Below are 57,406 nucleotides of genomic sequence, written 5' to 3' on the forward strand. Positions count from 1 at the left end.
CCAGGTAGACGTGCGGGTTCAGCCAGGTGATGGCCAGGCAGGCCAGCAGGGTCTTGCCCAGGCCGCTTTTCTCCGCCTGGGCGCCCACCGTCAGCGCGCCGGTGGAGCGCCAGGCCGACCACAGGCTTTTGGCGCCGTACCAGGCCAGGAAGGCGGCGCCCGCATAGCGCATGACCGGATCCAGCCAGGGCAGCCAGGCGGCGGCGGTGCCGAAGCCGGTCACCCCCGCCCCGATCAGGATGGCGTCCGACAGGGCGCAGGCCAGGCACACGGCGAACACATGTTCGTTGCGCAGACCCTGCCGCAGCAGGAAGGCGTTCTGCGCGCCGATGGCGACGATGAGGCTGAGCCCCATGCTCAGGCCCGCGATGTAGACTGACGCATTCATGGCGATACCGGTATCCCAAGGGTTGGCTGGGCCTTGTGGTATCCGCGGTGGTCGGATTAGGCTAATTAAATCCTCTAATCTAAAATTAGCGAAACTTAGCCATGATCGATTACCCGGCGGCGCGCGCCGTGGCGCTGGTGGTGCAGACCGGCAGCTTCGAAAAGGCCGCCGCCGCGCTGAACGTCACCCCATCCGCCGTGTCCCAGCGCGTGAAACAGCTGGAGGAGCGGCTGGGCGCCGTGCTGGTCGAGCGGGGCACACCCTGCACCGCCACGGAAAAGGGCGAATGGCTATGCCGCCACATGGACCACGTCGGCCTGCTGGAACGGGAGCTGACGGCCCACCTGCCGGGCCTGGTCGATCCGGCGGCACCGGTGCCGCGCGTGACCCTGGCCATCGCCGCCAACGCCGACAGCCTGGGCACCTGGTTCCTGGCGGCGGCCTCCGCCTTCACCCGAGGCTGCGACCATCTGCTGAATATCATTATCGACGACCAGGACCACACCGCCGGCTGGCTGCGGCGCGGTCGCGTGCTGGCGGCGGTGACCTCACTGGAAAAGCCCATACAAGGCTGCCGCGTCACCGCCCTGGGCGCATTGCGCTATCACGCCACGGCTAGCCCGGACTTCATGGCGCGCCATTTCCCGGGCGGGGTGACGGCCGATGCGCTGGCCCAGGCGCCGGCGCTGACCTTCAACCAGAAGGACCGTCTGCAGCATGACTGGATTCGGCGGACGCTGGGCCGTGATGTCGTCCTTCCCACCCACTGGCTGCCGTCGACTCAGGGTTTCGTCGATGGCGCCCTGGCTGGAATGGGCTGGGGCATGAACCCCGCCCAGCTGGTACGCGGCCATCTGGACGCGGGCCACCTGGTGGAACTGACGCCCGGCGCCGTGCTGGACGTGCCCCTGTTCTGGCAGGTGAGCCGCCTGGCCGCCGACCAGCTTGCCGATCTCAGCCGCCGGGTTGTGGCCACGGCCAAGCGCGAGTTGATACAGCGGGCATGAGGCGGCGATATGGGCGTGTGTTGCGCGGTCCCGCCATCAGGCGCTGGGCAGCACCGTCCAGCCATTGGTGTTGGGATCCAGGCGTTTGACCGGCCCCTCGAAGCGCCGCATCAGCCCATCCAGCAGGCCGGGCAGGCTTTGATAGCGGTTGAGGATGGCCTGCACCTGCGCCTGGCCCGGCCCAGCGGTCCGGCCCGCCAGGGTGATCGCCTCATCCAGCGGGATGGCCCGGTGGACGACCGTGGCCGGGGCGGCCTGACGGGTGGCGTTCGGGGCCCGGATGTAAGCCAGCAGCGCCGTTTCGTCCACCAGGTGGCGCAACACGTCATCCAGGGCGTGTAGCACCTCCCCCCGCCAGCGGGTGGTGACGCCGCCGATACGCCGTTCCTCTCCACCGTTGGCGTGGCCGGCGCACACCACCTCCGCCAGGTGCCAGCGCAACCGGCTGGCGTAGCCGCCGAACATGTGGGCGTGCTGGTCCTGTTCCGGCAGGCCGGTGCGGGTGACAACGGGGGCCCCGGTGTTGGCATGGCCGAGGTCGATCGACGACATGCCGTTCCACACCTCGGCCAGCATGCCGCTGTAGTTGGCCATGCGGGTCGGCCAGACAGCGCCGCCGCCGAAGATATCGGACAACGCGTTGCGGACGACGCCGACGACATCACCGAAAACGTGATCACCCTGCATGGGGGCCAGGGGCGGGGCGGCGGTCGGCGCCGGCTCCGCCGGAATCTGGGCGCCCTGGGGATTGGCGAAGGTGCAGTTGGAAATGAGCGGCATGGGGGAAGCCCTGTCGGAGACGGGCCTGGGGAGCCCGCCGGAGGCCACACCCTAGCCGGATCAGCTGTCCCAACTCATGCGCGCCGAAGCTGTATGCCGCCCGGGGGAAGCGCTGATGCCCCCCCTGATCTTGTTGCGTATTCCGGTTTCGCTCATAGGATGCCATTGGGCCGCGCCACCGCGGCGCCCGAGAATGGTTCCCCTCTTTCGGGGCCGGTGGCAGAATGGGCGCCGGCCGTTCGCCGCCGCAACGGTGAAGGCCCGGCACGACAAGAATGGGCAGTTGAGATGATCACGTTCACGCTGAACGGACAGGTGCTGCGTTTCGAGGGCGATCCCGAAATGCCCCTGCTGTGGTATTTGCGCGATGTCCAGGGCCTGACCGGCACCAAGTTCGGCTGTGGTGAGGCGCTGTGCGGCGCCTGCACCGTGCATGCCGACGGCGCCCCCATCCGCAGCTGCCAGACGACGCTGGGCGACCTGTCCGGCGTGGCCGTCACCACCATCGAGGGCCTGTCGCCCGACGGCATGCACCCGGTGCAGGTGGCATGGCGGGAACTGAACGTGGCCCAGTGCGGCTACTGCCAGGCCGGGCAGATCATGTCGGCGGCGGCCCTGCTGAAGGACACGTCCCATCCCAGCGACGCCGCCATCGACGACGCCATGAGCGGCAACATCTGCCGGTGCGCGACATACCCCCGCATCCGTGCCGCCATCAAGCGCGCGGCCGGCGAAGTGCAGCGCAAGACGGCCAGCGGCGGGAGCGCCAAGTGATGGACGGGATCACCAACCTCAGCCGCCGCGCCGTCCTGATGGGCCTGGGCGCCGGCACCTTTGTTCTGGCCGGTGGGCTGGCCGACGGGCTCGGCCCCGTCGCCCGGGCGGAGGATACGCCCAAGAAGTATGGCGGCGACGCCATGCCCGGCGGGGTGAAGGACGACCCGCGCCTGTTCGTCGCCGTGGCCCCGGACGGCACCCTCACCATCCTCTGCCACCGGGCGGAGATGGGCCAGGGCGTGCGCACCAGCTGGGCCATGGTCATCGCCGACGAGATGGACGCCGACTGGGCCAAGGTGAAGGTGGACCAGGCGCCGGGTGACGAGGCACGCTACGGCAACCAGAACACCGACGGCTCGCGCAGCATGCGCCACCACTTCCAAGCCCTGCGCCGCATCGGTGCCGCCGCGCGGCAGATGCTGGTCCAGGCCGCCGCCGCCCAATGGGGCGTGCCGGCGGCGGAAGTGGCGGCGGACCATCACAGCCTGGTGCACGCCGCCAGCGGCCGGCGCCTGGGCTATGGTGAGGTGGCGGCGGCCGCCGCGGCACTGCCCGTGCCGGCGCGCGAGACGCTGGTGTTCAAGGACCCGGCCAAGTTCCGCTATATCGGCCGGGGCGATGTCGGCCTGGTCGATGGCTTCGACATCACCACCGGCCGCGCCACCTACGGCATCGACGTGCGGCGGGACAATATGCTGTACGCCGTGGTGGCCCGCCCACCGGTGCATGGCGGCAAGCTGAGCCACTACAACGTGGATGAGGCGCTGCAGGTGCCGGGCGTGCTGAAGGTGGTGGTGCTGAACACCGCGCCCCTGCCCTCCGGCTTCCTGCCCAAGGGCGGCCTGGCCGTGGTGGCGGAGAACACCTGGGCCGCCCTGAAGGGGCGGGAGAAGCTGAAGATCACCTGGGAGGATGGGCCCAACGCCAGCTATGACAGCGCCGCCTACCGGGCGGAGCTGGAGGCGGCGGCCCGCGCCCCCGGCCAGGTGGTGCGGACCGTGGGTGACGTGGACGCCGCGCTGAAAACGGCGGCCAAGCATGTCACGGCGGAATACTACATCCCCCATCTGGCCCAGGCGCCCATGGAACCACCGGCCGCCGCCGCCCAGGTGACGGGCGACAAATGCGAGATCTGGGGCAGCACCCAGGCGCCGCAGACCACGCGGGAAACGGTGGCCAAGGTGCTGAGCATCCCGGCGGAGAACGTGACCGTTCACCAGACCTTGGTGGGCGGCGGCTTCGGCCGCAAATCCAAGCCGGACTACATCGCCGAGGCGGCCCTGCTATCCCGCGCCATGGATGGCCGGCCGGTGAAGCTGACCTTCACCCGCACCGACGATTTGCACCACGGCTTTCTGCACACCGTGTCGGTGGAACGGCTGGAGGGCGGGCTGGACGCCAAGGGCAAGCCGGTGGCCTGGCTGCACCGCACCGTGGCCCCCTCCATCGGCGCCACCTTCACCGCCGGCGTGAAGCATGAGGGCGCGTCGGAACTGGGCATGGGGGCCGTCAACACCCCCTGGATCGTGCCCAACCTGCGGGTGGAAAACCCGGAGGCGGAGAGCCACACCCGCATCGGCTGGTTCCGCAGCGTCTCCAACATCCCGCACGCCTTCGCGGTGCAGAGCTTCGTGGCGGAACTGGCGGAGGCGGCAGGGCGCGACCCCAAGGATTTCCTGCTGGAGCTGATCGGCCCGGCCCGCCAGATCAACCCGGCGGACATGTCGGACAGCTGGAACTACAACGAGGACCCCGTGGCCTACGCCTATGACACCGGCCGCCTGCGCGGCGTGGTGGAGCGGGCGGCCAAGGAGGCCGGATGGGGCAAGCCGCTGCCCAAGAGCCAGGGCCGGGGCATCGCCGCCCACCGCAGCTTCGCCAGCTATGCCGCCGCCGTCGTCCAGGTCGCGGTCGATGCCCAGGGCAAGCTGACCATCCCCCGCGTCGACATCGCCTTCGACTGCGGCCCCGTCATCAACCCCGACCGGGTGCGGGCGCAGCTGGAGGGGGCGGTGACCCAGGGCGTCAGCCTGGCCACGCTGGGCGAGATCAGCTTCAAGGCCGGCCAGGTACAGCAGAACAACTTCGACACCTATGAAGTCACCCGCATCGACGCGGCGCCCAAGGACATCCGCGTGCACCTGATGCCGGCGGCCAAGTACGACGCGCCCCTGGGCGGCGTGGGCGAGCCCGGCGTGCCCCCCATCGCCCCCGCCCTGCTGAACGCCATCCACGCCGCCACCGGCAAGCGCATCCGCAGCCTGCCCATTCGCGACCAGTTGCGGGCGTGAGGAAAGCCCCGCCAGGCGCCGTTTCGGCCAAGCCCGAAGCGGCGCCTGGCCACGCATCTCGGTCGCGACCCCGCCTATCCGGAGCGCATGCGTGCCGATTATGACTGCGGCGACCACCTACATCCCTCCGACGCCGGCTATCGCGCCATGGCGGAGACGGCGCTGGCGGTCATAGCCCCCTGATCGGTTACCTCTTGGCCGCTTCAGGGTCAGTCCGGCCGCATCCGCCGGTGCAAAGTGCTGCGGTGCACGCCCAGTTCCCGGGCGGCGGCGCTGATGTTGCCCTGGTGCCGGGCCAGGGCCTGGCGGATGGCGTCATCCTCCCGCGTCTTCAGGTTGGGCGCCGGGGTGTCAACCGGTGCCGCGGGCGCCAGGTCGGGTGGCAGGTCGGCCGGGGTGACCAGGGTCCCCGGCGGCGACAGGGCCACCAGGGTGCGCAGCAGGTTGGCCAGTTCGCGCAGGTTGCCGGGCCAGTCATGGCGGCGCAGCCGGTCGCGGGCGGCGGGGGCCAAGCGGATCCCCCGGTCGGCGGCACCGAAGCTGGCCATCAGCGCGTCGATGATGCCGTCCAGCGGGCGTTGGCGCAAGGGCGGCAGGGTCACCACCAGGTGCTTCAGCCGGTAATAGAGATCGGCGCGGAAGGTGCCCTGGGCCACGCAGGCCGCCAGGTCGCGGTGGGTGGCCGTGACCAGCAGGAAATCCACCTTCACCGGGCGGCCGCCCACAGGCGTCACCTCGCCATCCTGCAGCACGCGCAGTAGGCGGGCCTGCAGCGCCGGCGGCATGTCGCCGATCTCATCCAGGAACAGGATGCCACCGTCGGCCTGACGGATCTGGCCGCGATGGCCACCCCGCCGGGCGCCGGTGAACGCGCCGTCCTCATAGCCGAACAGCTCGGATTCCAGCAGGCCTTCCGGAATGGCGGCGCAGTTGACCGCCACCAGGGGCGCCTGCGCCCGCGCGCAGGCGGCATGGGCCGCGCGCACGAACACCTCCTTGCCCGTTCCCGTCTCCCCCTGGAGCAGCACGGGGATGCCGGCGTCCAGCGCCAGGATGGCGCGGTCCAGCAGCGGCCGGGTGCTGGCGTCCCACAGCATGCCGTCCCTGGTGGCCGATGGTGGGGACAAGTCCTTGGCAGGGGCCGGGCGGCGTATCGCGGGGCGGCTCTTGCCCGGCGTGGTGATGCGGGCATGCAGCGGGCGGCCGCCATCGGCGGTGCGCAGGATACGATCGCCCCGCGCCAGACCGCCGTCCAGCACACTCTCCAGCCGTACCCGGCCGATGGCGGCGGCGTCCAAGCCCAACAGGGCCAGCGCCGCCGGGTTGGCCGCGCGCACCACGCCATCGTCCACCGCCAGCAGGCCCTCCTGCGGGGTGCCCAGCCAGCCGGGGTGGGCGTGCAGGCGCACCACCAGCTCGTGCCCCTCCGCCTCCTGGGCCGTCCAGCGATGTTCCAGGTGGGCCACAGCCAGGCTGGCCAGGCTTCTGGCGCTGGCGCCCTGGGCATCCGACCGGGCCGCGCGCGTGTCGCCCGACAGGTCAATGACCCCGGCCAGCGCGCCGTGGGGGTCCATCACCGGCATGGCGGTGCAGATGAGGAAGGCATTGTCGGTCAGGTAATGCTCCGCCCCCCGCACCTGGACCAAGGCGCGTTCGGCCAGGGCGGTGCCCACGGCGTTGGTGCCCTCGTCATCCTCCCCCCAGCCGGCGCCGGGCTGGAGGGAGACGCGGCGGGCGCGGCGGACAAAGCCGGCATCGCCGCGCGCGTCCAGGATCAGGCCCCGGTCGTTGGTCAGCAGCACCATGCCGCCCAGGTCGCGCATGGCCTGGTGCAGGGTGTCCAGTTCCGGTGTCGCGAGATGCATCAGGGTATGGTGACGGTCGCGCAGCGCCGCCAGGTCGGCCCGCGACAACGGATCCTGGCGTGCGGGCCGGTCGGCGCGCAGGCCCTGGTCGGCGCAGCGGCGCCAGGACCGCGCGATGATGGGCGGGATGGGAGCCCCCTCCAGGCCGCCCGCCTCGCCCAGCCGCTCGCGCGCCATGGCCAGGACGGTCGCCAGACTTTGCGGGGCGTTCGCCATGCTGATCCTCCCGATTTCGCGACAGGTGTCGCGGATATGTCGCGCATTGCGACAGGTCCGGCGCCGGTCTTTGGGGGAAAGCATGGGGCAGATCGGCAGCCCCCGCAACCCGACCTAAGTGGCATGGATTAAGGGCTTGATCCGGCGGGATTCCTGAAACCGTCGATGCGGTTGGCACGGCCCTTGCCACTGGCAGACCAGCGCAAACCGCCCGCCTGAGGCGCAAAACAAGCTGGAGGACACGTTACATGGCCAAGATCGCCCCCGGACAGTACGGCAGCCCGGTCTCGTTCAAGAGCCGCTATGGCAATTTCATCGGCGGCGAGTGGGTGCCGCCGGCGTCCGGCGAGTATTTCCAGAACACCACCCCCATCACCGGCCAGGTCATTTGCGAGATACCGCGGTCGAACGCGGAGGATATCGAGCGCGCGCTGGACGCGGCGCACGCCGCCAAACGCGACTGGGGCCGCACCTCGGCCGCCGACCGCGCCCGCGTCCTGGAAAAGATCGCCCAGCGCATTGATGACAACTTGGAAACCCTGGCGACGGCGGAAACCTGGGACAACGGCAAGCCCATCCGCGAGACGCGCGCCGCCGACATCCCCCTGGCCGCCGATCACTTCCGCTATTTCGCCGCCGCCATCCGCGCGCAAGAGGGCGGGATTTCGGAGATCGATCACAACACCATCGCTTATCACTACCATGAGCCCCTGGGCGTGGTCGGCCAGATCATCCCCTGGAACTTCCCCATCCTGATGGCGACGTGGAAGCTGGCCCCGGCGCTCGCCGCCGGCAACTGTGTGGTGCTGAAACCGGCGGAACAGACGCCGGTCAGCATCCTGGTGCTGATGGAACTGATCCAGGATCTGCTGCCCAAGGGCGTGGTCAATGTCGTCAACGGCTTCGGGGTCGAGGCCGGCAAGCCGCTGGCCAGCAGCTCCCGCATCGCCAAGATCGCCTTCACCGGGGAAACCACCACCGGCCGGCTGATCATGCAGTATGCCTCGCAGAACCTGATCCCCGTGACACTGGAGCTGGGCGGCAAGTCGCCCAACATCTTCTTCGACGACGTGGCGGCCCAGGACGACGCCTTCCTGGACAAGGCCATCGAGGGCTTCGTCATGTTCGCCCTGAACCAGGGCGAGGTCTGCACCTGCCCCTCGCGCGCCCTGATCCAGGAAAGCCTGTACGGCCGCTTCATGGACAAGGCGCTGGCCCGCGTGCAGGCCATCAAACAAGGCAACCCGCTGGACGGCGACACCATGATCGGCGCCCAGGCCAGCAGCGAGCAGCTGGAGAAAATCCTCTCCTACCTCGACATCGGCAGGAAAGAGGGCGCCAAGGTGCTGGCCGGCGGCAACCGGGCGGAACTGTCGGGCGACCTCGCCGGCGGCTTCTATGTCCAGCCCACAGTGTTCCAGGGCAACAACCGCATGCGCATCTTCCAGGAGGAGATTTTCGGCCCGGTGGTGGCCGTCACCACCTTCAAGGACGAGGAAGAGGCGCTGCACGTCGCCAACGACACGCTGTACGGCCTGGGCGCCGGCGTGTGGACGCGCGACATCAACCGCGCCTATCGCTTCGGCCGGGAAATCCAGGCGGGCCGGGTGTGGACCAACTGCTACCACCTGTACCCGGCGCACGCGGCCTTCGGCGGCTATAAACAGTCGGGCATCGGGCGTGAAAACCACGCCATGATGCTGGACCATTACCAGCAGACCAAGAACCAATTGGTCAGCTACAGCCCCAACGCCCTGGGCTTCTTCTGATGGCGGGCCTGGCCATTCCCAACCAGGACAGCCAGGCCTCCACGGATCCCGGACCATCGGAAACGGTGGTCCGGGCCACCGTGCTGAGGGTTGACGCCACGCCTGAGGCGCTGGCGCTGATCCAGAGGCTGGAGGCCCGCCACGGCCCCCTGCTGTTCCACCAGTCCGGCGGCTGCTGTGACGGCAGCGCGCCCATGTGCTACCCGCGTGGGGAGTTCATGATCGGCGACGGCGACGTCCTGCTGGGCGAGATCGGCGGCCAGCCCTTCTACATGGGCAAGGCCCAGTTCGAGTATTGGAAGCACACCCGCCTGACCATAGACGTGGTCCCCGGCCGGGGCGGCATGTTCTCCCTGGAAGGACCGGAGGGCCTGCGCTTCCTCACCCGGTCGCGGCTGTTCACGGATGAGGAGAACGCGGCGCTGGAGGCGACGCCCCTCGGTGTTTGATAATAGCTTCGTCCGCAAAAACTACCCGAAATAGGAGCAATTAACCACAAGACCTGTCCTTTGAGACGGGGCGTTAACCATAACATCCGCCCACCGCCCAACGTATTCAATATATCATGACCCTCATGCGCACTGCGGACGCCCTTTGATCGGCGCTACGGGGGGAAGGTTGTCGAGCGACGTTATCCGGTTCAGTACCGAGGGGATGGGACAGCGGGAGGCAAAAGAATACTGGGCCGACCATGTGGGAGATGCCTGCCACGGCGTCCGGTGTGATTTTCGCAATGTCGAGCATTTCAGCGCCAGCACCGAATATGCGGACTTTGACTTTGGGAAGATAACCCAATTTTGGGTTAGCGACATCCAGGCGCAGCGCTTGCCCTTTCATATATCAAGGGACGGGCTTGAGTTGCTATGTGTTTCCCTTATAAAGCAGGGGAATGGAAGAATATCCGATAACTCGAATGAGTTATTCTGGCGCCCTGGCGATGTGTATTGCGGCCCCGTCTCAAATCCATTTCAGGTCGAAATGAAAGGGCCGGTAGAATTTGTAACATTATATTTTGAAAAATCGTGGATTCGTTCAATCGGCTCGGTTCCAACCGGGTTATTCTTTAAAGAAATATCGGCCATGTCCGGATGGGGGAAAGCCGTCTCGCAGATGATGTTGGAAATATCCCCCAAATCAATAGGGGACTTGGCGCTACCCGCTGCTGACATCGCAGAAAATATTGCAGGTTTATTGGCGTTATGCGCCGGCCCGGACACGGCACCACTCCGCGCCAGCGGTCGGTCCCTTCTCGACCGACTGCGCGCGGATATGCGGGATCGCCTGTCCAGCCCGTCCCTTAGCCCTATCGGTTTCGCGGCGGAGCATGGAATTTCCGTACGAACCTTGCATTCCCTGTTCTCCGCCGCGGGGACAAGTTTCATGGCGGAGTTGTGGACCATGCGGCTTGAGCAGTCTCGTTCCCTGCTGACCAATCGTCGCCTGGATAAAAAGAGTATTTCTGAGATTGCGGCGATGGTGGGCTTTTCAAATGCGGACCACTTCACTGCCCGATTCCGCAAAGCCCATGGGGTGTCTCCTAAAAAATACAGACAAGGCTCTAATGAAAAATAGATTATTTTATATTAACCGCTGACAAGAAAACCCATATTCTGTATTCTTCTCAACAATACATCGATATCTGTTGGCTTCATCAGATAATCGTCCGCGCCAGCATCAAAGGATTTGTTGATCTTATTAATATCGCTTTCAGATGAGAACATCACTATTTTGGGTAAATTTCCTTTGGGCAGAGCCCTTATCTTCCTAATGAGATCCAGGCCATTCATGCCCGGCATGACCCAATCCACAAAGATCATGTCTGGTGAGCTTTCGCCAAATAGAGCTAAGGCCTCCGGTCCGCTGGCAACCTCCCACACCCGACTGCATCCAAGATGCAGAAGCATAACCTTCATAATGCGACGAATGATTCCATCGTCGTCAACAATCAAGCAAGTAGGCATTTTTGAACCTTTTGAGTAAAACTCGAGCTTTTAGAAAATGCGCCCTCGTTGCTTTTGCGTAATTTTATTTAAGAAAATTTAATCAGAATTCTCTTAAAAATATAACGGAATTTCAGTGTCTTGCGCTCCGGGAATGAACATGCTGCGCTATGAAAGGGCTGGTGGCGGAATATCGCGCGCACCTCCTCCATAGCGGAGGGGTCCAGCCATGAGCACGGCATGGCTTGGTTTGGATAATCGGCAAACTGCGCAGATGCCATCATGAGGGCGTGGCGAGAGCCGGCTGCGTTAAATCGGAACCACAGCCGGCTCTCGCTGAGTCTGTCCACGAGCAGCTTCACGCCCAAAGGTGATTCCACCTTTGGGCGATCTGCTCTAGGGGGAAGCCGCCCAACCCCATACCGGCAGCTCGGGATGTTGGAGGTCGATCATTCCGCCGGTGCACGATGCCGCTGAGTTTGGACATAATACGCTAACCCCAGCGCCAGCCACACGGCCAGCAGGGCGTAGGGCCGCCAGTCGGTGCCGAAGCCCAGGGCCGCGATGACCAGCGCGGCCAGCATGCCCAGGGCCGACAGCGCCTTCACCAAGCCCGGGCTGAAGCGCAGCCGGGCCTGGGCCCGCACCTCGGGGTGCTTGTCCGCCACATTGTAGGCGGCCAGGCACGAGCCGAAGTACTTCATCATGGTCGGCACGTTGATGGACAGCAGCAGGAACAACAGGCTGTCGGGCAGGAGCAGGCCGGTGCACGACGCCAGGAAAGCCACCACCGTCGCCACATGCGGCGTGCCAAAGCGCGGGTGGATGCGGCCCAGCGGCGCCGGCAGCATGCCGGTGGCGCCCATGGCGTAGAGGAAGCGGGCATAAACCAGGAAAATGGCGTTCATCGACTTGATCAGCGCCGCCACCGCCGCCGTGACGATCAGCGGCGTGGCCCAGCGGCCCAGCGTTGCCTGCGCCACCGCCAGCAGGGGCGCCTTGGCCGTCCCCAGCGCCTCTGGCCCCACGACGCTGAGGGCGGTGAAGGAGACGGCGACGTAGACCACCACGGTCAGCAACAGGCCCAGCGCGATGCCCCAGGGCACGACCGTCTTCGCGTTCTTGACCTCCTCCCCCACCTCGGTCGCGGTCTCGATGCCCAGGAACAGCTGGATCATCAGCGGCAGGGCCGCCAGGATGGGCGTCCAGCCGCCGGTCACGGCCTGCACGAACAGTTCCGCCTTCATCGCCGGGGCGCCGCTGACCACCAGCACGGCGAACAGGCCCAGCAGCATGATCATCAGCACCGTCTGGGCCCGCGCCGCCACGGCCACGCCAAGATAGTTCAGCGCGAAGATCAGGGTGAACAGGCCCAGGATGACCGGCACCGCCGGCAGGGGCAGCACCATGCCCAGGTAGTTCATCAGCACCCGGCCCAGCACGATCATGACCACGGCGTTGCTGAGCACCCGCAGCCAGACGATGGAAAAGGCGATGACCGGGTGGCTGAACCGCCGCTGCCATTCGTATGAGGCGGCGGTGCGGGGCACGGCCGAGGCCATGTAGGCGTAGACCAGGGCGAACAGCACCATGGGCAAGGCGGCCAGCCCGGCCGCCACCAGGATGCCGGCACCACCCACCTGCGCGGCGGGTCCCAGCACGGAGAAGATGGCGGCGCCGATGGCGGTGCCCGCCCCCAGCATCACCAGGTCGATCAGGGTGACGCCCTGTTTCAGGCCACCGGGCTCAAGGCCGGCCTTGCTGTCGCTCATGGGGAAGGAACCAATCCTGATTGTGCTCGGTCAACGGCATCACCATGCCGTTGTAGGACGCGACTGCGTCCGCCGGAACGAGTACCGAAGGGCGCAGTGAGGAAGCCAAGCCCGCGGACGCGGGCGCTCGGCGATTGAGGGAACACTATTGGCTGAGAAACGCGCGCACGTCGCGCGCCAGGGCGGCCCGCGCCTCATCGCCCAGATAGGGCATGTGGCCCGAAGGGTAGAGATGGGTTTCCGTCCGGTCCTGGGGAACGCCGGCATGGGCGAGAGTGTAGGCGGCGGCGCCCAGGGTGGTCACCAGGTCATAATAGCCGGCGCCGACCATGACCCGCAGGCGGGGGTTGCGGCGCATGGCGGTGGCCAGGTCCTTGGCATGGTTGGTCTCGGCGCCGGAGGCCGTGCCGTAGTCCCAGCGGGCATTGACGGTACGGAAGGAAATGGCCTCGTACGCCTCCGCCACCGTCACGTTCAGGTCGTGGCGGACATAGTCGTTGAAGGCGCCGACGAAGCCCGGCACGTACTGGCCCATGGCCGGGTCGTCGGCCACCGGGTCCTTGGCGCTGCCCGCCAGCGGCAGGGTGTAGCGGCCGTCATAGGCCCCGACCTCCTGACCCTGCGGCGCCAGCAGCTCATGCGCAAAGGTGGTGGTGCTGACGCGCAGGTCGTTGGCCTTGATGACGGCGGGTGACAGGCCGGTGAGCGTGGCGAGTTCCGCCGTCACCGCCTCCCGTTCCGCATCGCCCAGGGCGTTGCCGGCATACAGCGCCCTCAGGTAGCGGTCGGCGGCGAAGGCCTGGGCGGCGGCCACCTGTCCCTGCGCGGTGCAGCCGGCCGGCCCCTTGTGGTGATAGCAGGCGGTGGCGGCCAGGGTGGGCAGCGCCGTCAGATAGCGCGTGTCCTCGCCGGCGGAGCCCGACATGTCCATGGCCTGGCCCAGCAGGATGATGCCGTTCAGCGTCATGCCATCCATGGTGCCGGTCGCCATGGGGCCGCCGGCCAGCAGGCGGGCCACCACAGCGGCCCGGATGGTGCCGTAGCTTTCCGACATCAGGTATTTGGGCGCGTTCCAGCGGTCATGCTCCCGCGTCCAGCGCTCGATGACGTCCACGGTCATCTGCGCGTCCTGCGCCGTGCCATAGTACTGCTCCGGCTTGCCGTCCGGCAGGATGCGGCTATAGCCGGTGCCGGGCGGGTCGATCAGGACGATGTCGGCCACGTCCAACGGGCTGTCGGGGTTGTCGACCGTATGGAAGGGGGGCGTGGTCGGCGGGTGCACCGGGTCGGCGAAGTCGACACGCTTGGGTCCGACGAACCCCATGTGCAGCCACAGGCTGGCCGAACCCGGGCCGCCGTTGAAGACGAACACCACCGGCCGCACGGTGCCCTTGGGCACGTCGGTGCGGATGTAGCTGGTGGTGAAGACGCTGGCCGTCTTCTGCCCGGCCGGATCGGTCAGGATGGTTTCCGCCACCGTCGCCGTGTAGCGCAGCTTATGGCCGTCGAAGGTGCCACTGTGCTCTGAGGTGAATACGCGCGGCGCGCCCGCCTCCGCCGCGTTCGACGCCTTGCCTGTGAAACACGCCAGCATGACGCCGGCCATCAACGCCGTTTTATAGTTGCGCATTTTTTGTTCCCTCAAGCGCCGGGCGCCTGCATCCGCAGGCTTGGCTTATCCTCGGTTTCCAGTCCGCTTCGCTCCCCAGAAATCTCCGGCGGACGCAGTCGCGTCCTACAAGGGCATGAGTTAGATGCTCATGCCCTTGCCAGGCTCAGTCGCCCATGTCGTCGTCGTGGCCGCCGCCGAACAGTCCGGGCGCGCCCAGGCTGTCGCCAGGGCCGGCGTCCGCCTTGGGCGCCGTGACCGGCGGGGCGTCGGCGAAGGGCTTGATGCTCAGCGACTGGTAGATTTCGCTGGGGTAGTAGATGGCCCCGCCCTTCATCACCAGGCGCGCCTTCTTGACGGCGCGGATGTCCTGGGTGGGGTCGCCGGCGATCAGCACCAGGTCGGCCAGCTTGCCGCGCTCCACCGTGCCCAAATCGCCATGGCCCATATATTCCTCGGGCGACAGGGTGGATAGGCGCAGCACCTCCGCCGGGCTGATGCCGGCCATGGTGTACAGCTCCATCTCCCGGTGCACGGTGAAGCCGGTGACGTCGTCGGTGCCCGGCAGCAGGCGGATGCCCTTGTCGTGCAGCAGCTTCAGCGTCTCCAGCACCTTGGCGAAGGCCTTCACATAGGCCTGGTCGTCGGCCGGCGACTTCAGGGGCACGAAGGTGCGCTTGCGATAGCGCTGATAGCCGATGGGCATGTTGTCGAGGTAATCGACGTCACCCGGCGGCGTCACCCCGGCGCGGCTCAGCATCAGGCGTTCCAGGATGACGGCGGTGGGGTCATGGGCGATGTGCCCATCCGCCATCAGCTTCACCGTCGCCTGCACGGGCGCGGAGTTCAAATCCAGGTCGGCGGCGCGCGCCATGGCCGTCAGGCGCAGGGGCGTGCGGGTATCCTCCTCCGGCTTCAGCAGCCAGCCCAGCATCAACTGGTTGATGTGGGTGATCTCGCTATAGCCGTCCCTGATGCAGCGGTCGGGCGTGTCGAAGGCCGGCACGTGGCCGGTGACGGTCATGCCGCGCTTGTGCGCCTCGTCCGCGATGGGGCGCACCCAGTCGGGTGTCATGGAGTTGTAGATCTTGATCTGGAAATAGCCGCGGTCGGCATACCAGTCCACGGCCTTGACCGCGTCGGCCACCGTCTCCGGTATGATGCCGAAGCGGGCGGAATAGGGGCTGCGGCCTTCCAGGAAGCCGTTGGGCGTGATGCGCGGGCCCGCCAGTTCCCCCGCTTCGATGCGGGGCATCAGGTCCTGCAGGAAGGCGTTATCGTTGCCCATGTCCCGCGTCTCGGTGACGCCGGCGGCCAGGTAGAACAGCCCGGAATCGAGCGTGGTATGGGAATGCATGTCGTGCAGGCCGGGCATCAGCGTGCCGCCCTGCCCGTCCACGATCACCTGATCGTCCGGTTCGGCGGTATCTTGATCCGACGGCATGACGGCGGTGACGCGATCGCGCAGCACGATGACGGTGGACAGGCCGCCCAGCGTGCCGGTGCGCGGATCGAACACATGAACGTTCCGGATCCGAACCGGTTGGGTGTAGCGATGGGCCAGCGCCTTCTGCCGGTCGCGTGCCAGCGCGCGCTCCGCTTCTGCGCCCAGGGCCTGGATGGCGTGCGCCTCCTTCTCATGGCCCTGACGGATGCTCAGGTAGTGGCCGCCGAAGGTGGCGAACAGACGGCCCGCCTTGTCCAGCAGCACATAGTCCGGCTGGAGGTTCACGCCCTCGATCCGATAGAGCGTCAGGGCCACGGCGTCCTTGCCAGCGCCCAGCGTGGCGGCCTTGACCTTGACCAGGCGCATGGTGCCGGCGGGCAGCAGCGGCAGGTTGTTGCCCGGCGCCTTCAATAGGGCGCGGGCATAGACGCCCAGGGCCCAGGGGCTGTCATCGTTGACGACATACAGCGGCGCCTTGGCCGCGGGCACCGCCCCCTTGTCCGCCTGGCTGGTCCAGCTGGCCCGGCCGCCTTCCCACTTGAAGCTTTCACTGACGCTGCCACCCATCAGCGAGGTGCCGCCCACCGTCCAACTGGTGGGAATGCCGCCGGCGCCTACGGTCAGCGTTTCCTTGTGCTTCGGGCCCCGGCCGTTGTCATCGACATAATAGTCGACGCTGACCGACGCGCCATCGGTCGTGCCGGTGACGGTGCCGATGTTCTCCCCATTCTGGATGATGACCAGCTTTTCGGTGATGGCGGCGGCCTGCGCCATGCCGGCGGTCAGGGCCAGCGCGGCGGTGCCGGTCAGCCAGAGGATGGTCGCCAGATGGCGGGGGGAAACGCGCGTGTTCATGCCCGGTGCTCCTGCTTCTTCCCTGGGGCCGCCCGGAGGGGGGGCCGCCTGGTTGCCGGCCCAGCCTGTCCGGCGCACCGATGGCACGGCCGGGCCAGGATCCCTGTATTGGGGAAAGCCTATCGCGGGCTGGGGGGATAGATTATGCCGATATGGGGAAAGCCGCCGCAGTGCCGCATAAACTATGCCGCACCGCCACGATCCCGGCATAAGGGTGCCGGCGCCGCCAGCATCCCGCCCCCTTAGTTCTGAGCGCCACCAGCCGTGCCGGCGGCGCCAATGTGCCGGTCGAACCAGGCGATGATGCGGCGGTTCAAATCCTCAATGTTTTCCGCCTTTTGCATGACGTGGCCCTCATCGGCATAGACGATGAAGCTGGTTTCCACCCCCATGGCGCGCAGGGCATGCCAATACTCCCGCGTTTGCATCACCGGGGTTTCGATGTCGCGTTCCCCCACATGCAGCAGGGTGGGTGTCTTCACATTGCGGATGTAGCGGATGGGCGAGAGCCGGTCGTAAATCTCCGGATCCTCGTACGCCGACTTGCCGAAGAAGGGGATCATCCAGCGGTCGATGCCGTTCTGGCCGTAGTAGGAATACCAGTCGGACAGCCCGGCGCCGATGGCCGCGGCCTTGAAGCGTTGGGTCTGGGTGATGGCCCACATGCTCATGAAGCCGCCATAGCTGCGGCCGAAGATCATCAGCCGGTTGTCATCGACCGGCGCTTGCGCCTCCGCCGCGTCGATGCCGGCCATGATGTCGCGCAGGTCGCCGCCGCCGAAGTCGCGGATGTTGGCGCGGGTGAACGCCTCCCCCTGGCCGAAGCTGCCGCGCGGGTTGGGCAGGAACACGGCATACCCGGCCTTGGCGAAGGCGGCCATGATGTCGCCCCAGACGAAGCGCGGCGTGTGCGCGGCCGACGGGCCGCCGTGGATGTTCACCACCATGGGCCGCTTGGCGCCACTGGCCACCGGCGTCCTGGGCGTCACCAGCCAGCCCTGGACGGTCATGCCGTCGTTCTTCCAATTCAGGCTGGTGACGGTGACCAACGGCGCCAGGCCGTCGTTGTCGTGGGTGATGGCCGCCAGGTCACCCAGGCGCCCATATTCGATGCGGGGGCCGAAATCGAAGCCCTCCGCCACCCAGGCTGCGTGGGTGCCGGCGCGGTCCAATGCCAGTCGGCCGTCGCCGGCGGTGCGGGTGGCCGCGGCGGTCTTGACCTCGGTGACAGTCCCCTTGGCGGGATCGACCACGGCGCTGCCCGTCTCCCCACCCACGGTGACCCCGGCCACCAGCCGGTTGCCCCGCCACGCCAGTGAGGTCAGCGTGCCGGCATAGCCGGCCGTCACGTCCTTGGGCTCCCCACCGTTGATGGACATGGTGTAGACATCGCCGCCGAAGGAGCCGAAGTCGCTCATCAGCCCGCCGATGAAGGCCACGGTCTTGCCATCGGGCGAGACGCGGGGAAAGGCGATCTGCGGCCCTGTACCGATATTCTGGGGGCTGGCGATGACGCGGGCGGAACCGTCACGGCCGAAGGCGCGCAGGCTGGCGATCCACCAGTTGTTGTCGCCGTTGCCCTCGGCGGCGGTGGCGACGAAGCCCTTGCCGTCCGGCATCCAGTCATAGTCGTAGACGTAGGTCTTGTCCGGGCTGACCAGGCGCACGGCACCACTGGCGACCGTGACGATGGCGATGCGCTGGACATCGTCGCCCTCGCCCTGCTCCCCCACCTGGCGGGCGCCGGCATGGGTCGCCCCCGCCTCTTTCTTGGCGTTCTCGGTCACCAGCAGGGCGATTTCCGTGCCGTCCGGCGACCAGCGCGGCGTGCTGGCAAGGCCCTGGACGGCGGCCAGCGGGCGCACCGTCCCGCCTTTTGCTCCGCCCTCCGCCAAGTAGAGGATGGCTTGCCCGCCGGAAGTGCCGACGAAGGCCAGGACCTTGTCGTCCGGTGACCAAGCGGGCCCGGCATAGCGGCAGGCGGCGCAGGGGTCCAGCGTCAGGGCGACAGCGCCATCCCTGCCGCGCACCACCACGGTGCCATGGCCGGCGCTACCGGCCCCCTCAGCCTTGTCGGCCTCGACTGCCGCCAGGCGCTTGCCGTCGCCCGACAGACTAAGGCCGGTGTACTGGTGCGAACTGGCGGCCTGTGCACCGCCGGCCTGCATCTCCCCGGCAAGCGCGCCCCAAGCCGCGCCGGATACCGCCAGCACCAGGCTGATCGCCGGCGCCCCGACAAACCCGCGATCAGCGCCCCACCAAGAAGCCATGCATCATCTCCCGCATCCGAACCTGCCCCGCTTCCCCATCAAAGGGGCTGTGGCCCGCATCGAAGGCGGCAACGGTCACGCGGTCAAGAGGAATGCCGGCCCGGTCGATGGCGTAGCGGGCGGAGAGCAGCGGCACGGCCATGTCGTAATAGCCGCCAACCAGCAGCAGGCGGGTCCTGGGCTGCGTCTTCATCACCGGCGCGATGTCGGGCGCGGCGTTGACGTAGAATCCGTCCTCACGGTTGGCCGGCTGGAAGTTCCAGCCGAAGTTCACGTCCAGGGTCAGGGACACATAGTCGCGGTCCACCGGCACGTTCAGCTCATGCTTGAAATAGTCGGTGGCCACGCTGGAGGTGATGACGTTGGTGCGCCCCAGCCCCAGCGCCGGGTCCTTGGCGGCGGCCGGGCGGTCGGCGGGCGCGTCCTTGGGCGCGGGACCGGTGACGCGACCGTCCAGGCGGCCCACCACCAGGCCCTGGTCGGCCAGCAGCGTTTCCAGGAACTTCTGCGTGCCGATACGCAGGTTGGCGTCGGCGATGGTCTTGGCCGGCAGGCCGATCAGGTCGCCCAGGCGGGCGGCCACGGCGTCGCGCTCGGCCACCGGCAGCCGTCCGCCCTTCAGCAACGCGAGGGCGTAGGGCCCCTCGGCGTAATCGGCGGCCGCCTGGAACACCTGCTCCGGCGTCTGGGCATCGATCTTGGCGCGGCCATGCTTCCACGCCGTCACCGCCATGGCCGGCAGTTCGAAGATGTGCGGCAGGTCGTTGCCGGGATTTTCCGCCGCCGCCGTGAAGTCCAACGCGGGGGAGATGAGGATCAGGCCGGCGATGGGCAGGTCGCCCACGAACTTCATCATGGTGGCGAGGCGAAAGCCGCCGTAGCTTTCACCGGCGATGTAGACGGGGGCACCGGTGCGCCCCTGGTCGCGCAGCCAATCACGGATCAGGCCCAGCACCGCCTGGGCATCGCCGTCGGCGTTCCAGTAGGGATGGCCGTCGCCGCCGGGCAGCACGCGGCTGAAGCCGGTCCCCACCGGGTCGATGAACACCAGGTCGGCATCGGCCAACAGGCTGCGCGGGTTGTCGGCCAGCACGCGGTTGCCGTCAGCGCCCTTCACGATGCTGCGCGGCCCGAAGGCGCCGAAATGCAGGGGGGAGGATGAGGCGCCGGGCCCGCCGTTGAAGACGAACAACACCGGCCGGGTGTTCGCCACAGGACTCGCCATATAGGCGGTGGCGGAGATCGAGGCCAAGGGCCTGCCGGCCGCGTCCTTCAGCACCTTTTCGGCAAAAGTGGCGGTGTAGCGCACGACCTTACCGTCCAGCGTGATGCTGTGGGACGTGGTCACCGGCCCAAGGATGGGGCCCGCGATCTCGGGCACCGGCGCACCTTGAGCGAGCGCCGCCACCGGGGCGGCCGTCATCATCAGGCTCAGAACCAGGCCGCGCACCCGTTTGCCCATCGTAGTACCCCCACCCGCTTGTCTTGAATTGTTTGGCCTATTTGGATGCGTAGGCCCAGCACTCGACCTCGACGCCCGCGCCCAGCGGCAGGGCGCTGACGCCCATGGCGCTGCGGGCCGGCAGCCGGTCCGGCTTGAAATAGCTGACATAGACCTGGTTGAAGGCCGCCCACTGCGTCATGTCGGTCAGCATGACGCTGCATTTGAAGACGGCGCCCATGCCGCTGCCCACGCGGCCCAGGGCGGCGCTGATGTTATCCATGGCCGCCTTGGCCTGGACCGCCATGTCGCCCACCACCTTGCCGTCCTGGGTCACGCCCAGCTGGCCGGAAACGTAGAGGATGTCGCCCACGCGCACCACCTGGGAATAGGGCACCTTGGTCGTCTCGGGACGGTAGAATTGCACGCCGGCCGATGGTGCCGCGATGGTGCCATCGGTGGCACCACCGCCCTCATCCGGGCCGCCGGGCGGGGCGGCCGTCAGGGCCAGGGCGGGGCCGGCCAGCAGGCAGCCCAGCAAAGCCAAATTGATGATGCGCATGGAAACATGTCCCCGTTCCGGCGAGTGGGACGGCATGTTACCGCCCACCCTGCCCGGCATTTTTCTGAATAAACCCAACTGCCAAAACTCTCTTTTTAACAGGCAACTCGAACGCACGACCTCAGGCATGACCGAGTGCGGCGAGCAGCCGGTCGATATCGGTGTGATCGTTGAACACCGAAGGGGTGACGCGGAAGCGGTTGGCGCTGACCGTCATCTTGATCTTGGCCGCCGCCAGCTTGGGCCCCAGTTTCTCCCGCGCGTTCTCATAGGCGCAGGTGATCAGGGGCGTGGTGGCCTCGGGCGGGGTCATCAGGCTGTAGCCCATCTTGGGCAGTTCCTGCTTCAGCCGGCCGATCAGGTCCTGGGCATGCGCCTGGATGGCCGGCACGCCCACGCCCAGGATGTAGTCCAGGGAATGGTCCAGCTGCGCGATCACCGTGTGGGCATGGGTCCCGTGGGCGAAGGTGCCCTCCGCCGTGTCGGCGTAGGCGTAGTCGGCGATCATGTCGCCCGGCGGGTCAAAGGGATAAATGTGCGGCTTGAACGCGCTCATCCCGTAATAACCGTACTCGGTGCGGGCCAGCTGCGCGCGGGCGGCCTTGGTGCCGTAGACGAAGCCCAAGCCGAAATCGCCCATCAGCCACTTGTAGCTGGCGCAGGCGGCGAAATCGACGCCGCTGCCCTTCAAATCAACGGGCACGCAGCCGGCGGCATGGATGATGTCGGCGTAGACCAGGGCGCCGTTGGCATGCGCCAGGTCGCACACCGCCTTCAAATCATGCTCGAAGCCGTTGATGGTGGAGACCAGCGACAGGGCCACCAGCTTGGTATCCTTGCGGATGGCCCGCTTCAGGTCCGCCAGCAGGATGCGGCCGTCCTTGGGCTCCACCCACGTGACCTCCACCCCACGGCGCTGCATCTCCTCATACAGCGGCAGGGAACCGAAGAAGTGCAGCGTGTCGGTGACGATGTGGCCGCCCGATTTGGGAAGGCCCAGGCCGCGCAGCACCATCTGCTCCCCCGCCGTGGTGCTCTGCACATAGGCGATGTCGTCGGCGTCGGCATTCACCAGACGGGCGAACTTCTCCCGCACGCCGTCGTCGGGCAGGTCATAGTGCGCCGCCGCCGGGTCCAGCATGCGCTTGGACAGATAGGTATCGACGGCGGCCTTGGCGCCCGTGCTGACGGGGTGCTGGGACCCGCTGTCGAGATAAACCAGGTCGTGGGGGAAAAAGGACGCCTTGTCTGGAAAGCGGGTGGGCAGGGTCGGCTTGGGCGCGGCGGCCGGGGCCGTCTGGGCGCCCACGGCGGCCGGCACGACTTCGGCCATGGTGAGGGTGCCGGCGGCCAGCATCACGTCCCTGCGCGTCATTCTCATCCGTGTCACTCGTGGCTATGGAAGGCGCCCGCTGCGCGCCGGGTGCTCCCCCTGAAGCCAGGCCCCGACTGAAACCTATGCTAGCTAAAAGCGTGGGGGCATTTTTGGCGAAGTTGCGGGCGTTTGGCGGGCCGCGTGGAAATTTTATCCGAGAGGCGGATGGCAGGCGCATGAATATGCCGAGCAGCAGTATCCTCGGGACTATCTTTCCGCCATGAGTGCCACCAAGCCGGCGATGGAGGGCGGTTCTTCTCACCCCCTTTCGCGGCACCCACGCATAAAACTCGCGACAGTTTGGCAAAGTGGTGGAAATTTTACCGGGCCCGAGCCAGCGTTGCCCGGAACTCCGGAAAGAAAAACCCCACCCCCTGCCCTAAGGTTGTTCGGGAACAGGATGACAGGGAAGACACCCATGGGTTTCGCACCGTCCGGCCTTGCCGTTTTCGATGCCGCCGCCGTTCGCGCGGCCCTGGGGTACGGGGCGGCCATACCCGCCGTCCGCCAGGCCATGGTGGACTTGAGCACCGGACGGGTGCGCCAGCAGCTGCGCAGTTTCATCAGCCTGGGTGCCGGCCGCACCTTCGCCATCATGCCGGCGGCCTTCGTCGGGGCGGACCAACCCGGCTACTTCGGCGCCAAGCTGGTCAGCGTCTACAACGACGGCCAGGGCCGCAAGGCGCATGAGGGTCTGGTGGTGCTGTTCAACGGCGCCAGTGGGCGGCCCGTCTGCCTGGCGGACGCGGCGGAGGTCACGGCCATCCGCACGGCGGCGGCCAGCGCCGTGGCCACCGACGCCCTGGCCCGGCCGGATGCCGACACCCTGGCCCTGGTGGGTATCGGCCGCCAGGCCCTTGCCCATACCCTGGCGCTGGCCAGCGTCCGCCGCCTGCGCCACATCCGCGTCTGGGGCCGCGACCCGGCCAAGACCCAGGCCTTCGCCGCCCAGGTGCAGGCCGCCACCGGCATCGACACCCAGGCCCATGACAGCGTGCAGCGGGCGGTGGCCGGTGCCGCCATCGTCTGCACCGTCACCGCCGCCGCCGACCCCATCCTGCGCGGCGACTGGATCGCCCCCGGCACCCATGTGAACGTCGTGGGGTCAAGCGGCCCGGCCCAGGCGGAGATCGACACCGACCTGGTGGCGGCCAGCCGCTTCATCGTCGACCACCGGGAGCATGTGCTGGTCCATGGTGGGGAGTTCCTGCGCGCCAAGGCGGCCGGCATCCTCGGTGACGACCACATCGCGGCGGAGATTGGCGCGGTGCTGGCCAGCCAGGCGCCGGGCCGGCAGTCGGCGGAGCAGATCACCGTCTACAAGTCCCTGGGCCACGCCGTGCAGGACTTGGCCGCCGCGGCCTGGCTGTATGAAAACGCCCGCCATCCCGCGCCATCGTCCCTGCCCATCGTCGATGGGCACGCCGTGGCCGACCGCCTGGGCTACGACACCTGCATCCCCATCGTGCGCCAGGCCATGACGGCCCTGTCTAAGGGAGAGACGCAGCAGCTGCCGCGCGGCGTGCTGCCCCTGGACCACGGCCACATGTTCGGCGTCATGCCAGGCGCCCTCAACGGCGGGCCCTTCGGCGCCAAGCTGGTGGCCGTGTTCCCGGACAATTTCGACAAGGGCCTGCCCTCGCACCAGGGGGTCATCGTCCTGTTCGACCGCGACAGCGGCCGGCCCCTGGGCGTGGTCGATGGCGGCGAGGTCACGGCCATCCGCACGGCGGCGGCCAGCGCCGTGGCCACCGACGCCCTGGCCCGGCCCGAGGCCAAGACGCTGGCCCTGCTGGGCTATGGCGAACAGGCCCTGACCCACGCCCGCGCCATCGCCCGGGTGCGCCGCCTGAGCCGTATCACAGTCTGGGGCCGCGCGCCCGACCGTGCCGCCGCCTTCGCTGCACGGCTGGGGGCTGAACTGGGCCTGCCCGTGCGCACCGCCGCCAGCGCGCAGGAGGCGGTGGTGGACGCCGACATCGTCTGTACCGTGACGGCGGCGAAGGAGCCCATCCTGCAGGGCGCCTGGGTGGCGCCGGGGGCGCATGTGAACGTCGTGGGCTCCAGCATCGCCGGCCCGGCGGAGGTGGACCATGACCTGGTCATCCGGTCCCGCTTCATCGCCGATTGCCGGGAACACGTGCTGCGCCAGGGAGCGGAGTTCCTGCGGGCCAAGGCCGCCGGCCTGATCGGCGACGCCCACGTGGTGGCGGAGATCGGCGCGGTGCTGGCCGGCCACGCCGAGGGCCGACAGTCGGCGGAGCAGGTCACGCTCTACAAGTCGCTGGGCCACGTCGTCCAGGACCTGGCCGCCGCCTGGCCGCTGCTGAAGAAGGACTGAGGCCATGGCGAACGCGGAACTGGACGCCATCGACATGAAAATCCTGACCCACATGCAGCGCGACGCCTCGCTGACCACGGCGGAACTGGCGGAGCGGGTCGGCATCTCGCAATCCCCCTGCTGGCGCCGCGTGCAGCGCCTGCATGACGAGGGCTATATCAAGGCCCAGGTGGTGCTGGTCGACCGGCAGAAGCTGGGCTTCGACATGCACATCTTCGCCCAGGTGAAGATCGCCCGTCTGTCGGAAGAGGAGCGCGAGACCTTTTTCCGTGGCATCCAGAACATTCCCGAGGTCTTGGAGTGCTACACCGTCTTCGGCGAGATGGACGCCCTGCTGAAGATCGTGGCGCCGGACGTGAAGTGGTACCAGGAGTTCATCTTCAACACCCTGATGAAGTTGCCCGGGGTGGAGGACATCCGGTCCATCGTCACCCTGTCGGAGGCCAAGAGCACCACGGCCATCCCGCTGAAACCGCGCACATTCCAATAATCGCCGCACCGGCGCATAGCCTATGCCGCGGCGTCCGCGCGGGCCCGGCACTGGGAAAACATAAACCTACCGCCGCCCGCCATCATGCGGGAACGCGGGGGCGTATGAGCGGCCGGGAAACGGCCGGACAGAACAGGTGGGAACCCTTCATGAGAAAGCTGACCTTTGGCCTGCTGGCCACCTCCATGCTCACGTTCACTGCCGCGGCCGCCGAGAGGCCGGCGCCCCTGGACGTGGTGCTGCACCCGCATGCCAGCGGCGGCGTGGCCGACCGCATGGACGTGGAACTGCGCATCGCCCATCCCGGCGTGGCCGCCGGCCAGCCCCTGCTGCGTATGCCGACCACCGTCGTCTCCACCCCCACGGCGGGCTATGACGCCAGCGCCATCGTGGCGCGGGACGACAAGGGTCCCCTGCCGCTGACCATGGCGGATGAGGCGCCGACGCCCACCGGCGCCTATCGCCACTATGACGTGGGCCGGACCACGGTGGGCGACGTGGTGGTGCGGTATGGCACCCCGCCCCGCGCCGTCAGCGTCGCCACGCGCAACGGGCCGCTGTTCGACCTGCGCCAACAGGCGGACGGCCTGATGGGCGCCGGTGTCTATTTCATGGCCCTGCCGGCGGGGGAGCAGCCCTATCGCATCAGCCTGAAGTGGGACCTGTCAGGCATGCCCAAGGGCGCCCGGGGGATCTGGAGCCTGGGCGAAGGCGACCAGTCCACCGTGGGCCCGGCGGAGCTGCTGGCCTTCTCCTTCTACGCCACCGGGTCGGTGAAGAGCGTGCCGGCGGAGGGACAAGGCAATTTCGGCCTGTATTGGCTGGTCCAGCCGCCCTTTGACGTGAACGGCCTGGCCACGGGCATCCAGCGCCTCTACGGCTACATGGCCCATTTCTTCAAGGATGACGGCGCGCCCTACCGCGTGTTCATCCGCGCCAATCCCTACCCCGCCGGCGGCGGCACGGCATTGGCCAGGTCCTTCATGTTCGGCTATGGCGTGGACGGAACCACCGCCAGCAGCGACACCCAGATGCTGCTGGCTCATGAGATGACCCACAACTGGCCCAGGCTGGACGGCGGCGAGCATGCCGCCACCGCCTGGTACACCGAGGGCATGGCCGAATATTATTCCGTCGTGCTTGCCCTGCGCGCCGGCGTGATCGACCAGGCCAAGTTCCTGCGCGTGGTGAACGACCATGCCTCCGGCTACTACACCAACCCTTACGTGGCCCTGACCAATACCCAGGCCGGCGCCAAATTCTGGAGCGACGCCCGCGCCCAACGCGTACCCTACGGCCGAGGATTCATGTATCTGGCCCGCATCGACGCCGAAATCCGCGCCAAATCCGGCGGTACGCGCAACCTGGACAATCTGGTCCTTGAGGTGCTGGACCGCCAGCGCAAGGGCGAGAAGGTGGACCTGGAGCAATGGGTCGCCATGGTGGTGCGCGAGTTGGGCGACGGCGCGCGACAGGAGTACGAGGACATGGTGGCCGGCAAGCTGATCGAGCCCGCTCCCACCGGCTTCGCCCCCTGCTACCACGCCGTGAAGGCGCCGGAGCGTCCCTTCGACCTGGGCTATGACGAGATGCGCCTGGGGGTGGTGGCCGATCTGCGCCCCGACAGCCCCGCCGCCCAGGCCGGTGTGAAGGAAGGCGACGTGATCGTGAGGTCCAGCCCCAAGCAGTCGCTGATGGACGACCCAACCAAGCAGATGGAGATCACCGTCAAGCGCGATGGCCAGGAGCGGAGCTTCACCTACCTGCCGCGCGGCCAGGCCGTGACCGGCTGGCACTGGGAACGCGTGCCGGGGGTCGAGGACGGCGCCTGCCATCTGTGACGCAGGGCCAGTCGCCGCATCCAAGGCCGGGGCTCATCTCCCCGGCCTTTTTCATGGCCGCCGCCCAGTGGCTCCCCAAAACCGGCACTACCGGGGGAGATTCAAAGAAGGTAGATTTATGCCGGACTGGGGCGGAAGACCCCATGGGCGATGCCAGAATGAACAGGGGACCACATAGGATATGCCGGCCGCGGAACTCGACGCCATAGATATGAAAATCCTGACGCTGATGCAGAAAGACGCGTCACTGACCACGGCGGAACTGGCTGAAAAGGTTGGGATTTCCCAATCACCCTGCTGGCGCCGCATCCAGCGCCTGCAGGGCGAGGGCTATATCAAGGGCCAGGTGGTCATCGTCGACCGGGAGAAGCTGGGCTTCCACATGCAGATCTTCGCCCAGGTGAAGATGGCCCGGCTGTCGGAAGAGGAACGCCAGACCTTCTTCCGGGGTGTGGAGAACATTCCCGAGATCCTTGAATGCTATACGGTATTCGGGGAGATGGACATCCTGATGAAGGTCGTGGCGCCGGACGTCAAATGGTATCAGCAGTTCATTTTCAGCAGCCTGATGAAGCTGCCGGGCGTGCAGGACATCCGCTCCATCGTGACCCTGTCGGAGGCCAAGCACACCACGGCCGTGCCGCTGAAGCCTCGCCAGTTCCAGTGAATAAAATTACCCACCGGGTCCGGTCAGGGCCGGTGGGTGATAAAGCGGCCAAGGTCGGCGCTGAGACGCACCCGCGCCTCGGGGTCGCGGTACATCATGTGGCCGCCGCCATAGCAGTTCACCGATAGCCGGGCGGACAGGCCGGGCTCCAGCCTGGTTTTCAGGATCTCGTTGGCGGCGCAGCTGTTCAGGCTGTCGTACAGCCCCGCCGCGGCGAAGACGCGCAGGGCGTCGTCCCTCTCCATGGCCCTGCGGATCCAGGGCTCCGCGCCGGGCGGCCCCTCGCCCGCGCGCGCGGCGGCGATGGCGGCGGCGAAGGCGGCCGGTGAGGTGTCGCCGGAATTGTAGTCCCACTGCTCGCCCACCGGTTTGGCCGCCGGGTCGGTGTCCTTTTCCAGCCCCAGGTAAGGCAAGTCGGTGTGATAGCCCAGGGTCTCGCGCAAATAGCGCACCATGACGGCGGCGCCCGGCTCCTCCGCGTCCGCCTGGCCGGCCCCCGGGTTCAGCGGCGTGCTGATGCGCATGTCGAAGGTATCCAGGCGGCGGCCGGGCAGCAGATTGTTCAGGAACTGGCGAGAGGAGACGGTCAGGCTGGTCCCATCGACCAGGGACGGGTCCACGCCCATTCGGTGGGCAACATCCTGGACCAGGGCCGCCTTCTGCTGGGCGCTGAGGTCGCCCAAGTGGGTCAGTGCCGGGGCGTAAACCTGTTCCGCCCAGGCGCGGGTGACATCGGCCGTGGCCGATGGGCTGGCTCCCGCCAGGCTGGCCGGCAGGCGGCCGTGCACCTGGGCGGCGGCGGCGCGGCCCGGCAGCTTCAGCGCCGTCACCAGTTCCTTGGGCAGCACCGGCCCCACGGGAATGCCGCCGGAAATGAGGACGACGCCCGCGACCGGACGGCCGCGCTTCTCCAGCGCCTCCGCCACGCCGGCGGCGCGCCAGACGCCGAAGCTTTCGCCGACCAGGTAGATCGGTGTCCGGGCGTCGGCATGGCGCTGGGTCCAGGCCTGCACGAAATCGGTGATGGCGGATTGATCGCCCAAGGTGCTGTAGAAACGCGGCCCATCCTGCGCCGTGGCCGGGCGGCTGAAGCCCGTACCCACGGGATCGACGAACACAAGGTCGCTGTCAGCCAGCAGGGTCTGGGCGTTGTCCACCAGGGCGCCGCCCTCCAGCCGCTTCGGGCCGAAGGCTTCGAAATGCAGCAAGGTGGCGTTGGCGCCGGGCCCGCCATTCCACAGGAAGGTGACCGGCCGCCCACCTTGCCCGGGAACACGATAGGCGACATAGAAGACGTGGCCCCGCACCACACCCTGCGCATCGGTCAGGTCCAGGGTCGCGGCCTCGGCCACGTAGTGCAGCGGCTTGCCCGCCAGGGTGATCTGCTGGGCGACCCCGGGCGGGGGTGTCACCGCCGTGTCATGAGCCGCACAGCCCGCCAAGGCCAGGGCCACCGCACCGATGCCGTTCCGTATCGCTGCCCGCATGCTCCCGCTCCCCCGTTGCCGCGTTTCCGTGCCGCGTTTCCGTCAGCGGTCCCGCCAGGCCCGCAGGCCGGCGTGCAGCCGGCTCAATCCCCGGTCCAATGTCTCGGCGTCGCCGGCGTAGCCCAGGCGGACATGGCCGGCCAAGCCGAAATACTCACCCGGCGCCACCAGCAGATCGACCTGATTCCACAGGTGGCGGGTCAACGCCAGGGTATCCGCCACCCCGATGATGCGGGGGAAATAAAGGCACCCGGCCGCCGGCACGGCGCCCTCGATCAAGCCCTCGTCCCGCATGGCGGCGGCGTGGCGGCGCAGCACCGGCGTGGTGGCGGTCATGACCGCCTGCCAGTGCCGGTCGAAGGTGTCGGCGTTCTCCATCACATGCGCGGCCACAGCGTGCGACAGCTTGGACACGCCTACATCGCCCTCGGGCTGACCGGCCCGGATGCGGGCCAGCACCCCGGGTGCCGCCACCATCCAGCCGCACTTCAGCGCGAACAGGCCGAACACCTTGGTCAGACTGGCCAGGCTGACGATGTTGGGCGCCAGCTTGGCCGCCAGCCCCGCCGAGGGGCGCCGGGCGAAATCGCCGTAGACCTCATCCACCACCAGCAACGCGCCGACGGCGGCCGCCGCTTGCGCCACGGCCTTCAGCGTGGCGTGGTCCAGGAACACGCCGGTGGGGTTGTGCGGATTGGTCAGGATGACCAGGCGGGTCTCGGGCGTCAGCTTGGCCGCCACCTGGACCGGGTCGATGCCGAAATGCGGCGCCGGCCGATCCACCTCGTCCACCACGGCGCCCACCTCCAGCGCCAGGTTGGTGAGAAGCTTGAACCCCGGGTTTTCGATCAGCACCCGTTCGCCCGGCTTCACCAGGGCGCGCAGGATCAGTTGCAGGCCGCCGGTGACGCCGGTGACGGTCTGCAACCGCTCCGGCGTCTCGTCATAGCGCGCGCACAGCGCATCGACCAGGAAGCGGTTGCCGTTAGCGAAGACGCTGACATAACGACTGCTGAGCTGGGGGGCGCCCTCCCCATCCACGGTCACCAGCGACTTGGCCACCAGCCGGGCCAGCAGATCCGAAGGTTCGCTGATGGTGCTGTCGTACAGGGCGATGGCGTTGGGCCGGCCGGCGAGCGCGCGTATGGAGCCCCGCACCCAGTCGGAATATTGGGTGGCCGCGAAGAAGTCGCCGCCGGACGGGGTGCCGGACGGGACGTTGGATGCGGGACCGACGGATTTACCGGCAGATTTCAAGGCGTACTTCCTATTCGGGCGAGGCGTTCGGGCGCGAGGGGCCACCGAAGCCGGCGATGCCTAAATTCTATTCGACTTGGCGGGTGCTTTTTTGCGTATGCCCGGGTCCGGCGGGTTGGCGGCGGTCGGTTTATGCGGCATTCCGCCGAAGCCGCGCATAAGCTGACCGCACCGGTTCCCGCCCTATCGGCAATTGGCCGGCGCATCCGGGCGACGGACCCATTGATAGGCCTGCACCGTTTCGCCCCGGGGCAGGTAGGTGATGGGGAAGACCTGGCCATCACGGCGTATCTGCAGGGTCAGCGTGGCGTGCTGGTTTCCCTGGATCATGTCCTGCGGCACGGGCTTCACGATCTCATCCCCATCGCGCAGGCCGGCGTCCGCCGCGGCCGAGCCGGGGATCAGACCGTGCACCACCCGCTTGGACTGGATCAGCACCTCGGGATCGAACCCCAGTTGATAGCGGCGCAAGGGGGCCGTGGTGCGGGTGAAGCAGGGGCCGAAGGCGTCATCGTCCGGCAGGACCAGGGCGCCATTCAGCATGGCATCCAGTTCCACCTTGCCGCGCGGGCCCAGTTCCCGGGTGACGATCTCCACCCAGGCGGCGTGGTCCATGGGCCGGCCGTGGCGGCGGCGGTCCAGCATGGCCAGGATCAGCTCATCCAGGGAGCGCTTGCCGTGGCTGGCCTTGCGCACTTCGCCGTCCACCAGGGCGAAGTAGAGGGCGCCCCGGTCATAGGGCAGCACGCGGATGCGGGTGTCGGCCCAGAAACGGTCCGGGATGGCGCTGTTGGGCGTGTCGTTCAGGGCGTTGGTGTAGTAGCGGGCGGCGGTGGTATTGAGATCCCTCAGGAACTCATCACCCGTGATCATGCCGGCGCGCAGCGGCAGGCGGTTCTGATAATAGACCGCGATACCCTCGCCAAACCAGGATGAGGCCAGGCCCTGCGGCCCGTCTGCCTTTGATGCGTCCAGGGACCGCACGAAGGTGTGCACCATCTCGTGCGCCAGGGTGAACTTGAAGTCCTTCACGTCGGTCTTCTGGTCGAAGGTGCCAATGAAGGCGCCGTTCAGTTCCACGCCGCCGCCGGCGTTCACCAGGTTGGGCCGCAGGAAAACGCCGTAGGGCGGCGTGCCCACCGCTTTGAAATAGCCCAGGTAATGGTGATACAGCGATTCCGTCCACCGCATCAGTTCCGTACCGTCGAAGGGCGGCGTGCCTTGCCAGGCGGAGAAGAAGCCTTGCTTGGGTGGAACCTCGGGATAGCGGTGGATGGCGCCGCCCATGACATAGGTGACGCCCAGATCCTCGGCGCTCAACGGACCGCTGGAGGTCACATCACCCGTGCCGAAGTTGGAAACGCCGGCGGCGCCGGGGCCGGTCGCCGACAGATCCCAACGCAGCGCCAAGCCATACTTGGCACCCGCCTCCGGCAGGATGAGGAAGGTCTCGGCCGCACCGGAAAAGCCGCCGCCGTCGGTGCGCAGTTCCAGCGGCGGGGCGGCGCCGCGCGGGTTGGCCAGAGTGGTGATGGGCGCGCGGTAACGGACCGTCAGCGCGCCCTTGACCGCCCGCGCCGCCGTCCAGTGGCGGTAGGCCATGGCCGGCCTGTCGGCATCGTCCTTGGCCGTCAGCGCGACGGGACCGGCGGCGTCGCTGGCCGTCAGAGCCGTCAGCGCGTCGGCGACACTCTTGACGTTGTTGGTCACCAGCGGCAGGCGCAGCAGTGGCGCCCCTGCCTCCGCCGCCACGTCCGGAATTTCAACCGTGACGTCAACAAAAGGTACCACCCCGGCCCCATCCGCCGCCGCCGGCTTCAGCGTCACGGCCAGCTGGGATGCGCCCGCCAAGGCCACCGGTGCGGCGGACAACGCCAGCAGGGCCGCCAAGCCACCCGTCTTGAAATACCGCATGCCCGCGCCCCGCCTGTTTCTACCGACCCCAGAAAACAGGGCCGCCCCGGAAAACAGGGGGCCGACCCGGTGCTGCCGGACCGGCCCCGTCACTCACGCGTCCCTCAAGGCTTGCCCATCAGAAGTCTTTGCTGATGGTCATGCCGAAGGTACGCGGCTGGATGATGGCCGCCGAGTAGATGCCCGTGCGGGTGATGGTATCCAGCGGGCCGCCTGAGACGAAGGCGATCTCGTTGCCCAGGTTCTTGGCGTAGACGGACAGGTTCCAGTCGTCGTGGGTGACGCCGGCGCGCAGGTCCACGGTGGTGTAGGACGGCATGAAGAAACGCTGGCCCGTGGACTTGGTCGGGAACACGCTGTAGCGGTCGCCGATGTAGGACACGGTGGCGCCGACGAAACCGTTGAAGCCGTCCATGATGCGGAACTTCTGGTCGGCCGACAGGCTGCCGCTGAACTTGGCGGAGTACGGCAGGCGCTGGCCCTTCAGGCCGTACAGGCCCGAGGTCTTGATGTCCTCGGTCAGCGTCGCGTCGGTGTAGCCCAGGTTGGCCACCACGCTCAGCCCTTCCGAGGGCGTCAGGGTCAGCGTCAGCTCACCACCGCGCGACCGGGCCGTACCGCCGTTCTGCACGTAGGAGAAGCCGGTGGGCGACGCCGCCTGCAGCTGGATGTCATCCCACTCGATGTCGAACAGGGCGGCGTCCACCGTCAGCAGGCGGTCAACCACGACACCCTTGAAGCCCACCTCGTAGTTGGTGGTGGTGTCGGAGTTGTAGGCGGCGGGCTCACCCGGGGCGGCGTTGGGGCCGCCGGGACGGAAGCCCGTGGACACGCGGCCATAGACCATCATGTCCTTGTTGATGTGGTACTGCGGTCCCAGCGAGTAGGTGAAAACGCTGGTGCCGGAATGGATGTCGGTGATTTCGTTGTCACCCTGCAGCACGCCGCCGACATCCTGATAGCTTTCCTGGAACTGCCGGCTGAAGCGGCCGCCGAAGGTGAAGTCCAGCTTGTCGTCGAAGTGGTAGGTGGCGGAACCGAAGCCGGCGTACTCGCGGTAATGCGAGGGCCCGAAGACGGTGTAGAGATCGGGGAAGCCGACGTTCTCGCCGTTGGCCTTGTTGGCGACGTAGACGTTCTGACGGTTCAGGTTGTCTTCGTTGGTGGCGAAGCCGCCGACCATCCAGTCGATCATGCCGCCCGGCTGGGATTCCAGGCGGATTTCCTGGCTGAGCTTGTTCGTCTGGTAATAGTTGTAGATGCCAGTGCCCAGGGCCGGCAGGGCCGGAGCGGGAAAGAAGAAGCCCAGGTAGCGGCCGAAGGTGCCGGTCGTGTCCTGCGGGCCGTTGAACACGGTGTGGCTGTAGGAGGTGACGGCCACCAGGTTGGCGAAGCCCAGGTCGGCCTTCAGGTTGCCGTTGTAGATGCCCATGTCGAGATAGCCGGTGTTCAGGCCGGCGATGGGCGCCTGGGTGTAGTCGCCATAGGTGGGCACGCGATCCACCGAGACGTACTCGTTGGCCGAGCCGCCGGCCGTCATGTGCTGGTAGGTGGCGGAAGCCTGGTAGCTGACGCTGGGCGTGATCTGCCACAGCAGGCTGGCGCGGCCGCCTTCCGTGCGGTTGACGTTGATTTCCGTCTGGCCGCTGTTGGCGTTGGTCATGTAGCCCGGATCCATGCGGGCGAAGGCGCTGACCCGCAGGCCCAGCTTGTCCTCGACGATGGGCACGTTGATGTAGGCGCGGCCGCCGCCGCCCTCGCCGCCATGGGCGACGCTGGAACCGGACACGGCCACCTGGCCGAAGGTCTCGGTCAGGCTGGGCGCCGCCGTCACGTAGCGGATCAGGCCGCCCATGGAGCTGGCGCCGTACAGTGAGCCCTGGGGCCCGCGCAGCACTTCGATCTGCTGCAGGCTGGACGGGTCGATTTCCGGCACCACCGCGTCACCCAGGCCGCCGCTGGTGGCGGAGCCGATGGGAACGTCGTCGATGGTCAGGCCCACGGTGGGGTTGTTGCCGGCGCCGGTGGTGATGCCGCGGATGGCGATGGTGGTGCGGCCGTTGCCGCTGGACGTGACGTTCAGGCCCGGCACCTGGGTGTAGAAGTCGCGCAGCTGGGTGTTGTTGGCCTGCAGCAGCGACTGGCTGGTGACGACGGCGACGGAGGCCGGCACGTCCATCAGGCGCTCGGTCTTCTTCTGCGCCGTGACGACGATCTCTTGCAGCTCATCCAGGCTGTCATCAGCCGCCGCGCCATCGGCGAAGCTCGGCAGCGACCAGAAAGAGAAAGTTGTAAGAATAGTCGTGGCGAGCAACGCCCGGATTCCATTCTTGCCCTGCATATTACTACCCCCTGTTCTTATGAGCGCCCCCTGCCGCCACCAATCCTTGTGGGATTTTGTTATCCGGCGAGGTCGAAAAAGATAATTTATGATACCGCCGCCCCCAGGCTTTTCTTTCCAAATTGCGTATGCCGAAACGAGTGGGGAGAAAATTTTATTCCCCAGGGGTGCGCTGCGGAAATTTTCTGCCGGGACGGTCTGGCCAAACAGTCACCGGACACCGGTGCGGGGCCGTCAGGCGGAACCGAACACCCGCCGATTGGCAAAAGACGGCATTGCCAATGCGGACCGCGACTAGATCAAGGAATAGATTTTCCCCGAATGCCGTGCTGAACCCTGGCCTGCCACCATCGCCAAAAACGAACGCCCGCAGGGGGGACCTGCGGGCGTCGGTTTCAACGGACTGTCGGTATCAGGGCGCGGGATGGACGAAGGCGCGGACGTCGGCGCCGAACTTGCGGGCGGCGCCCTCATCCGTGTAGGCCATGTGCCCGCCCTCATAGAAGGTCAGGCGCACGCGGCCGTCGGGCCAGCCGCCCTGGCGGGCCAGCAGCTCCGCCGCCCCCACCGTGGTCTGGGTGTCGTAATAGCCGTTGCCGATCAACAGCTGCATCTTCGGATTGGCCTTCATGGCTTTCAGCAGGCGGTCGCTGTAGGCCCAGTTGGCGAAGGGCGAGGCGAAGCTCCACCCCCAATCATCCAGGCCGCCCACCTCCGCCGCCTCCACATAAGGCTCCGTCCGGTCAACCTTCAGATCGTCGTGGATGTACGCCTTGAACAGGCGGGAAAAGGGCGGCATCACGGCCGCGGCGAAGGGATCGGGGCCGATACCCTTGTCGGTGATGGGGACGGCATAGCGCGCGTCGGCGCGGCCCAGCAGCAGACCCTGGTCCTTTAGCAGTTCACCCCGGTACTGCTCCTTGCTGATGCGCAGGGCATGGTCGCGGTAATAGGCGGCGGGGATGCCGGTCAGTTCCTGTAGCCGCTGGGCCACGCGGTCGCGGTCGGCGGACGGCAGTTCGCTCCCCTGGTACAGCGCCGGCATGTAGTCGCTCTGGGCGTAGCGCCGCGCCTCGTCCACGAAAGCTTCCAGCGACAGGCCGTGGCGGTCCACCCGCTGGTGGTACCAGGCGATGGCCGCCAGGGTGGGCAGCGACACCACGTAGCTCATGATGTTCTGCGGCCGCTGAACGTATTCGATGATGTTGACCGCCTGGCCCATCAGCAGCACGCCCGCCAACGGGATGGGCTTGGGCAGCTCGGCCAGTTGGCCCGCCACCTCGGCCGCACGCATGGTGCCGTAGCTTTCACCCAGCAGGTAGACGGGGGAACCCTCGCGGTGATGCTGCGCCAACCAAGCCTGGATGAAGGCCGTGACCTCCTGCCCGTCCGCCTTCACCGAGAAATAGCTCTTGGGATCGACGCCGTCGGCCACGCGGCTGAAACCGGTGGAGGCCGGGTCGACGAACACCAGGTCGGTGGCATCCAGCGGCGAATAGGGGTTGTCCACCAACGTGAAGGTGGCGGGATCGGCCTTCAAATCGTCCGGCACGGCCACGCGCTTCGGCCCCATGACGCCCAGGTGCAGCCAGAGGGAGGCGGTGATGGGCCCGCCGTTGAAAACGAAGGTCACCGGCCGCTTGGCCGCGTCCTTGGTGTCGGCGGTGTAGGCGAAGCTGACCAAGTGCGCGCCCGGCTTGCCGGCGGCGTCATTCACGCCCGTCCCCTCCACCGTCGCGGTGTAGGCCAGCTTGTGGCCGTTCAGCGTGGTGGTGTGATGGGTCACGGCCGGCGCGTCCGCGAATGCCGGCATGGATGTGGCCAGCATCAGCGCGGCCATCAGGCCCCCCACTTTACGTCCGGCGGCTTTCCCGGTCATCGTCGTCCCCCTGTCGCAGGCGCCCTGTTCTCAGGGGAAATAATACCGGCCGGCGGCGGAATGTTTTTGCGTTATCCCGCCCGCCAGGCGGGTGCCGGCAAGTTTTATGCGGGGATTGGCCGTCAGGGGGTGGCCTTCGCCGTGGCATGGCGTGCCTGGTAGGCTTGCAGGGCTTCCTGGTACGCCGGGGATTGCCGCAGGGCCGGCAGGGTGCGGAGCTTCTTTTTCTGCTTCAGCACGAAGGTTTCAGCCGTCAGGCTGGCATGTTCCCCGCAGAACTTGGCGCAGGCACCGGTGGGGTCGCTGAAGCCCACCTCATCCCCGCTGAGGGTCATGGTCAGCATGCACCGCTGCGCGGGCGCCGGATCCTGGAAGACGAAGCTGCCGATTTTCTTGTATTCCGCGATGCCGGTGATGGCGCAGTTCTGCCCGTTATGGAAGGACAGGCGCATGTCCAGATAGGCGGCGCCGTCGGCCACCGGGGTGACCTGCAGCACATCCTCCGCCCCATGGGCGCCGTCGCCGGTCCTGACCGGGTGCCGGTAGATGCCGGCGATGCGGGCCAGCAGGGCCTTGGCGTCCGCCTTGCTGCCGTCGGGCGCATAGGCCATGGCCCGCTTGGCCGATTCCGCCTGCACGGCCTTGATCTTCACCCTGTACTCCCGGTCCAGGCAGGCGCGGGCGTCCAGCGTGGCGTCACAACGCTGGAACATGGCCTCATCCACCGTCCAGGTGCGGCCCAGGCGGACATAGGGCACATCCTGGACGCTGTCGATCAGTTGGCGCAGGCCGGGATCGGTGCACAAGGCCTGGACGGAGGCGGAGGTGGGCGCCTGGCAGTCCGCCGGCGTGAGACCGGGCACGGGCACCTCCACGGCCACCGCCCCGCCGCTTCCCAACACCGCCGCCAAAATGGTGATGACCGCCCGCTTGCCCATGACGCCCCCAACGCCCCGTGCTACCCTGGGTGAACTGTGCCGAAGGGGAACGGTGGGCGCAAGGGATCGCCTTGGCACCCACCGTTTTGCGCTTCTCAAGCCCCGCGCACCAGGACGTGGCGCTTGCGCCCCGCCGACAGGCGCACAGGCGCGGCCCCCACCGTGACGCGGGCGTCCACATCGCTCACCGCCGCCCCGTCGACCCGCACGCCGCCGCCGGTGATCAGGCGCCGCGCCTCCCCTTTCGAGGTCGCCAGCCCACCGCGCATCAGCAGGTCCACGACCAGGGCACCGTTCCACCCCTCCTCCGCCGTCAGCGCCGCCTCCGGCAAGCCGTCGGCGATGGTGCCGGCGAAGGCCTGGCGGGCGGTCCCGTTGGCGGTGCGCGCCGCTTCGGCCCCGTGGGCCAGGGCGGTGGCGGCGTCGGCTAGCACCTCCTTCGCCTGGTTGATCTCCGCGCCCGGCAACGCTTCCAGTTCCGCGATGCGCTCCAGCGGCAGGTCAGTGAACAGGCGCAAGAAGCGGCCGACATCCGCATCCTCCGTGTTGCGCCAGAACTGCCAGTAGTCGTAGGGCGGCAGCCGGTCGGCGTTCAGCCAGACGGCACCGCCGGCGGTCTTGCCCATCTTGGTGCCCGAGGCGGTGGTCAGCAGCGGGGTGGTCAGGCCGAAGACCTCCCGCCCCTCAAGCCGGCGCACCAGGTCGATGCCGTTGACGATGTTGCCCCACTGGTCCGACCCGCCCATCTGCGCCAGGCAGCCGGCGCGCCGGTGCAGTTCCAGGAAGTCGAAGGCCTGCAGGATAATGTAGTTGAATTCCAGGAAGCTCATCGGGTCCTGCCGCTCCAGCCGCGCCTTCACGCTGTCGAAGGACAGCATGCGGTTGACGGAGAAATGGCGGCCGATGTCGCGTAGCAGGTCGATGTAGCCCAGGCGGTCCAGCCAATCGGCGTTGTTGACCATGACGGCATCGATGGGCCCGTTGCCGAAGGTCAGGAAGCGTTCGAACACCCGCCGTATGCCCTGGATGTTGGCGGCGATCTGGTCGTCGCTCAGCAGCGGGCGTTCGGTGGCGCGAAAGCTGGGATCGCCCACGCGGGTGGTGCCGCCGCCCATCAGCACGATGGGCTTGTGCCCCGCCCGCTGCAGGCGGCGCAGCGTCATGATGGGCAGCAGGTGACCAACGTGCAGGCTGTCGGCCGTGGCGTCGAAGCCGATGTAGACCGGCACCACGCCGGCCACGAAGGCCGCGTCCAGCCCCTCGAGGTTGGTGCCCTGGTGGATATAGCCGCGCGCGTCCAGCACCCGCAGTGCGGTGGAGCGGAAGTCTTGGCGGGGAAGATCAGAGGCATCCATTGTCGGTTTCCTTGTGGGACCACCACCAAGGAGACCGCTTCTGCTGAAAACGACTGCCGCCTTGGCGGCGGCATCGTTTCAACATGGTCGAACAACGCCGCTCCTATGAGGAGGGCGCGTAATACGTGCAGCAGAGGGGCAACGTCGTGACCATGGGTGCCATCCTTCCCCGCCCCATCCCACCTGTCAACAGGATGTCGATAATCCATTTGCCGACCTAAATTTCACATTTAATTATAGTTATTAAATCATATTGACACCATGTTTAACGCCAATTTAGCATCTTGGCGAAATGTGAATTCACACTTCTAGATCGATAAATAGCAAATCAATGGTGTGAATTTCCGATAGCCAGCCGGACGGCCGACGGGAGATTGTGATGGGTAAAGCCTTTTCCGCCTTTTGCCGGTTGGCCCTGGCCGCCGCCCTGACACTGGGCATCGGCACCGCCAGCGCCGCGGAAAAGCCGGTGCGCATCGGCTATCAGAAGTACGGCACGCTGCTGCTGCTGAAGGAAAGCGGCAAACTGGACGCGCAGTTGAAAGCCCAAGGCATCGCTGTGGAATGGCGGGAATTCCCCGGCGGACCACAATTGCTGGAGGCGCTGAATGTCGGCGCGCTGGACTTCGGCATCACCGGTGAGGCGCCGCCCATCTTCGCCCAGGCGGCGGGCGCCCCCCTGGTCTATGTCGGCGTGGAACCCCCGGCGCCCAAGGGAGAGGCCATCTTGGTGCCCAAGGACAGCCCGCTCAAGAGCGTGGCCGACCTGAAGGGCAAGAAGGTGGCACTGAACAAGGGCTCCAACGTCCATTACCTGCTGGTGAAGGCGCTGGAGGATGCGGGCCTGGCGTACAGCGACATCCAGCCCACCTACCTGGCGCCGGCCGACGCCCGCGCGGCGTTCGAGCAGGGCAGCGTCGACGCGTGGGTCATCTGGGACCCCTACTATGCCGCCGCGCAGGCCGCCACCCAGGCGCGCGTGCTGGTGGACGGCGTGCGCGCCGACGGCGGCCCCCTGGTGGCCAACCACCAGTTCTACCTGGCCGAACGCGGCTTCAGCGAGACCCGGCCCCAGGTGGTGCAGACTATCTTGGGGGCGCTGAAGGACATCGACGCCGCCTCGCGCGGCGATCAGAAGGCCGTGGCCCAGCGCCTGAGCCCGCAGGTGGGCATTCCAGCACCGGTGCTGGAGACGGCGCTGGCCCGCATGGGCTACGGCGTGCAGCCCATCACGCCCGACGTGATCGCCGCCCAACAGAAGATCGCCGACACCTTCCATCAGCTGGGGCTGATCCCCAAGCCCATCCGCGTCTCCGACGCCATTCCGGGATCGAAGTCATGAGCAATAACGCCCTTCTCCCCGCCGAACCGGTGACGGAAGCCACCGTAACCGAGGCGAACGTCTTCTGGTTCATCCCCACCCACGGCGACGGCCGCTACCTGGGCACCACCCACGGCGCGCGCGCCGTCAGCTTCGACTACCTGAAGCAGATCGCGCAGGCGGCCGACAGCCTGGGCTATTACGGCGTGCTGCTGCCCACCGGGCGCAGCTGCGAGGACAGCTGGGTCATCGCCTCGGCCCTGGCCCCGCTGACGGAGCGGCTGCGCTATCTGGTGGCGGTACGGCCCGGCTTGCAGTCGCCCGCGGTGTCGGCCCGCATGGCGGCGACCCTGGACCGGGTGTCCAACGGCCGGCTGCTGATCAACGTCGTCACCGGCGGCGACCCGGTGGAGAACGCCGGCGACGGCATCTTCCTGTCGCATACCGAGCGCTATGAGGTGACGCGGGAATTCCTGTCGGTCTGGACCCGCCTGATCGCCGGCGAGACGGTGCATTATGAAGGCAAGCACATCCGCATCGAGGATGGGCGGCTGTTCTTCCCCTCCCTGCAACGGCCCTACCCGCCCCTCTATTTCGGCGGGTCGTCCACCGCCGGCATCGACGTGGCGGCGGAGACGGTGGACAAGTACCTGACCTGGGGCGAACCGCCGGCGCAGGTGGCGGAGAAGGTGGCCGCCGTCCGTGCCGCCGCCGCCGCGAAGGGCCGCACGGTGACCTTCGGCATCCGCCTGCATGTCATCGTGCGCGAAACCAACGAAGCCGCCTGGCGTGCCGCCGATGAGCTGATCCAGCACGTCGACGACGCCACCATCGCGCAGGCGCAGAAGACCTTCGCCCGCATGGACAGCGTGGGTCAGGCCCGCATGCAGGCGCTTCACGGCGGCCGGCGCGATAAGCTGGAGGTCAGCCCCAACCTGTGGGCCGGCGTGGGCCTGGTGCGCGGCGGCGCCGGCACCGCCTTGGTAGGCGATCCGGAAACGGTGGCGCAGCGCATGAAGGAATACATGGCCGTCGGCATCGACAGCTTCATCCTGTCGGGCTATCCGCACCTGGAGGAAGCCTACCGCTTCGCCGAGCTGGTCTTCCCCCTGCTGCCGCTGGCGCCGGGCAACGGCCGGGACAAGGGCGAGGCCACCAACCACGGCCCCTTTGGCGAGCGTATCGCCAACACCCTGCCCCCGGCGCCCAAGGAGACCGTCGCCCTACGCGAGGCGTCCGCATCATGACTAGGGCCACCGCACTGCGCCGGGGGCTGGTTCCCTGGCTGCTGCCCATCGCCCTGCTGGCGGTGTGGCAGGTGGCGGCCAAGGCGGGATGGCTGTCGGCCCGGGTGCTGCCGGCGCCCAGCGACATCGCTGTCGCCTTCTGGACGACATTGCGCGACGGCAGCCTGCCCCACCATGTCGGCATCAGCGCGGAACGCGCCGTGCTGGGCCTGATCATCGGCGGCGGCCTGGGTTTCGCCCTGGGCCTGATCAACGGCGCCCTGCCCATCGCCGAGGACATCCTGGACAGCAGTTTGCAGATGCTGCGCAACGTGCCGCACCTGGCCATCATCCCCATGGTCATCCTGTGGTTCGGCATCGGGGAGGAGGCCAAGGTCTTCCTGGTGGCCGTGGGTGTCCTGTTCCCCATGTACCTGAACACCTTCCACGGCATCCGCTCGGTTGACCGGGGCCTGGTGGAGATGGGGCGGGTCTACGGCCTTGGTCCCGTGGCCCTTTATCTGCGCGTCATCCTGCCGGGCGCCCTGCCCGCCATCCTGGTGGGCCTGCGCTATGCCCTGGGCATCATGTGGCTGACCCTGATCGTGGCGGAGACCATCTCCGCCTCCTCCGGCATCGGCTACATGACCATGAACGCGCGGGAGTTCCTGCAGACCGACATGGTGCTGCTGGGCATCATCGTCTATGCCCTGCTGGGCAAGCTGGCCGACATCGCGTCGCGCTGGCTGGAGCGTAGGGCGCTGGACTGGAACCCGTCCTTCCACACCGGGCTGGAGGCGGCATGATGGTCCCCCTGCGCGCGGCAGCACCCTCACCCGAGGTTCAGGACCAGGCTACCGTTGCCGGCAAGGGCTTGGAACTGGCCTTCGAGGGCGTCACCAAGGCCTTCGGCGACGTGGGCGTGCTGAAGGGCCTGGACCTGGTCATCCCAGCGGGGCAGTTCGTCGCCGTCGTCGGCCGCTCGGGTGGTGGCAAGACCACGCTGATGCGCCTCATCGCCGGGCTGGACGGCCCAACTGGTGGCGCCATCCGCATCGACGGCACGGCCCGCCGGGGCCTGCAGCCGGACGTGCGCCTGCTGTTCCAGGACGCCCGGCTGCTGCCCTGGCAGCGGGTGCTGAGCAATGTCGGCATCGCCCGTGACCCTGGCTGGAAGGCGCGCGCCCAGGCGCTACTGGCCGAGGTGGGCCTGGCGGAACGGGCGGGCGACTGGCCTTACGTCCTGTCCGGCGGGCAGAAGCAGCGCGTGGCCCTGGCCCGCGCCCTGGTGACCGAGCCGGGCATCCTGCTGCTGGACGAACCCTTCGGCGCTCTGGACGCCCTGACCCGGGCGGACATGCACCGCCTGCTGACCCGGGTTTGGCGCCAGCACGGCTTCACCGCCATCCTCATCACCCATGACGTGGCGGAGGCCGTGGCCCTGGCCGACCGCGTACTGGTGCTGCGCGACGGCCGCGTGGCCGAGGACATCACCGTCGACATCCCCCGCAGCGCCCGCGCCACCGGCGCCCCCCGCCTGGCGGAACTGGAACGCCGCATCCTCAGTGCCGTCTAAAAGAAGGAAAGCGCCCGAATGACGACCAAATCCACCCCCTCGCGCCGCACCCTGCTGGCCGGCGGCCTGGCCGTGGCGGCCGCTCCGCTGCTGCGCCCGCGCCGCGCCTTGCAGGGCCTGCGCGCCATTCCGTCGCTGGCCTAGGTGGCGCTGTTCCTGCTGTGGCTGGACATCTTCGAGATGTCCAAGGTCGCGCTGGACGACATCCAGGCGAGGGCCATGTCCCGCCCCCGCGACCGGGACGCCCACACCTTTTGAAGTTCATAAAAGGCAACTACGTGCCGCCTTGAACCAATCGCTGGCCCCTGACACTCTGGCACCCGACAGCCTGACCGCCGCCGCCCTATGACCGGCACCGCTGCAACCGGTATCACTTGATCGGGTTCCACATGTCCCTGGGTGATGCGCCCCACCAAAGAACCGCCCCCCGCGTCGTCATCCTGGGCGGCGGGTTCAGCGGGGCCGTGGCCGCCCTGCACCTGGCCCGCAATACACCCGTGCCGGTGGACATCGATATCGTGGAACCGCGCCCGCTGCTGGGGGGCGGTGTGGCCTATTCCACCCCCGACCCGCAGCACCGCATCAACGTGCCGGCCGCGCGCATGAGCGCCTTTTCCGCCGACATGGGGCATTTCGACCGCTGGCTGCGCCGCTCCGGCGTCTTGGCCACCGACCCGCAGGCCCTGGTCAAGGGCGGGCACATCTTCTCCAGCCGGCTGGAGTTCGGGCGCTATCTCGACGGGCTGGTGCGGGAACAGGCGGCGTCGGACGGGCCCGCCCACATCCGTCATGTGCAGCAGCGGGCGACATCCATCACCCCCATCCCGCGCGATGCGCCGCCGGGCCAATCCTTCGGCTATGCCGTGGCGCTGGAAAACGGCGGCCGCCTGGTGGCCGACGTGGTGATCATCGCCACCAGCCATCCGCCGCCGTCCCCGCCCCGGAACCTGGTGGAAGCGCTGGGCGGCGATCCGCGCCTGATCGCCAACCCCTGGGCGCCCGGCGCGCTGGACGGACTGGACGCGAATGCCCGGATGCTGGTGGTGGGCTCAGGCCTGACCATGGCAGACATCCTGGCCACGCTGGAGGCCGGGGGACACAAGGGCCCCATCACCGTCTTCTCCCGTCGCGGGCTGACGCCCCGGGGGCATGCCTTGGACGCGAGCGATTTGGTGGGCGACTTCGCCACCCGGCCCGAGGTGACGGCCCTGGCCCTGTTGCGCCGCATCCGCGCCACGGTGAAAGCGGCGGAGGTCGAGGGTAGGCCGTGGCAGGTGGTGCTGGACGCCGTGCGCCGCGACGCCCGCGCCATCTGGCAGGCCCTGCCCCTGGAGCAGAAGCGCAAACTGCTGCGTCACCTGCGCCCCTTCTGGGACGCGCACCGCTACCGCATCGCCCCGCAGCCCGAGGCGACGATCCATGAGTTAGGGGCGCGGGGACAGCTGGAAATTCTGGCGGCCAGCCTGGCCGACATCCGGGCCGACGCCGATGGCGTTCATGCCACCCTGCGCCCCCGCCGGGGCGGCCCCGCCCTGGCCCGCACGGTGGACGCGGTGGTGGTTGCCACCGGACCGGCGCACGACCATCTGATCGACGCCGTTCCCGCCCTGGCGCCCCTGGTGTCGGCCGGACGGCTTCATCCCGACGCGCTGGGCCTGGGCATCGCCGTGGACGAGCAGAGCCGCGTCATCGACGTGCGCGGCGTGCCGGATGAGACGCTATGGGTGGCCGGCCCCCTGGCCCGCGCTACCTTTGGCGAGCTGATGGGCCTGCCCCAGGTGCTGACCCATGCTGAGGATGTGGCGCGGGCCGTGGCCAAGCGCCTGCCGGGCCAAACGGCCCCGGAAATGCCGAAGGCAGGCACCCGCAGTCGAATGCCCGCTTGATCAAACGGTTTAAATCACGCGGCGGATCCAGCCCTCGACCAGCGGCGCCAGGCTGCCGCGCTGCATGCCGACCAGGCGCTCGCGCAGGTCGGACGTGGTCGCCCCACCCTCGCCATTGCCGATGACGAAATCGCCCTGGGCCGTGCGCACGGTGCCGATGGGCGCCAGCACGGCGGCGGTGCCGCAGGCGAAGGCCTCGCGCACCCGGCCGGTGGCGGCATCCTCCTTCCACTGCGCCAGGGTATAGGGCTCCTCCACCACCGTGTGGCCCAGGCTGCGCGCCAGCTGGATGATGCTGTCGCGGGTGATGCCGGGCAGGATGGTGCCGCTGAGCGGCGGGGTCAGCAGACTGCCGTCGTCCCGGACGAAGAAGACGTTCATGCCGCCCAACTCCTCGATCCAGCGATGCTCCGCCGCGTCCAGGAACACCACTTGGTCGCAGCCGTGCTTGCTGGCCTCCAGCTGGGCGATCAGGCTGGCGGCGTAGTTGCCACCGCACTTGGCCGCACCGGTGCCGCCGGGGGCGGCGCGCGTGTAGTTGTCCGGCGCCCAGATGGTGATGGCCTTGGCCCCGCCCTTGAAGTAGGCGCCCACCGGGCAGGCGATCACGCAGAAGACGTACTCCGACGCCGGCCGCACGCCCAGGAAAGCCTCGTTGGCGAACATGAAGGGCCGGATGTACAGGCTGCCGCCCTCCCCGCCGGGGATCCAGGCCTGGTCGATGCGCACCAGCTGCTCCACCGCCTCCAGGAACAGTTCTTCCGAAATCAGCGGCATGGCCATGCGCTCCGCTGAGTCCCGGAAGCGCTTGGCATTGGCGTCGGGCCGGAACAGCGTCACCCCGCCGTCCGCCGCGCGATAGGCCTTCATGCCCTCGAAGATTTCCTGGGCGTAGTGCAGCACGGCCGCCGCCGGATCCAGCGCGAACGGCACCCGCGCCGTGACCTTGGCGTCGTGCCAGCCCTGGCCTTCCGTCCAGCGGATCGTCACCATGTGATCGGTGAATACCTTGCCGAAGCCGGGGTTTTCCAGGATGCGGGCCAGGGTGGCGGCGTCGGTCGGATTGGCGGTGCGGTCTATCGTGAACGTCATGATCTCAAGCCTTCGTGTCCCCATGCCGGTAGCTTAATCGATCGGCCGGCCGCATACGGTCATGCATTTTTGGTCCCAGGTGGTACGGCGGATTTTCAAACCTGCCTAGCGGCCGGATCAGATCGAAGCTAAATCTGATGCGAAACGCCATTAAAGAACAACGGCGGAGGACGGAATGGGCGAAACATTGCTGGCCGGGGCGGCCGGACCTGTGGGAATGCCAGCGGGTGTGCAGCGCCTGACCATGGGGCTGTGCTTCCTGGCGGCCGCGATCGAGGGGTTCGACCTGCAGTCGGCCGGCGTAGCCGCCCCCCGGCTGGCCCCCGCCTTCCAGTTGGACCCCACGCAAATGAGCCTGGTGTTCAGCGCCGCCATCGCCGGCCTGATCGTGGGCGCCCTGGTGGGCGGCCGCGTTTCCGACCTCAAGGGACGCAAGGTAGCGCTGATGCTGTCGCTGGGCGTCTTCGGCCTGTTCTCCTGCCTTACCGCACTGGCCTGGGATTATCCCAGCCTGTTGGCCGCCCGCTTCCTGACCGGCCTGGGCCTGGGCGGTGCCTTTCCCAACCTGATCGCCATCGCCTCGGAAAGCACGGAGCGGGGCAAGGCCGGCGCCGTGGCCATCATCTATGCCGGCATGCCCTTGGGCGGGGCGCTGGCCGCCGTCATGGCCTTGCGGGGCGGCCACGGCGATTGGCAGACGGTGTTCTGGATGGGCGGCATCGCCCCGCTGGCGCTGCTGCCCATCCTGGCCGTGGCCCTGCCCGCCTTCCGCGTGGCGCCGGCGGCCGACACCCCGCGCCGGGGCATCGTTCAGGCCCTATTCGCCCCGGGGCGGCGCGTGGACACAGGCGCCCTGTGGCTGGGGTCGTTTTTTGCGCTGCTGGTGCTGTACCTGCTGCTGAACTGGCTGCCCGTGCTGTTGTTATCCCGGGGCCTGCCCCGTACCCTGGTGCTGGGCGTGCAGATCGTCTTCAACATGGGCGGCGCCTGCGGCTCCGGCATCGCCGGCCAATTGATGGACCGGGTGGACCGTCGGCTGGCCGTGATCATCATCTTCCTGGCCTTGGCGCTGGCCCTGGCCGGCCTGGCCGGGGCGGAGGCCAATTTCCTCATGGCCGTGGCCGCTGTCGCCGGCGCGGCGGTGCTGGCGGCCCAGGCCATGATCTATGGGCTGGCCCCCAGCTATTACCCGGCGGAGGTGCGCGGGTTGGGCGTGGGTGCCGTGGTGGCCGCCGGGCGCCTGGGCTCCGTCGCCGGCCCCCTGTTGGCCGGCCAGTTGATCGCCAGCGGCAGCAGCAGCGCCGACGTGCTGATGGGCATTATCCCGGTGGCAGTGTTGAGTGGCATCGCCACCTTCGTCCTGGTGGCCCGCCGCCACGCTTAGGCGGGAACGGCCGCCCCGTCTAGCCGCATGCGTCGGCCGCGCCGATGATCCACCGGCGTGGCCAGGCGCAGCAGGTGGCGCTTGTGCTGGACGGAGGCCACGGTACGGCCCAATGCCTGGGCGATTTCGCGGTCGCCGTGGCCGGCGGCGTTCATGGCGATCAGCTGAGCCAGGCTTTCCTCATCCCAGGATCGCGCGGGGCCCAGTTTGGCGGCGCTACGCATGCTCTCACCTTGAGTGTTAGAAACGGCGTCCAAGTGTCTGGTGAAAATAAACTCTATGCCTTAAGTCGCACTTCTCCGTCCTTCCAGGGCGCCCGGGCGGCGAAGAGAAGTTCGCCTTCCTCCACCATGCGCTGGGCGATGGAGCCATCGACCTGCAGAGCACTGCGGAAATCGCCCATGCACAGGACCGTCACGGCGGCGGGCAGGTCCAGGCGGCCCAGGGTGGCCAGCGCCAAATTGCCGTCCCAGCAGGGCAGCGGCGCCTCGTCATCGATGACGATCAGGAAGTGGCCGGTGGCACCCTCACCACGCATCGGCGATGGGACCAGGAGATAGATGCGCCACGGGCGCAAGGCGTTGACCAAGGCCAGCAGGGCGGCCGCTATCCGTTGCGCGCCAACCCACCGGTCGCCCCAATGCCCGGGCCTCTCCGCCGCCGCCATGCCGTCCTCCCTGGGTTGGTCGTCTCCTGCCCCGCGTCGCCGCTGCCTGGTGTCGAATAGAAGCGCTTACCGGCCCTTGAACTGGGGCGGACGCTTCTCGGCGAACGCGCTCATGCCTTCCTTCTGATCCTCCAGCGCGAAGGTCGAATGGAACAGCCGGCGCTCGAACCGCAGGCCTTCGGCCAGGGTCAGCTCGAACGCGCGGTCCACCGCCTCCTTCGCCATCATCACGGCGGGGCGGGAATAGCCGCAGATCTTCTCCGCCACCTTGATCGCCTCATCCACCAGCTCCGCCGCCGGAATGATACGCGCCACCAGGCCCGCCCGCTCGGCCTCCACCGCGTCCATCATGCGGCCGGTCAGCACCAGTTCCATGGCCTTGGCCTTGCCGATGGCGCGGGTCAGGCGCTGGGTGCCGCCGGCGCCGGGAATGGTGCCGATGGTGATTTCCGGCTGGCCGAACTTGGCCGTGTCGGCAGCCAACAGAATGTCGGCCATCATGGCCAGTTCGCATCCGCCGCCCAGGGCATAGCCCGCGACCGCCGCGATGGTCGGCTTGCGGCAGGTGGCCAGGCGGCCCCACTTCTTGGTGATGAAGTCGCCCAGATAGGCATCCATGTAGGTCTTGGACTGCATCTCCTTGATGTCGGCGCCGGCGGCGAAGGCCTTCTCGCTGCCCGTCACGACGATGGCGCCAATGGAATCGTCGGCCTCCAGCCGATCCAGCGCGTCCTGCAGGTCGGTCACCAGACCGTCCGACAGGGCGTTCAGCGCCTTGGGACGGTTCAGGCGGATCAGGCCCACGGGCCCCCGCACCTCGACCAGGATGTTCTCGTAGGCGAACTCGGACATTGGGGTCCTCTCCAGGATGATGGCCGCAGGCATCGTCTCGCCGGCGCCGGATTGGGAACCGGGACCGCATCACGGCCCGACCAGTTTCCGCGACCTGCCCGCTATCATGAAAAGGGCAGGCAAATACCGAAGTCGATAGGATTATTCCAGCGATCCGCCCGGCCTGACTAGAAAAAGGGGGTGAAGGCTGGAAATGGGGCTTGCGAAGTTTGTGAAGTGCCTCTCGTAAGGCTGCCGCGCCACCATGCCCAAGCCCGAAAGGTTGCCTGTTACGGGCAATCCTGGAATGATCCGCCGCAATGCGCGGGCCTGGTGGCTCCAAACCGGTACCTGTGCCCCTGCCCGCTCGTGGCTCTGCCTGCTCGTGACCCTGCCCGCTCGTGACCCTGCCCGCTCGTGAAACGAACACCGTGACGACCCAGACTGCAAAGATGCCCGCGGTTCCCCCCCGTGGCGGGGCACCGGCCCAGGCGGCGCGGCGGATGCGCGATGAGATCCTGGCCCTGCCCGATGGCGCGCCACTAGGCTCGGAAGAGGAACTGCTGGCCCGCTATGGCCTGAGCCGGCCCACCCTGCGTCAGACGGCCCGTATCCTGGAGCAGGAACAGTTGCTGGTGGTGCGCCGGGGCAACGGCGGCGGCTATTACGGCCGGCGGCCGGACATCGGCGCCGTCACCCAGGCCGCGGCGCTATACCTGCGTCTGCGCCAGACCACGGTGCGCGACGTGCTGGACGCCTTCCAGCTGGTGAATGTGGAGGCCGCCCGCCTGGCCGCCCTGACGGATACGATGAGCGCCGACGCCAAGGGGGGCGCCGACGCCACGGGCGCGCGGCTGGACCTGGCGGAGTTCCGCCAGCATCTGATGGACCGCAAGGACGTGACCTACCTGGCGGCCGACGTGGTGCGGGACGAGGTGGCCCTGTACGCCATCCTCATGCGCATGGCGGGCAACCCGGCGTTGGAGCTGTTCCACCGCACGCTGTTCGAATTCGGCCAGCGCGACGCCAACCTGCGCGTCTTCCAGGGCCATCCCGACCGTTGCGCCCACTGGCGCACGGGCCGCCTGCGCATGGTCGATGCCATCCTAGCCCGCGACCCGGAGATGGCCGTGCTGCTGGCGCGTCGGCAGAACCGCCTGATGCTGGACTGGGTGTCGCCGGAAGTGGAGCGGGAGTCCATCGCCCCCCGTGACTGAGCCAACAAGAAGGGGGGCGGCCAGTCATTCCGCTCCCGTAACGTTACAGGGATAACGCCGATGAACGGGCCCGTCTCTCGCTTCTATTTCTCCGACCGCCTGCGCCTGCACTATGTCGAGTGGGGCCGGGAGGACAAGCCCACCCTGCTGCTGGTCCACGGCGGCCGCGACCATTGCCGCAGCTGGGACTGGGTGGCGCAGGATTTGGCACGCGACTTCCACATCCTGGCGCCCGACCTGCGCGGCCATGGCGACTCCGCCTGGACCCAAGGGGGCGCCTATACCCTGGCGGAGGTGGTGGCCGACCTGGTGCAGCTGCTGCGCCAGCGCGCCGGCCGCAAGGTGGTTGTCATGGGCCATTCCTATGGCGGCGCGGCGGCCCTGTTCCTGGCCAGCCTGTACCCCGAGCTGGTGGAGCGGCTGGCGGTGGTGGAGGGCACCTGGCCCTGGCAGGAGCTGCGGACGCAAAAGCCCTTGGCCGACCGTTTCCGCGCCTGGGTGGACAAGGTGCACGAGCTGTCGGCCCGGGGCCCGCGCAAATACCAGACGCTGGAGGAAGCCGTGGCCCGCATGCAGGCGGAGAACGGCTTCCTATCGACCGACCAGGCGCACCACCTGACGGTCCACGGCCTGCACCAGAACGAGGACGGCACCTACAGCTGGAAGTTCGACAATTACATCCGCACCGCCTATCCCTTCCGCATCAGCCTGGATGAGCTGCGGGACCTTTGGTCGGCGGTCAGCTGCCCCACCCTACTGATCAACGGCGGGAAAAGCTGGGTGGAGGATCCGGTGGCCAACGGTGCCGCCGCCCTATTCCCGCAGGGCCGGACGGCCATGATCGCGGATGCCGGCCATTGGCCGCATCACGACCGCCTTGACACGTTCATGGCGATCACGCGCCCCTTCCTGGCGGGCTGACTGGTGGGCTGACACCCCTATCGCGGCCGCAAGCCCTCGACCAGCAGGGCCAAGGCCTCGGCCAAGGCTTGCTCCTGTGCCTCCACCGCCAGGCGGTCGGCGACGCCCACCAGCATCTTGGCCGCGCGGTGCAACTCCGCCACCGTGAGGTCCGCGCGCACCAGGCCGGCCCCCTGCGCCGAGGCCAGCGGCGGGGCCAGCACGGCGTCAAGCAGCCGGTGTAGCCCCTGGATGAGGGCGGGCCCGTCCTCCTCCGCCTCCAGGCTGGCGATCAGCGGGCCGTGCAGCACGGCCTGGCGGGCGATGCGGCACAGGAAGGGATAGAAGGCGGCCGGGTCGCCGCCGGTGCCCGCCCAATCCTGGGCCAAGGCCGTCAATTGCCGCTCGAACACCGCCAGGGCCAGCGCGCGGCGGTCGGCGAAGTTGCGGTAGAGCGTGGCGCGGCCCACCCCGGCCTCCGCCGCAATGGCCTCCAGCGCGACATGATAGCCGTGGCACTGGAACAGCGCCGCCGCCGCCGTGATCAGCCGTTCCCGACGGTCCTGCGCATCGCGACGCACGGGGCCGCTCCTTCCCTGGGGAGATTTCTTCAACCGGAACGCCGCGATGGCGTATCGGGTTGCGCCGCCTCAAAAATTTTCCGCCACGGCGATTGTCACGGAACATCTGGACAGGCCTGTCCGTTTACAGCGGCCGTTCACCCAGCCGCCCCTTCCCTGAGCAGGCCTGCCCTATGAGCGATGACGAGACGCCACGCAAGGACCACCAGCCCCAGGGCGATCGTCATCAGGGCGACGACAAGCGACAGGGCGACAAGAAGCGGACCGAGAACGGTGACGAAGACGGCAAGGAGGAGAAAAAACCCTCCCCCCTCGCCAACCCGCGGGTGCGCATCGGCCTGATCATCGCGGCCGTGGTCATCGTCGCGGCCCTCATCGCCTGGGGCATCTACTACTGGACCACCGGCCAGTACGAGCAGGAGACCAACGACGCCTATCTGCAGGCCGACATGGTGACCGTGGCGCCCAAGGTGGGCGGTTATGTCGAGCAGGTGCTGGTCGAGGACAACCAGTTGGTGGAGCCCGGCCAGCCCCTGGTGAAGATCGATGAGCGTGAGACCAAGGCGCGGCATGACCAGGCCGTGGCCCAGGTGGCCCAGGGCAAGGCCGCCATCGTGGAATACCAGGCCCAGATCCGCCGGCAGGAGGCGGAGATCGTCCGCGCCCAAGCCCAGCTGGCCGGCGCCCGCAGCACCGCGCTCTATGCCCAGCGTCAGGTCGACCGCTACACCCCCCTGGCCGCCAGCGGCGCCCAGACGGCGGAGCAGTTGGACCAGATGCGCCAGACCCGGGACCAGGCCAGGGCCGAGGCCGCCGCCGATGAGGCGCAGGTGGAAAGCGCGCGGCGCCAGATTGATGTGCTGAACGCCCAGATCCAGAGCGCCCAGGCCCAGGTGGAGCAAGCCCAGGCCCAGGTGGACCAGGCGGACGTGGATTTGCGCAGCACCCTGGTGCGCAGCAGCATCAGGGGCCGGGTGGGCGACCGCACCGTGCGCGTCGGCCAGTACGTGCAGACGGGCACGCGGCTGATGTCCATCGTGCCGCTGGAGGGGGTCTACCTGGTCGCCAACTACAAGGAGACGCAGATCGGCCTGATGCGCATCGGGCAGCCGGCCACCTTCACCATCGATGCCGTCAGCGGCGGGGAGTTCCACGGCACCGTGGACAGCTTCGCCCCCGGCACCGGCGCCCAGTTCGCCCTGCTGCCGCCGCAGAACGCCACCGGCAACTTCACCAAGATCGTGCAGCGCGTGCCGGTGCGCATCCGCATCGAGGCGGGGCCGGAGGCGCGCAAGGTGCTGGTGCCGGGGCTGTCGGTCATCGTCACCATCGATACCATCGGCGCCAAGGAGGAGCAGCGCCGTATCAAGGAAGAGGCCAAGCGCACGGAGGAGCGCCGACAGCGCGAGCATGACGACGCCGTCCAGCGCAACCGGGAGGCGGAGAAGACCAACCAGCCGCAGAACGGGGCCGGGAAATGAGCGCCGCCGCCGCGACTGCGGACCCGAAGGGGAATGCGTCGAAGGCCGACAGCGGTGCCTGGCTGGCCGTGGCGGCCGGCACCATCGGCGCCCTGATGGCCACGCTGGACGTTTCCATCGTCAACGCCGCCCTGCCCCTGATCCAGGGAGAGGTGGGCGCCAGCGGCAGCGAAGGCACCTGGATCTCCACCGCCTACCTGGTGGCGGAGATCATCATGATCGCCCTGGCCGGCTGGTTCGTTCGCCTGCTGGGCCTGCGCACCTTCCTGTTGATCGTCACCGCCGGTTTCGTCCTGTCGTCCATGGCCTGCGGCGTCTCCAACAACCTGGTGCAGATGATCATCGGTCGCGTGGGCCAGGGCATGACCGGCGGCGCCATGATCCCCACCGCCATGACCATCGTCTCCACCCGCCTTCCGCCCAGCCAGCAGCCGGTGGGCATCGCCATGTTCGGCGCCACCGCCGTGCTGGGGCCCGTGCTGGGGCCGGCCATCGGCGGCTATCTGGCGGAGAATGTCAGCTGGCACTACGCCTTTTTCCTGAACCTGCCCATCGGCCTCACGCTGCTGGGCCTGCTGACGTTGGGGCTGCCTTCGGAAAAGGGTGATTGGGGCCAGTTGGCCGACGCCGATTGGCTGGGAATCCTGGGGCTGATGCTGGGCCTGGGCTGCCTGACCACCCTTCTGGAGGAGGGCCAGCGGGAGCGGTGGTTCGAATCCGACATGATCAACACCCTGGCCGGCGTCTCCATCGTCGGCTTCGTGCTGTTGATCGCGGGGCAGTTCGTGGCCCGCCGGCCGGTCATCCGCCTCAGCATCCTGGTCAGCAATCACAGCTTCGCCGCCGTCTTCGTCATGAGCCTGGTGGTGGGTGGGGCGCTGTATGGCCTGCTGTACCTGATCCCGCAGTACCTGGCCAATGTGCAGGGCTATAACCCCGAACAGTCGGGGTATATCGCCATGATCAGCGGCGTGCCCACCCTGATGCTCATGCCCTTCTTCCCTGTTGCCGTGCGCCGCATCGACGTGCGCCTGGCCGTCGCCATGGGCCTGGGCTTCTACGGCATCAGCTGCATGCTGAACAGCCACCTGACGCCCGACATCGCCGGGCCGGAGCTGGTGATGCCGCAACTGCTGCGCGGCGTGGGCCAGTTCTTCTCCATGCTGTTCCTGAACCAGGCGGCGACCGCGTCGGCCGGCAAGGACCATGCGGAGGATGCGTCCTGCCTGTTCAACGCCGCCCGCAACCTGGGCGGCTCCTTCGGCCTGGCCGTCATCTCCACCCTGCTGGACCAGCGCGACACGCTGCACATCAACCGCATCGGCGAAAGCGTCACCTACAACTCGCCCGAGGGGCAGGCCTACGTCGCCCAGCTGACCCAGGCCTTCGCCAACGGCGATCCGGAGGGCGGGCGGCTGCGCGGTCTGGCGGTGTTCAGCCAGCAGGTGGCCCACCAGGCCAACGTCCTGACCTTCAGCGACCTTTTCTGGCTGTTCGGCATGATCCTGTTCGGCTCCATCCCCCTGGTGCTCATGATGCGGCCGCTGCCCAAGGGCGGCGCGCCCGGCGGGGGGCATTGACGATGCGGCGCCCGGCCCTGCTTCCGCCCCTGCTCTCGTTATTGGCCGCCTGCACGGTGGGACCCGACTACAAGGGCCCGCCCGACGTGGCGCCCTGGTCCGAAGCCGCCGGCCAGTTCCGCCGCGCCGCGAGCGCGCCGGTGGATGCCGCCACCCCGCCGGCGCGCTGGTGGGACGGCATGGGCGATCCGGAGCTGGTCCACCTGGTGGACCTGGCCCTGGCCGCCAGCCCGACGCTGAAGGCGGCGCAGGCCCGCGTGCTGGAGGCCCGCGCCCTGGTGGCGCAGCAGCGTGCCGCCCTATTCCCCCAGGGGAACGCCACCGCCCTGGCGGCCAAGGCCCGCATCCCCACCGGCGCGCTGTCCACCGCCGACAATCAGATCAATGCCGCCCTGGCACGCGAGGCCATCACCAATCCCAGCCTTTTCCCCGGCGGCACGCCGCCGCGTGTGGACATCCCCAACCATGTGACCACCGAGCTGTACAACCTGGGCTTCGACGCGCGCTGGGAACTGGACCTGTTCGGCGGCACGCGGCGGGAGATCGAAGCGGCGGCGGCCCAGACCGACGCGGCCGCCGCCCAGGTCGAGGACGCCCAGGTGCAGTTGGCGGCGGAGGTGGGCCAGGCCTATGTGGGCCTGCGCGATGCCCAACACCGGCTGGACCTGACCCGCGCGTCGGCGGCGGCCGAGCACCGCATGCTGGACCTGACGGTGGACAAGCGCCGCCTGGGTACCGCCACGGACGCCGACGTGGCCCGGATGGAGACCCAGGCCCGGCAGACCGACGCCCAGATTCCGCCGCTGGAGGGCCAGGTGGAACAGGCCATGGACCAGCTGGCCCTGCTGGCGGGACAGGAGCCCGGCACCATGGACGCCGAGCTGACACCCATCCGCCCCCTGCCCTTGCCGCCGACGGTGGTGCCCGTGGCCGACCCGGCCGCCCTGCTGCGGCGCCGGCCGGACATCCGCGCCGCCGAACGCCAGCTGGCCGCCAGCAATGCGGAGATCGGCCACGCCGTGGCCCAGCTGTTTCCGAATGTCAGCCTGTTCGGCAGCATCGGCTTCGGTTCCAACAAGGTGGACACCCTGTTGCGCAGCAGCAGCCTCAGCATGATCGGCGCGCCCATGCTGAGCTGGAACGTGCTGGACTGGGGCCGGGTGCGCGCCCAGATCCGCCAGGCCAGCGCCGCCAACCAGGAAAGCCTGGCCCAGTACCAGAACACCGTGCTGCAGGCCCTGCAGGACGCGGAGAGCGGCCTGTCGCGCTACGGCCACCAGCGTGCGGCCACCTTCCAGCTGGCGGGCGCGCTGGACGTGGCCACCCGCGCCCAGCGCCTGGCCGACGCCCGCTATCGCGGCGGCACCGCCACCGCGCTGGAAGCGCTGGACGCCGAGCGCCAACGTTTGCAGGTGGAGCAGAGCCTGGCCCAGGCCCAGGCGCAGACCAGCGACGACTACATCGCCTTGCAGAAAAGCCTGGGCCTGGGCTGGCAGCCGGTGGATCCGGCGCAGTTGCCCGACCCGCCGGATTACTGAGGCGGAACCAGGCTCGGGCTGCGGCGTTTCCCGGTGATGAACGGAGGTGGAACCCATGCCTGCGCCCCTGAAACTCCGCCGCTTCTCCGCCTGGCTGTCCTGGCCCGGGCTGACGGGCGTCGTCGTCATCCTTCTCGGGCTGGCGCTGGCGATCCCCGGTGGCTGGCTGGTGGTGGCAGGTGGCAGCTGGTACTACCTCCTGGCCGGCCTGACGCTGGTTGCGGTGGGCGTGTTGCTGGGCCTGGGCCGGTGGGAGGCCTTATGGCTGTACGCCCTGCTGTTCCTGGCAACGGCGCTTTGGGCCTACTGGGAGGTGGGACTGGACGGCTGGCAGCTCGTTCCCCGCCTGCTGACGCCGGCCTTGCTGGGCGTCTGGCTCAGCCTGCCGTGGGTGGTGCGTCCCCTGCATGGCGCGCCGCGCCCGGCAGGGCCGCCGGAGGACGATCCCCTAGCCACGCACAGCGTCCAGCCCCGGCCCCTGACCTACCGGCCCTGGCTGGGCGTGGGAGTCTACGCCCTGGCGGTACTGGCGATCCTGGTGCTGGGCTACCGCGTCTCGGCCATCCGCACGGTGGACGGCGGCCCTCTGGTGGGCGGCAAGCCCGTCACGGAACCGGCGCCCAACCCGCCGGTGCCCGAGGGCGGCTGGCAGTATTACGGCCGCACCGCCGATGGCGACCGCTTTTCCCCCTTGAGCCAAATCCGACCGGACAATGTGAACCAGCTGGACTTGGCCTGGTACTACCGCACCGGCGACATGCCCAGCGACTTCGAGAACCAGGACGGGCGGGAATTCAATTTCGAGGCGACGCCCATCAAGGTGAACGACACCCTTTATTTCTGCACGCCGCACCGTCAGGTCATCGCCCTGGACGCCACTGCCGGTACCGTGAAGTGGAAATACGATCCCCACAACGACACCTCGGCCAACGAGTACCTGGCCTGCCGGGGCGTGGCCTATTACGAGAAGCCGGCCGAGGCTGCCCCCACGCCCCTTGGCCCCCCGGCCAACCCCATGGCCGCCGCCTGCCCCCGGCGCATCATCGCCACCACGGCGGACGCCCGCCTGATGGCCCTGGATGCCGACACGGGACAGCCTTGCCCCGATTTCGGCAGCAACGGCTACGTCAGCCTGACAGACGCCATGGGCCCGGTGCCGCCCGGCTTCCACTTCATCACCTCGCAGCCGCTGGTGGTGAACAATCGCGTCATCCTGGGTGGCTGGATCTACGACAACCAGTCCAAGGGCGAA

Annotated in this window: 47 protein-coding genes (2 of these 47 cut by a window edge); 23 read left to right on the plus strand and 24 right to left on the minus strand. The window is 68.1% G+C overall.

Annotation, left to right across the window (positions count from 1 at the left end):
• A protein-coding gene (locus FBZ89_RS23505) for a LysE/ArgO family amino acid transporter (RefSeq protein ID WP_145752692.1) crosses the window boundary here: on the minus strand, positions 1–388 show its 5' portion. The gene continues 224 nt to the left of window position 1, outside the view; 388 of the gene's 612 nt are visible here — the first part of the coding sequence; its start codon is at positions 386–388; its stop codon lies off the left edge, out of view.
• A 101-nt stretch (positions 389–489) separates the two neighbouring features.
• On the opposite strand from FBZ89_RS23505, the gene FBZ89_RS23510 reads away from it, so the two are divergent.
• Positions 490–1,395 (plus strand): LysR family transcriptional regulator ArgP, encoded by a 906-nt coding sequence (locus FBZ89_RS23510; protein WP_145752694.1) that lies wholly within the window; start codon positions 490–492, stop codon positions 1,393–1,395.
• Positions 1,396–1,431: 36 nt separating this feature from the next.
• On the opposite strand, the gene FBZ89_RS23515 is transcribed toward FBZ89_RS23510, so the two are convergent.
• Entirely contained in the window at positions 1,432–2,175 is a 744-nt protein-coding gene (locus tag FBZ89_RS23515) for a hypothetical protein (protein ID WP_145752696.1), read from the minus strand.
• 288 nt (positions 2,176–2,463) lie between these two features.
• Between FBZ89_RS23515 and FBZ89_RS23520 the strand changes: the two genes are divergently transcribed.
• A complete protein-coding gene (locus FBZ89_RS23520; RefSeq protein ID WP_145752698.1) occupies positions 2,464–2,949 on the plus strand; it encodes a (2Fe-2S)-binding protein in 486 nt (161 codons plus the stop codon).
• Positions 2,949–5,243, plus strand: a complete 2,295-nt coding sequence (locus FBZ89_RS23525) for a xanthine dehydrogenase family protein molybdopterin-binding subunit (protein ID WP_186457528.1) — start codon at positions 2,949–2,951, stop codon at positions 5,241–5,243. Before FBZ89_RS23520 ends, FBZ89_RS23525 begins: the two co-directional genes overlap by 1 nt.
• A gap of 209 nt (positions 5,244–5,452) precedes the next feature.
• Here the strand turns inward: FBZ89_RS23525 and FBZ89_RS23530 are convergent, their stop codons facing one another.
• Positions 5,453–7,324, minus strand: coding sequence for a sigma-54-dependent Fis family transcriptional regulator (locus tag FBZ89_RS23530; protein ID WP_145752700.1), 1,872 nt, complete (start codon positions 7,322–7,324; stop codon positions 5,453–5,455).
• A gap of 248 nt (positions 7,325–7,572) precedes the next feature.
• On the opposite strand from FBZ89_RS23530, the gene adh reads away from it, so the two are divergent.
• The 3 genes from adh to FBZ89_RS23545 all read left to right on the plus strand — a co-directional run bounded on the left by adh (position 7,573) and on the right by FBZ89_RS23545 (position 10,665).
• Positions 7,573–9,093 (plus strand): aldehyde dehydrogenase, encoded by a 1,521-nt coding sequence (gene adh / locus FBZ89_RS23535; RefSeq protein ID WP_145752701.1) that lies wholly within the window; start codon positions 7,573–7,575, stop codon positions 9,091–9,093.
• Positions 9,093–9,542 carry a DUF779 domain-containing protein gene (locus FBZ89_RS23540; RefSeq protein WP_145752703.1) on the plus strand — a complete coding sequence of 150 codons (450 nt, stop codon included), beginning with the start codon at positions 9,093–9,095 and terminating at the stop codon, positions 9,540–9,542. The genes adh and FBZ89_RS23540 overlap by 1 nt, the downstream gene beginning before the upstream one ends.
• Positions 9,543–9,711: 169 nt before the next feature.
• Positions 9,712–10,665 carry a helix-turn-helix domain-containing protein gene (locus FBZ89_RS23545; RefSeq protein WP_145752705.1) on the plus strand — a complete coding sequence of 318 codons (954 nt, stop codon included), beginning with the start codon at positions 9,712–9,714 and terminating at the stop codon, positions 10,663–10,665.
• An 11-nt stretch (positions 10,666–10,676) separates the two neighbouring features.
• On the opposite strand, the gene FBZ89_RS23550 is transcribed toward FBZ89_RS23545, so the two are convergent.
• From FBZ89_RS23550 to FBZ89_RS23590, 9 genes are all read right to left on the minus strand, one after another.
• Entirely contained in the window at positions 10,677–11,054 is a 378-nt protein-coding gene (locus FBZ89_RS23550; protein ID WP_145752707.1) for a response regulator, read from the minus strand.
• Positions 11,055–11,122: 68 nt separating this feature from the next.
• Positions 11,123–11,395 (minus strand): hypothetical protein, encoded by a 273-nt coding sequence (locus FBZ89_RS23555; protein WP_145752709.1) that lies wholly within the window; start codon positions 11,393–11,395, stop codon positions 11,123–11,125.
• Between the two features lie 87 nt (positions 11,396–11,482).
• Complete coding sequence (locus tag FBZ89_RS23560; RefSeq protein ID WP_145752711.1) at positions 11,483–12,805, minus strand: APC family permease; 1,323 nt, start codon at positions 12,803–12,805, stop codon at positions 11,483–11,485.
• Positions 12,806–12,950: 145 nt separating this feature from the next.
• A complete protein-coding gene (locus FBZ89_RS23565; protein ID WP_145752713.1) occupies positions 12,951–14,435 on the minus strand; it encodes a S10 family peptidase in 1,485 nt (494 codons plus the stop codon).
• 145 nt (positions 14,436–14,580) lie between these two features.
• Positions 14,581–16,716 carry an amidohydrolase family protein gene (locus FBZ89_RS23570; RefSeq protein ID WP_246172494.1) on the minus strand — a complete coding sequence of 712 codons (2,136 nt, stop codon included), beginning with the start codon at positions 16,714–16,716 and terminating at the stop codon, positions 14,581–14,583.
• A gap of 242 nt (positions 16,717–16,958) precedes the next feature.
• The gene (locus FBZ89_RS23575; RefSeq protein WP_246172495.1) at positions 16,959–18,986 is read right to left on the minus strand and encodes a S9 family peptidase; all 2,028 of its coding nucleotides are present in this window, start codon (positions 18,984–18,986) and stop codon (positions 16,959–16,961) included.
• The gene (locus tag FBZ89_RS23580) at positions 18,964–20,448 is read right to left on the minus strand and encodes a S10 family peptidase (protein ID WP_186457529.1); all 1,485 of its coding nucleotides are present in this window, start codon (positions 20,446–20,448) and stop codon (positions 18,964–18,966) included. Before FBZ89_RS23580 ends, FBZ89_RS23575 begins: the two co-directional genes overlap by 23 nt.
• 37 nt (positions 20,449–20,485) lie before the next feature.
• Positions 20,486–20,989 carry a RidA family protein gene (locus FBZ89_RS23585; protein WP_145752717.1) on the minus strand — a complete coding sequence of 168 codons (504 nt, stop codon included), beginning with the start codon at positions 20,987–20,989 and terminating at the stop codon, positions 20,486–20,488.
• A 121-nt stretch (positions 20,990–21,110) separates the two neighbouring features.
• Entirely contained in the window at positions 21,111–22,364 is a 1,254-nt protein-coding gene (locus tag FBZ89_RS23590) for an aminotransferase class V-fold PLP-dependent enzyme (protein WP_211115333.1), read from the minus strand.
• A 418-nt stretch (positions 22,365–22,782) separates the two neighbouring features.
• On the opposite strand from FBZ89_RS23590, the gene FBZ89_RS31215 reads away from it, so the two are divergent.
• The 4 genes from FBZ89_RS31215 to FBZ89_RS23615 all read left to right on the plus strand — a co-directional run bounded on the left by FBZ89_RS31215 (position 22,783) and on the right by FBZ89_RS23615 (position 27,703).
• Positions 22,783–24,705, plus strand: coding sequence for an ornithine cyclodeaminase family protein (locus tag FBZ89_RS31215; RefSeq protein ID WP_211115334.1), 1,923 nt, complete (start codon positions 22,783–22,785; stop codon positions 24,703–24,705).
• A 4-nt stretch (positions 24,706–24,709) separates the two neighbouring features.
• Complete coding sequence (locus tag FBZ89_RS23605; protein ID WP_004274133.1) at positions 24,710–25,195, plus strand: Lrp/AsnC family transcriptional regulator; 486 nt, start codon at positions 24,710–24,712, stop codon at positions 25,193–25,195.
• Between the two features lie 149 nt (positions 25,196–25,344).
• On the plus strand, positions 25,345–27,036 hold the full coding sequence (locus FBZ89_RS23610) for a M61 family metallopeptidase (protein WP_186457530.1): 1,692 nt from the start codon (positions 25,345–25,347) through the stop codon (positions 27,034–27,036).
• Positions 27,037–27,217: 181 nt separating this feature from the next.
• Positions 27,218–27,703, plus strand: a complete 486-nt coding sequence (locus FBZ89_RS23615; protein WP_145752722.1) for an Lrp/AsnC family transcriptional regulator — start codon at positions 27,218–27,220, stop codon at positions 27,701–27,703.
• 23 nt (positions 27,704–27,726) lie between these two features.
• On the opposite strand, the gene FBZ89_RS23620 is transcribed toward FBZ89_RS23615, so the two are convergent.
• From FBZ89_RS23620 to tyrS, 7 genes are all read right to left on the minus strand, one after another.
• On the minus strand, positions 27,727–29,190 hold the full coding sequence (locus FBZ89_RS23620) for a S10 family serine carboxypeptidase-like protein (RefSeq protein ID WP_145752724.1): 1,464 nt from the start codon (positions 29,188–29,190) through the stop codon (positions 27,727–27,729).
• A 42-nt stretch (positions 29,191–29,232) separates the two neighbouring features.
• Positions 29,233–30,447, minus strand: a complete 1,215-nt coding sequence (locus FBZ89_RS23625) for a pyridoxal phosphate-dependent aminotransferase (protein ID WP_186457531.1) — start codon at positions 30,445–30,447, stop codon at positions 29,233–29,235.
• A 183-nt stretch (positions 30,448–30,630) separates the two neighbouring features.
• Positions 30,631–32,361, minus strand: coding sequence for a M61 family metallopeptidase (locus tag FBZ89_RS23630; protein ID WP_145752728.1), 1,731 nt, complete (start codon positions 32,359–32,361; stop codon positions 30,631–30,633).
• Between the two features lie 118 nt (positions 32,362–32,479).
• The gene (locus FBZ89_RS23635) at positions 32,480–34,675 is read right to left on the minus strand and encodes a TonB-dependent receptor (protein ID WP_186457532.1); all 2,196 of its coding nucleotides are present in this window, start codon (positions 34,673–34,675) and stop codon (positions 32,480–32,482) included.
• A gap of 439 nt (positions 34,676–35,114) precedes the next feature.
• Complete coding sequence (locus tag FBZ89_RS23640) at positions 35,115–36,581, minus strand: S10 family peptidase (RefSeq protein WP_246172497.1); 1,467 nt, start codon at positions 36,579–36,581, stop codon at positions 35,115–35,117.
• 122 nt (positions 36,582–36,703) lie between these two features.
• A complete protein-coding gene (locus tag FBZ89_RS23645) occupies positions 36,704–37,519 on the minus strand; it encodes a hypothetical protein (RefSeq protein ID WP_145752730.1) in 816 nt (271 codons plus the stop codon).
• Between the two features lie 95 nt (positions 37,520–37,614).
• Positions 37,615–38,874, minus strand: coding sequence for a tyrosine--tRNA ligase (gene tyrS / locus FBZ89_RS23650; RefSeq protein WP_145752732.1), 1,260 nt, complete (start codon positions 38,872–38,874; stop codon positions 37,615–37,617).
• A 379-nt stretch (positions 38,875–39,253) separates the two neighbouring features.
• Between tyrS and FBZ89_RS23655 the strand changes: the two genes are divergently transcribed.
• From FBZ89_RS23655 to FBZ89_RS23675, 6 genes are all read left to right on the plus strand, one after another.
• Positions 39,254–40,216, plus strand: a complete 963-nt coding sequence (locus tag FBZ89_RS23655; RefSeq protein ID WP_145752733.1) for a sulfonate ABC transporter substrate-binding protein — start codon at positions 39,254–39,256, stop codon at positions 40,214–40,216.
• Complete coding sequence (gene ssuD, locus FBZ89_RS23660; protein ID WP_145752735.1) at positions 40,213–41,442, plus strand: FMNH2-dependent alkanesulfonate monooxygenase; 1,230 nt, start codon at positions 40,213–40,215, stop codon at positions 41,440–41,442. The genes FBZ89_RS23655 and ssuD overlap by 4 nt, the downstream gene beginning before the upstream one ends.
• Positions 41,439–42,227, plus strand: a complete 789-nt coding sequence (gene ssuC / locus FBZ89_RS23665; RefSeq protein WP_145752736.1) for an aliphatic sulfonate ABC transporter permease SsuC — start codon at positions 41,439–41,441, stop codon at positions 42,225–42,227. Before ssuD ends, ssuC begins: the two co-directional genes overlap by 4 nt.
• The gene (locus FBZ89_RS23670) at positions 42,224–42,997 is read left to right on the plus strand and encodes an ATP-binding cassette domain-containing protein (protein WP_246172500.1); all 774 of its coding nucleotides are present in this window, start codon (positions 42,224–42,226) and stop codon (positions 42,995–42,997) included. Before ssuC ends, FBZ89_RS23670 begins: the two co-directional genes overlap by 4 nt.
• A gap of 18 nt (positions 42,998–43,015) precedes the next feature.
• Positions 43,016–43,141: a twin-arginine translocation signal domain-containing protein gene (locus tag FBZ89_RS31965; protein WP_281292043.1), complete on the plus strand. Its 126-nt coding sequence runs from the start codon at positions 43,016–43,018 to the stop codon at positions 43,139–43,141.
• 245 nt (positions 43,142–43,386) lie between these two features.
• Positions 43,387–44,883 carry an FAD/NAD(P)-binding protein gene (locus FBZ89_RS23675; protein ID WP_145752738.1) on the plus strand — a complete coding sequence of 499 codons (1,497 nt, stop codon included), beginning with the start codon at positions 43,387–43,389 and terminating at the stop codon, positions 44,881–44,883.
• 9 nt (positions 44,884–44,892) lie between these two features.
• Here FBZ89_RS23675 and FBZ89_RS23680 read toward each other — a convergent pair whose 3' ends face one another.
• Positions 44,893–45,975, minus strand: coding sequence for a branched-chain amino acid aminotransferase (locus FBZ89_RS23680; RefSeq protein WP_145752739.1), 1,083 nt, complete (start codon positions 45,973–45,975; stop codon positions 44,893–44,895).
• A gap of 217 nt (positions 45,976–46,192) precedes the next feature.
• Between FBZ89_RS23680 and mhpT the strand changes: the two genes are divergently transcribed.
• Complete coding sequence (gene mhpT, locus FBZ89_RS23685) at positions 46,193–47,359, plus strand: 3-(3-hydroxy-phenyl)propionate transporter MhpT (protein ID WP_145752741.1); 1,167 nt, start codon at positions 46,193–46,195, stop codon at positions 47,357–47,359.
• Here mhpT and FBZ89_RS23690 read toward each other — a convergent pair.
• From FBZ89_RS23690 to FBZ89_RS23700, 3 genes are all read right to left on the minus strand, one after another.
• Entirely contained in the window at positions 47,356–47,583 is a 228-nt protein-coding gene (locus FBZ89_RS23690) for a hypothetical protein (protein WP_145752743.1), read from the minus strand. The two genes, mhpT and FBZ89_RS23690, sit on opposite strands and share 4 nt — an antisense overlap.
• Before the next feature lie 53 nt (positions 47,584–47,636).
• On the minus strand, positions 47,637–48,026 hold the full coding sequence (locus FBZ89_RS23695; protein WP_145752745.1) for a hypothetical protein: 390 nt from the start codon (positions 48,024–48,026) through the stop codon (positions 47,637–47,639).
• A gap of 66 nt (positions 48,027–48,092) precedes the next feature.
• Positions 48,093–48,878 (minus strand): enoyl-CoA hydratase, encoded by a 786-nt coding sequence (locus FBZ89_RS23700; RefSeq protein WP_145752747.1) that lies wholly within the window; start codon positions 48,876–48,878, stop codon positions 48,093–48,095.
• Positions 48,879–49,309: 431 nt separating this feature from the next.
• Here FBZ89_RS23700 and FBZ89_RS23705 point away from each other — a divergent pair, with 431 nt between their 5' ends.
• Together FBZ89_RS23705 and FBZ89_RS23710 are read left to right on the plus strand one after the other, a co-directional pair.
• Entirely contained in the window at positions 49,310–50,074 is a 765-nt protein-coding gene (locus tag FBZ89_RS23705; protein WP_145752749.1) for a FadR/GntR family transcriptional regulator, read from the plus strand.
• Positions 50,075–50,134: 60 nt separating this feature from the next.
• A complete protein-coding gene (locus FBZ89_RS23710) occupies positions 50,135–50,995 on the plus strand; it encodes an alpha/beta fold hydrolase (protein WP_145752751.1) in 861 nt (286 codons plus the stop codon).
• 17 nt (positions 50,996–51,012) lie between these two features.
• On the opposite strand, the gene FBZ89_RS23715 is transcribed toward FBZ89_RS23710, so the two are convergent.
• Positions 51,013–51,555: a TetR/AcrR family transcriptional regulator gene (locus tag FBZ89_RS23715; protein WP_145752753.1), complete on the minus strand. Its 543-nt coding sequence runs from the start codon at positions 51,553–51,555 to the stop codon at positions 51,013–51,015.
• Positions 51,556–51,728: 173 nt separating this feature from the next.
• On the opposite strand from FBZ89_RS23715, the gene FBZ89_RS23720 reads away from it, so the two are divergent.
• The 4 genes in view from FBZ89_RS23720 to FBZ89_RS23735 are tightly spaced (at most 55 nt apart) and all read left to right on the plus strand, a layout consistent with a single transcriptional unit that may run on beyond the window.
• A complete protein-coding gene (locus FBZ89_RS23720) occupies positions 51,729–53,036 on the plus strand; it encodes an HlyD family secretion protein (RefSeq protein WP_145752755.1) in 1,308 nt (435 codons plus the stop codon).
• Complete coding sequence (locus tag FBZ89_RS23725; RefSeq protein ID WP_145752757.1) at positions 53,033–54,616, plus strand: MDR family MFS transporter; 1,584 nt, start codon at positions 53,033–53,035, stop codon at positions 54,614–54,616. Before FBZ89_RS23720 ends, FBZ89_RS23725 begins: the two co-directional genes overlap by 4 nt.
• Before the next feature lie 2 nt (positions 54,617–54,618).
• Positions 54,619–56,154 (plus strand): efflux transporter outer membrane subunit, encoded by a 1,536-nt coding sequence (locus tag FBZ89_RS23730; RefSeq protein WP_145752759.1) that lies wholly within the window; start codon positions 54,619–54,621, stop codon positions 56,152–56,154.
• Between the two features lie 55 nt (positions 56,155–56,209).
• Positions 56,210–57,406, plus strand: partial view of a membrane-bound PQQ-dependent dehydrogenase, glucose/quinate/shikimate family gene (locus FBZ89_RS23735; protein ID WP_186457534.1) — the beginning only. The gene runs 1,374 nt beyond the window's last position; the window shows 1,197 of its 2,571 coding nt (coding positions 1–1,197); it begins with the start codon at positions 56,210–56,212; its stop codon lies off the right edge, out of view.

This window comes from Nitrospirillum amazonense (assembly GCF_007828045.1).
Classification (GTDB): Bacteria; Pseudomonadota; Alphaproteobacteria; order Azospirillales; family Azospirillaceae; genus Nitrospirillum; species Nitrospirillum amazonense_C.

Coding starts and splice junctions, on each gene's coding strand:
- FBZ89_RS23620 (WP_145752724.1), bottom strand. CDS start 29,190: ATGCGGGCAGCGATACGGAACGGCATCGGTGCGGTGGCCCTGGCCTTG.
- FBZ89_RS23515 (WP_145752696.1), bottom strand. CDS start 2,175: ATGCCGCTCATTTCCAACTGCACCTTCGCCAATCCCCAGGGCGCCCAG.
- FBZ89_RS23565 (WP_145752713.1), bottom strand. CDS start 14,435: ATGCGCAACTATAAAACGGCGTTGATGGCCGGCGTCATGCTGGCGTGT.
- FBZ89_RS23540 (WP_145752703.1), top strand. CDS start 9,093: ATGGCGGGCCTGGCCATTCCCAACCAGGACAGCCAGGCCTCCACGGAT.
- FBZ89_RS23550 (WP_145752707.1), bottom strand. CDS start 11,054: ATGCCTACTTGCTTGATTGTTGACGACGATGGAATCATTCGTCGCATT.
- FBZ89_RS23645 (WP_145752730.1), bottom strand. CDS start 37,519: ATGGGCAAGCGGGCGGTCATCACCATTTTGGCGGCGGTGTTGGGAAGC.
- ssuC (WP_145752736.1), top strand. CDS start 41,439: ATGACTAGGGCCACCGCACTGCGCCGGGGGCTGGTTCCCTGGCTGCTG.
- FBZ89_RS23710 (WP_145752751.1), top strand. CDS start 50,135: ATGAACGGGCCCGTCTCTCGCTTCTATTTCTCCGACCGCCTGCGCCTG.
- FBZ89_RS23570 (WP_246172494.1), bottom strand. CDS start 16,716: ATGAACACGCGCGTTTCCCCCCGCCATCTGGCGACCATCCTCTGGCTG.
- FBZ89_RS23590 (WP_211115333.1), bottom strand. CDS start 22,364: ATGACGCGCAGGGACGTGATGCTGGCCGCCGGCACCCTCACCATGGCC.
- FBZ89_RS23730 (WP_145752759.1), top strand. CDS start 54,619: ATGCGGCGCCCGGCCCTGCTTCCGCCCCTGCTCTCGTTATTGGCCGCC.
- FBZ89_RS23560 (WP_145752711.1), bottom strand. CDS start 12,805: ATGAGCGACAGCAAGGCCGGCCTTGAGCCCGGTGGCCTGAAACAGGGC.
- FBZ89_RS23605 (WP_004274133.1), top strand. CDS start 24,710: ATGGCGAACGCGGAACTGGACGCCATCGACATGAAAATCCTGACCCAC.
- FBZ89_RS23690 (WP_145752743.1), bottom strand. CDS start 47,583: ATGCGTAGCGCCGCCAAACTGGGCCCCGCGCGATCCTGGGATGAGGAA.
- FBZ89_RS23680 (WP_145752739.1), bottom strand. CDS start 45,975: ATGACGTTCACGATAGACCGCACCGCCAATCCGACCGACGCCGCCACC.
- FBZ89_RS23585 (WP_145752717.1), bottom strand. CDS start 20,989: ATGCGCATCATCAATTTGGCTTTGCTGGGCTGCCTGCTGGCCGGCCCC.
- FBZ89_RS23525 (WP_186457528.1), top strand. CDS start 2,949: ATGGACGGGATCACCAACCTCAGCCGCCGCGCCGTCCTGATGGGCCTG.
- tyrS (WP_145752732.1), bottom strand. CDS start 38,874: ATGGATGCCTCTGATCTTCCCCGCCAAGACTTCCGCTCCACCGCACTG.
- FBZ89_RS23530 (WP_145752700.1), bottom strand. CDS start 7,324: ATGGCGAACGCCCCGCAAAGTCTGGCGACCGTCCTGGCCATGGCGCGC.
- FBZ89_RS31215 (WP_211115334.1), top strand. CDS start 22,783: ATGGGTTTCGCACCGTCCGGCCTTGCCGTTTTCGATGCCGCCGCCGTT.
- FBZ89_RS23610 (WP_186457530.1), top strand. CDS start 25,345: ATGAGAAAGCTGACCTTTGGCCTGCTGGCCACCTCCATGCTCACGTTC.
- FBZ89_RS23720 (WP_145752755.1), top strand. CDS start 51,729: ATGAGCGATGACGAGACGCCACGCAAGGACCACCAGCCCCAGGGCGAT.
- FBZ89_RS23575 (WP_246172495.1), bottom strand. CDS start 18,986: ATGGCTTCTTGGTGGGGCGCTGATCGCGGGTTTGTCGGGGCGCCGGCG.
- FBZ89_RS23655 (WP_145752733.1), top strand. CDS start 39,254: ATGGGTAAAGCCTTTTCCGCCTTTTGCCGGTTGGCCCTGGCCGCCGCC.
- FBZ89_RS23520 (WP_145752698.1), top strand. CDS start 2,464: ATGATCACGTTCACGCTGAACGGACAGGTGCTGCGTTTCGAGGGCGAT.
- FBZ89_RS23640 (WP_246172497.1), bottom strand. CDS start 36,581: ATGACCGGGAAAGCCGCCGGACGTAAAGTGGGGGGCCTGATGGCCGCG.
- FBZ89_RS23695 (WP_145752745.1), bottom strand. CDS start 48,026: ATGGCGGCGGCGGAGAGGCCCGGGCATTGGGGCGACCGGTGGGTTGGC.
- FBZ89_RS23580 (WP_186457529.1), bottom strand. CDS start 20,448: ATGGGCAAACGGGTGCGCGGCCTGGTTCTGAGCCTGATGATGACGGCC.
- FBZ89_RS23725 (WP_145752757.1), top strand. CDS start 53,033: ATGAGCGCCGCCGCCGCGACTGCGGACCCGAAGGGGAATGCGTCGAAG.
- FBZ89_RS23510 (WP_145752694.1), top strand. CDS start 490: ATGATCGATTACCCGGCGGCGCGCGCCGTGGCGCTGGTGGTGCAGACC.
- FBZ89_RS31965 (WP_281292043.1), top strand. CDS start 43,016: ATGACGACCAAATCCACCCCCTCGCGCCGCACCCTGCTGGCCGGCGGC.
- adh (WP_145752701.1), top strand. CDS start 7,573: ATGGCCAAGATCGCCCCCGGACAGTACGGCAGCCCGGTCTCGTTCAAG.
- FBZ89_RS23675 (WP_145752738.1), top strand. CDS start 43,387: ATGTCCCTGGGTGATGCGCCCCACCAAAGAACCGCCCCCCGCGTCGTC.
- FBZ89_RS23705 (WP_145752749.1), top strand. CDS start 49,310: ATGCCCGCGGTTCCCCCCCGTGGCGGGGCACCGGCCCAGGCGGCGCGG.
- mhpT (WP_145752741.1), top strand. CDS start 46,193: ATGCCAGCGGGTGTGCAGCGCCTGACCATGGGGCTGTGCTTCCTGGCG.
- ssuD (WP_145752735.1), top strand. CDS start 40,213: ATGAGCAATAACGCCCTTCTCCCCGCCGAACCGGTGACGGAAGCCACC.
- FBZ89_RS23630 (WP_145752728.1), bottom strand. CDS start 32,361: ATGCGGTATTTCAAGACGGGTGGCTTGGCGGCCCTGCTGGCGTTGTCC.
- FBZ89_RS23670 (WP_246172500.1), top strand. CDS start 42,224: ATGATGGTCCCCCTGCGCGCGGCAGCACCCTCACCCGAGGTTCAGGAC.
- FBZ89_RS23615 (WP_145752722.1), top strand. CDS start 27,218: ATGCCGGCCGCGGAACTCGACGCCATAGATATGAAAATCCTGACGCTG.
- FBZ89_RS23700 (WP_145752747.1), bottom strand. CDS start 48,878: ATGTCCGAGTTCGCCTACGAGAACATCCTGGTCGAGGTGCGGGGGCCC.